This is a genomic window from Streptomyces dryopteridis, from assembly GCF_049606955.1.
In the GTDB taxonomy this organism is placed as follows: Bacteria; Actinomycetota; Actinomycetes; order Streptomycetales; family Streptomycetaceae; genus Streptomyces.
On sequence record NZ_CP187113.1, the window covers coordinates 4,881,815 to 4,938,955 of the forward strand.

Genomic DNA, 57,141 nt, shown 5'->3' on the forward strand with positions numbered 1-57,141 from the left:
GCACCCGCCGCACCTCCGTGAACACCGCCACCGGATCGGCCACGAACGGGATCGCCCCGTACGCCGAACACACCAGGTCGAAGGCGCCGTCCCGGAACGGCAGCGCCCCCGCGTCCGCCTCCACCAGCGCCGGCGGCGCCCCGTCCCCGTCCGACAGTCGCAGCGCGTGCTGCAACTGCCGGTGCGAGAGGTCCAGGGCCACCGCCCGGGCCCCGCGCGCGGCCAGCCAGCGCGAACACTGCGCGGCCCCCGCGCCGATCTCCAGCACGTCCTTGCCCGCGAGCCCCTCGACCGGCCCCAGCAGCCCCGCCGTCTCCTCGTCCAGGCCCTCCGGACCCCACACGAAGCGGTCGTCGCCCAGGAACGCCCCGTGATCGCTCTGGTACTCGTCGGCGTTGCGGTCCCACCAGCCGCGATTGGCCCGACTGCTCTCCGCGTCCGTGGCCTCACGGCGGGTGGCCTCGGCCTCCTCGTCCGAAGTGATCCCCGTCCCGTACGGTTCTTCGGAGGTTTCGCCCCCTTGGAACGCGGGGCCCGTGGTCGTATTCTTCGAGGTCATTCGAGGCCAATCGATCGGTCCGGACGCGCACGGACGAAGCCGGGACACCGGCGTCGCACGGGGTCCGGGGAGTGCGGCACGGAAGTGGTGCGAACACCCTTTTTCGGGTGCGCGGCCCACGAGTTGTGCCGGGAATGGGGCGATCCGCCCCGGGTGTGCGCCTTCGCGCATTGACCCTGCCCGGCCGCCCCCGTATGCTACAAGTTGCGTCGCGGGCCTGCGCTCCTCAGACCTAGCAGGCTGCGCTCGCATCTGTTGCAGTCCCCTCGGTTTTCGAGGCCCTGTCGTTCGTTTTCCGCCCCGCGGACCGGCGACCTTCAAGGGCCTCCTTGGCTGTCCGGCGTATCAGATGGCGATAAGGGCTCACGGCGTTGCAGTACCTACGACCTTCTGTCCGTAACCGGAGCCCTTTCCCACATGACGAGCAGCACCGAGACCACCGCCACCACTCCGCAGGTTGCGGTCAACGACATCGGTAACGAGGAAGCCTTCCTCGCCGCGATCGACGAGACGATCAAGTACTTCAACGACGGCGACATCGTCGACGGCGTCATCGTGAAGGTCGACCGGGACGAGGTCCTGCTCGACATCGGTTACAAGACCGAAGGCGTCATCCCGAGCCGCGAACTCTCGATCAAGCACGACGTCGACCCGAACGAGGTCGTCAAGGTCGGCGACGAGATCGAGGCCCTGGTTCTCCAGAAGGAGGACAAGGAAGGCCGCCTGATCCTCTCGAAGAAGCGCGCCCAGTACGAGCGCGCCTGGGGCACCATCGAGAAGATCAAGGAAGAAGACGGCATCGTCACCGGTACCGTCATCGAGGTCGTCAAGGGTGGTCTCATCCTCGACATCGGCCTCCGCGGCTTCCTCCCGGCCTCGCTGGTCGAGATGCGTCGCGTCCGCGACCTCCAGCCCTACGTGGGCAAGGAGCTCGAGGCGAAGATCATCGAGCTGGACAAGAACCGCAACAACGTGGTCCTGTCCCGCCGCGCCTGGCTCGAGCAGACCCAGTCCGAGGTCCGCCAGACCTTCCTCACCACCCTGCAGAAGGGCCAGGTCCGCTCCGGCGTCGTCTCCTCGATCGTCAACTTCGGTGCGTTCGTGGACCTGGGTGGCGTCGACGGCCTCGTGCACGTCTCGGAGCTGTCCTGGAAGCACATCGACCACCCGTCCGAGGTCGTCGAGGTCGGTCAGGAAGTCACCGTCGAGGTCCTCGACGTGGACATGGACCGCGAGCGCGTCTCCCTGTCGCTGAAGGCGACCCAGGAAGACCCGTGGCAGCAGTTCGCCCGCACCCACCAGATCGGCCAGGTCGTCCCCGGCAAGGTCACCAAGCTGGTTCCGTTCGGTGCGTTCGTCCGCGTCGACGAGGGCATCGAGGGTCTGGTCCACATCTCCGAGCTGGCCGAGCGCCACGTGGAGATCCCGGAGCAGGTCGTCCAGGTCAACGACGAGATCTTCGTCAAGGTCATCGACATCGACCTCGAGCGTCGCCGGATCTCGCTGTCCCTCAAGCAGGCCAACGAGTCCTTCGGTGCCGACCCGGCGTCGGTCGAGTTCGACCCGACCCTGTACGGCATGGCCGCGTCCTACGACGACCAGGGCAACTACATCTACCCCGAGGGCTTCGACCCCGAGACCAACGACTGGCTCGAGGGCTTCGAGAAGCAGCGCGAGGAGTGGGAGCGCCAGTACGCCGAGGCGCAGGTTCGCTTCGAGCAGCACCAGGCGCAGGTCATCAAGAGCCGCGAGGCCGACGCCGCCGCCGAGGCCGAGGGTGCGACCGCCCCGGCCGCGACCGGCAACGCCGGTTCGGGCAGCATCTCCGGTGGCTCGTACTCCTCGGAGTCGGACGACAACGCCGGCGCCCTGGCCTCCGACGAGGCCCTGGCCGCGCTCCGCGAGAAGCTGGCCGGCGGCCAGAGCTGATCACGGCGCGCACCGCGCGGTGACGCGCGGTCGTGACACCACGGGGAAGGCCCGTCCCCTTCGGGGGGCGGGCCTTCCCCGTGTTTTTCCGCCCACCGGGAATGGCAGGGCCCGCGACGATGTTGGTCACAACAGACAGCGGCCGGAGGAGTGGAGGAGTGGTGACGGTGGCTCGGGATCCCAAGACCCTGTACACGTGGGACGAGAAGGGCCTCGCGGTGGCCGACATGGCCCTGGCCCAGGAGTCCGCCGGACTGGTCATGCTCTACCACTTCGAGGGCTACATCGACGCCGGGGACACCGGCGAACAGATCGTCGAACGCATGCTGGACACCCTCCCGCACCAGGTCGTCGCCAGCTTCGACAGCGACCGCCTCGTCGACTACCGGGCCCGCCGCCCCCTGCTCACGTTCACCCGTGACCACTGGAGCGACTACGAGGAACCCCGCCTCGACGTCCGGATCGTCCAGGACACCACCGGCGCCCCCTTCCTCCTCCTGTCCGGACCCGAACCCGACACGGAATGGGAACTGTTCGCGCGCGCCGTCCGCCAGATCGTCGAACGCCTCCGGGTCCGCCTCGCCGTCAACTTCCACGGCATCCCCATGGGCGTCCCGCACACCCGGCCCGTCGGCATCACCCCGCACGGCAACCGCACCGACCTGATGCCCGGTCACACCAGCCCCTTCGAAGAGGCCCAGGTCCCCGGCAGCGCCGAATCCCTCGTCGAGTTCCGCCTCGCCCAGGCCGGACACGACGTCCTCGGCGTCGCCGCCCACGTCCCGCACTACGTGGCCCGCTCCCCCTACCCGGACGCCTCCCTCACCGCCCTGGAAGCGATCACCGCCGCCACCGGCCTGGTCCTCCCCGGAGTCGCCCACGCGCTGCGCACCGAGGCCCACCGCACCCAGACCGAGATCGACCGGCAGATCGGCGAAGGGGACGAGGAACTCGTCGCCCTCGTCCGAGGGCTGGAGCACCAGTACGACGCGGTCGCCGGCGCCGAGACCCGCGGCAACATGCTCGCCGAACCCGTCGAGATCCCCTCCGCCGACGAGATCGGCCGCGAATTCGAGAAGTTCCTCGCCGAACGCGAAGGCGAGGGCTGAGCCGACCGGGAGGCCCCGACCCCTGTGGGTCGGGGCAGGCCACCCCGTAGGCTGCGGACATGCTGAAAGTGGGCCTGACAGGCGGAATCGGAGCCGGCAAGAGCGAGGTGTCACGCCTCCTCGCCCAATACGGGGCGGTCGTCGTGGACGCCGACCGGATCGCGCGCGAAGTGGTCGAACCCGGCACCCCCGGGCTCGCCGCCGTCGTCGACGCCTTCGGCCCCGAGATCCTCACCCCCGACGGAACCCTCGACCGGCCCCGCCTCGGCTCCCTCGTCTTCGCCGACCCCGACCGGCTCGCCGTCCTCAACCGGATCGTGCACCCCCTGGTCGGGGCCCGCTCGGCGGAACTGGAAGCGGCCGCCGGACCCGAGGCCATCGTCGTCCACGACGTGCCGCTGCTCACCGAGAACGGCCTCGCCCCCCTCTACGACCTCGTCGTCGTGGTGGACGCCCGGCCCGAGACCCAACTGCACCGACTGACCAACCTGCGCGGCATGCCCGAGGACGAGGCCCGCAACCGGATGGCCGCCCAAGCCGACCGGGCCGACCGACTGGCCATCGCGACCCTCGTCGTCGACAACGACGGACCGCTGGCCGACCTCGCCCCCCAGGTCCGCAAGGTCTGGGAGGAACTCACCGCCCGCGCCGATGCCGGCGGGCATCCGTGAGGCGGGAGAAGGGAAGAAGACACACATGTCCGCAGCCACGCCGGCACCCGAGCCGGGCCCCGAGCAGCACGACCACCGGCCCACCGGCCCCGACCGCCCGCCGACCCCCGCCGACGCGGTGACCCACGTCATCGACTTCCGGGCCGCCGAACAGCTCCTCGACGGCCGGGACCCGCGCGGAGCCGTCAAACTCCTCGACTCCGTCATCGCCGCCCACCCCGAGAACACCGCGGCCCGTCTCCTGCGGGCCCGCGCCTTCTTCGCGGCCGCGCAACTGCGTCCCGCCGAGCTCGAATTCGAGCTGGTCCTGGAACGCGAACCCGACAACGCCTTCGCCCACTTCGCGCTGGCCCGCACCCACGAACGCGCCGGCCGCCCCGAACGGGCCCGACGACACTTCCGGTTGGCGGCCGCCCTCGACCCCCGCCCCGAGTACCTCAAGGCCGCGGGATTCGACGGAGCCTGAGCCCGTGAGTCGGCCCCGGGCCCCGTCATGTGATCACATGTCGGTATGACGAGGACTCTCTACCTGTTCTGTGCCGGCGCCCCACCCGTGTTCGACGTGGCCCACGTCGTCGAGCACGCCCAGGCCCGGGGCTGGGACGTCTGCCTCGGACTGACGCCCACGGCCGCCCACTGGGTGGCCGAAAGCCTGGGCGGCCTGGCCACCCTCACCGGCCACCCCGTGCGCAGCGCGTACAAGATGCCCGGCGACCCGGACCTGTGGCCGCCCGCCGACGCGATCCTGTTCGCGCCCGCCACGTTCAACTCCCTCAACGCGTGGGCCCTCGGCCTCACCGACCGTTTCGTCGTCGGCGTGGTCGCCGAGGCCCTCGGCAAGGGCACCCCCGTGGTCACCATGCCCTGCCTGAACGAGGGCCTGGCCGCCCACCCCCGCTTCGACCGCACCCTCGCGGTGCTCCGCGAGGCCGGCGTGCGCGTCCTGTACGGGGAGGGCGGGTTCACGCCCGGCCCCGTCGGACCGGACGCGCCCCCGCTGTTCCCGTGGCTCGCGGCCCTGGAGGAACTGGACCGGATCGGAGCCGAACCGGCCGCCTGACCCGCCGCTACTCGCCGGTGCTGCCGTCCAGGGCCTCCCGCAGCAGGTCCGCGTGCCCGTTGTGCCGCGCGTACTCCTCGATCATGTGGGCCAGGATCCAGCGCAACGAGTACTCCTCGCCCTCGTGGCTGCCGACGGCCGCGAGGTCGGGCGCGGCGGCCACGATCTCCCGGGAGCGGTCGCAGCACTCCCGCCAGTACGCGAACGCCTCCTCGGGATCGGCGTCGGCGACGTGGAACTCGGTCCACTCCCCGGACTCGTCCTGCGGGTAGCGGGCCTTGGTGCCGCGCGAGACGAAGGTCTCCTGGAACCATCCGCGCTCCACCTCGGCCAGGTGACGCACCAGGCCGAGCAGGGTGAGCCCGGAGGGGGCCACGGCGGGGGTGCGGAGCTGTTCGGGGGTGAGCCCCGAGCACTTCCAGGCCAGGGTGTCCCGCTGCCACTGGAGCATGCCGGTGAGGGTCTCGCGTTCGTCGCCGGTCAGGGGCGAAGGGGTCCTGGTCACGGTGGGGGTCACGGTGGTGTCTTCGGTCATGGGCTCATCCTGGGGCCCCGCCCCGGGGTGGCGCACCGGGTTTGCGAGGACCAGGGTCCGGGGGGTGGTAGGGCGGGACCTCGGGACCGGGCTGCCAATGCGGGCCCTGGCGCATCCGGTGCAGCACCAGGAGCAGGTCCAGCAGGCAGATCAGGGCCAGGACACCACCGGCGGCGGCCCAACCGGGCTCGCCGAGCAGGACGAAGGCGACGGTCCCCACCACCGCCCACAGCAGGCCCCACAGACTCAGTACGCGACGCAGCCGCAGGGGGCTGCGGGCCGTCGTCGGCTCGTCCCCGGAACGCACGGCCACTCACCGCCTTCCCGGTCCCGACCGGTGCCGTCCGGTCCCGTCCTCGCCCCCGCCGGTCGGCGTCTACCCGACGGGGGCGAGGTCACGCCGGACCCGGCGCGGCCCGTTCCGGCGTGGCTCGGTGCGGCTCGGCTCAGTGGAGCTTGTTCACGGCCGTGGTGGTGGTCTTCTTGAAGGCCGGTACGGGTGCGTCGGTCAGGTATCCCATCTGGCCCCAGGTGACCACCGTGACCGTGGTGCCGTCACGGCCGATCCCGAAGAGGTGCACGCCCGGCTCCGACTCCGGGATCGAGGTGTGGACCCCGTAGACGTGCGCGCCCTCCTCGACCTTCAGCGGGCCGTAGTCCTGCCAGGAGGCGGTGCCGCCGGGGGTGGTGCGGAGCCAGTCGGCGGCGCAGGCCGCGACCTTGGAGCGCAGCTTCGTGGCGAGCTGCTTGGCGGCGGCCTCGGAGCCGGTGCGCACGGAGACCTGCGTGGCGCCGGTGTCGTACTCGGTGCCGAACTGGCGGTGCCAGGTGCCGTTGGCGGGGATCACCCCGTCCAGGCAGAAGGGGGTGGTCTCCGGGGCGCCGGCGGTGACCTCGCCCGTGTACCAGGGGGAGGAGGGGTGCGGCGGCAGGTCTGTCCCGACGAGGAAGCCGGGGGCGGTGGGCGCGGCGCCGGCGGCGCCGGCGGTGCCGAGTCCCAGGGCGAGGGCGGCGGTGGCGGAGAGGAGGGCGGTCAGGCCCGCCGTGAAGCGCTTGGACATGTGGTGCATCCCCGTTCGGTGCGAATGGCGTCGTGGTGTGTGGACGGCCGGGTCCCGTCGTGCGTCGCCCTTCGGGTGACGGTGGGAGGCGCGGTCCGTGACTCGGGTGGGTGATCCGGGGGTCGATCCCTCGGGTCGTCCCGGGATCAGAGTGGCCGGCGACCGGGGCGTTCCACCAGGTTGTCACCCGGATCGGGGAAGCTGGAACGCTTTCACCCGGGTTGACCTGCGGGAACGGCGGGGGGTGGAACGGCGGGGTGGAACGGTCGACCCGGGGGAACGGGTGGGGCGAACAGGCGCGGTCCGCGGGTGCGGGCCGGAGGAGAGGCGGGGTGCGGTGAGGGACGAGGACGGATCGACGGCGGTCCGGTCGGAGGAGGCGCGACGGTTCGCGGCGTTGCTGCGGGGCGTGCGGGAACGGTCGGGGAAGAGCTACGGGACGCTGGCGCGGGCCCTGCACACGAGCACGTCCACGTTGAACCGGTACTGCCGGGGGGACGCGCTGCCGGCGGAGTTCGCGGTGGTGGACCGTTTCGCGCGGGCCTGTGGGGCGGACCGCTCGGAGGCCCTGGCCCTGCACCGGGCCTGGCTGCTGGCGGACGCCCGGCGCCGACACCTCCGGGAGACCCGGGGCCGCATCCCGCCGCCGGCCTCGGCCCAGGCCCAGGCCCCGGCCCCGGCCTCGGCCCAGGCCCCGGCCCCGGCCCCGATGCCGGCCGACGGCGGCGGAGCCGGGGCCGGCACGGCCCAGGATCCGGCGGCCGGGGTGGCCGGGGTGGCGCAGGATCCGGCGGCGGGGGCGGCCGGGGTGGCCGAGTCGCGACCGGCCACCGGGCTCTCCGTGCCGCCCCCAGAGGGGCCCCGCCCCACCGGGGATGTCCCCGGCTCGGGGTCCGTCTCCGGCTCGGGATCCGGGTCCGGGTTCGGCCCCGGCCCCGGCTCGGGGTTCGGCCCCGGCTCGGGATCTGGGCCCGGCTCCGGCTCCGGCTCCGGCTCCGGGTCCGGGTCGGTGTCCGGCTCCGGGTCCGGGTCGGTGTCCGGGTCCGGGTCCGGGTCGGGGTCCGGGTCGGTGTCCGGGTCGGGGTCCGGCTCGGGGTCCGGCTCGGGGTTCGGGTCTGGCCCGGGGGCCGGGTTCCGGGCCGGGGCCGGTTCGGGCGACGGGGCTGGGGCCGGGGGTGTTGGGGTGCCGGTGCCGGTGCCGGTGCCGGTGTCTGTGGCCTTGTCCGTGGTGGGTGGCGGCGGGGGGTTGTCGGTGGGGGGCCGGGTCGTGCTCGGGGACCGGCGGCGTCGGCGGCGGGCCGGGTGGACGGGGGCGGGGGTGGCCGCGCTGGTGGCCGCCGCGTTGGCGTGGACCCTGCCCGGGGACGCCGCTCCCCGGGGTCCGGTCGGGGCCCCGGCGGGCGGCGCGGGGACCGTTTCGGCGCGGCCCGGTGCCGGGCCGGGGCCGGGGCCCGCGCGTTCCTCGGCGCCGCCCACCGCCGGTGCGTCGGCCCGGGCCGTCGGGCCCGGTGTCTCGGGGACCCCGGCGTCCCCGGACGGGACGCCGGGGGCCTCGGCCGGACCCTCCGCGTCGGCCTCCGGCGCGGCGCCGACCCGATCCGGCGGGGCCGGTCCCGCCGCGCCGGGGCGTTCGTCGGGCGCCGGGGCGCCCCGGGTCGCGGTCCGGTCCCACGTGTGGTCCTTCGGCTGCGATCACACCTACCTGTCCCCGCTGCCGCCCACCCGGGTGCCCGGCCCGCCCTCGGCCGCCGACGCCCCGCAGTGGGCGGCGGCCCAACAGGCGGTGCACGGGGGCCGGCAGATCGTGGAGGTCGGGGTGCACGCCCCGGGGGACGAGGCGCTGGTGCTGCACGGGGTGGAGGTGCGGGTGGCGGGCCGCGAGGTGCCGCCGGCGTGGAACGCGTACCGGATGTCCGTGGGCTGCGGCGGGGTGCTGACCCCGGCGGTGCTCGGCGTCAACCTCGACGCCCCGCGTCCCCAGGCCCGGCCGGTCGCCGGCGGGGACGAGAACGGGGGCATTCCCGCGCCCCGGTTCCCGCTGCGGGTGGCGGCCGGGGACCCGGTGGTGCTGCGGTTCGAGGCCGAGGCCACGGGCTGTGACTGCGCCTGGTACCTGGAGCTGTCCTGGTCGGGTCCGGGGGGTTCGGGCACGGTCCGGGTGGACGACGGGGGCCGGCCGTTCCGGACGGTGGCCGTCGCGGGCCGGCCCGCGTGGGACTGGTCCGACGAGGGGCGGTGGGTGCGCCGGGCGGGGTGATCCGAGGCCCGGGGGACCCCGTCCGGCCCTGGTCGAAATCCACCGTTGTCGGTGTGCGTGCCTACACTCGCCGAACGGGTTCTGTCGGCTCTGACCAGGGCCGCGACGGTGTGCGACGGGAGAGGTGCGGGCGGTGAGCGCGAGGGTGACGGGATTGACGGAGGGCCTGCTGCGGCACGCCGTGCTGTTCCGGCCCGCCGGGGTGCCGAGGGCCGGGCGCTTTCTGTTCTGGAGCGAGTCGGGGGCCGCGCCGGCACCGCCCGGGCCGGCCGACGGGGCCGAGGCCGCGGATGGGGACGGGCCGCGGGTCGAGGAACTGTCCGTGGTCGTGCCGCACGGCGCGGGGGTGCGGACCCGGAGCGTGCCCGCGCTCAGCGTGTCCGTCGCCGACGCCCTGCCGCTGCTCGCGCGGGCTCCGTACCTCGCGGACGCGCATCCGACGGGCCGGTGCTGGGGCACCGCCGTGCGGCACGCCCTGCACCTGGTGGGGCGGGGCCGGCTGCTGCCGGGGCTCACCGGGGACGGGACGGCGGTGTGGCGGATCGGGCCGTGGGACGCGGAGGACACCGCGCACCTGCGGGCCGTGGCCGCCGCGATGCCCGTCGCCGGTCACGCCGAACCACTGCCCGGGCGGCGCCCGTTGACGCTGCCGAAACCGGAGGCGCTGCTGCGGGCCGCCGCGGACGCCGTGGCCGACACGCTGCCGCGCACCCCGGCCGCCGGTGCGGCCGCGGGGGCCGCGTACGGGGCGGTGGAGCCGACGCGGGCGCCGGAACTCGGGGTGTGGGCGCACCGGGTGGTCGCCGAGGGGGACAGCGGGGTCGTGGTCTCGCTGCGGCTGGACCTGTCGGCGTTCCGGCTCTTCGACGAGGACCCGGCCTCGGCCCCGGCCCCGGACGCGGACGCGGACACCGGCACGGACGCCGGTGCGGGCGGGACGGTGCGGCGGGCGGGGGCGCTCGTGACGTACGTGCGGCACCGGGCCGATCCGGCGCTGGTGGCCGACGCGGCGAGCCTGTGGGCCGGTACGGCCGACGCGGGGTTCGCGCCCCGGTCGCGCACCGACACCGTCGCGGCGCTGCGTCGGGCGGCGCGGTGCTGGCCGCCGCTGGCCCGGCTGGTGGACCGGCCGGTGCCCGACGTGCTCGCCCTGTCCGATGCCGAGCTGTGGGAGCTGCTGACGGCGGCCGCGCCCCGGCTCACGGCGGCGGGGGTGGAGGTGCTGTGGCCGAAGGACCTGGTGCGGGACCTGACGGCGGAGGCGGTGATCCGTCCGGTGGCGCCGGGTTCTGCGGTGGACGGCACCGCGTTCTTCGACGCGGAGCGGCTGTTCGCGTTCTCGTGGGAGTTGGCGCTGGGCGGGGACCGGTTGACGGCCGCCGAGATGGACGAGTTGGCGGCGGCGCGCCGGCCGGTGATCCGGCTGCGTGACCGGTGGGTGCCCGTCGACCCCGAACTCGTGCGCAAGGCCCGCAAGCGGCAGTTGGGTCTCCTCGATCCGATGGACGCCCTGGTGGCGGGGCTCACGGGCAGTGCGGAGGTGGACGGGGAGCGGGTGCCGGTGGTGCCGGTCGGCGTGCTGCGGGAGTTGCGCGACGGGCTGACCGCCGGGGCTGCGGCGCTGCCCGATCCGCCCGGGTTGGCGGTGACCCTGCGTGGCTACCAGCGGGTCGGGGTGGCGTGGCTGGACCGGATGACCTCGCTCGGGCTGGGCGGGTGCCTGGCCGACGACATGGGGTTGGGCAAGACCGTCACCCTGATCGCCCTGCACCTGCTGCGGGCCCGGGACCGGGCCGAGCCGACGCTGGTGGTGTGCCCGGCGTCGCTGCTGGGGAACTGGCAGCGGGAGATCGAGCGCTTCGCGCCCGGGGTGCCCGTGCGCCGGTTCCACGGGCCCGGCCGCACCCTGGACGGGGTGACGGGCGGTTTCGTGCTGACCACGTACGGGACGGCGCGGACGGCCGCGCCGCAGCTCGCCGAGCGGGCGTGGTCGCTGGTGGTCGCGGACGAGGCGCAGCACTTGAAGAACCCGCGTTCGGCGGTGGCGCGGGCCTTGCGGACGATTCCGGCGCCGGCCCGGGTGGCGTTGACGGGGACGCCCATCGAGAACAACCTGTCCGAGCTGTGGGCGCTGCTGGACTGGACCACGCCGGGGCTGTTGGGGCCGTTGACCTCGTTCCGGGCCCGGCACGCGCGGGCGGTGGAATCGCAGAACGAGGCGGACGGCGGCAACGAGGAGGCGGTGGCGCGGCTGGCGGCGCTGGTACGGCCGTTCCTGTTGCGTCGGCGCAAGTCCGATCCGGGGATCGCGCCGGAGCTGCCGGCGAAGACGGAGACGGACCATCCGGTGTCGTTGACCCGGGAGCAGGTGGCGCTGTACCGGGCGGCGGTGGACGAGACGATGGCGTTGATCGGGGAGAGCGAGGGCATGGCCCGGCGCGGTCTGATCATGAAGTTGTTGACCACGTTGAAGCAGATCTGCAACCACCCGGCGCAGTACCTGGGGGAGCAGGGGCCGGGCGGGGGGCCGGTGCGGCAGGCGGGCAGCCGGTCGGGGAAGTTGGCGTTGTTGGACGAGTTGTTGGACACGATCCTCGCGGAGGGCGAGTCGGTGCTCGTGTTCACGCAGTACGTGACGATGGCCCGGATCCTGCGCGCCCACCTGGCCTCGCGGGGAGTGGAGTGCCAACTGCTGGACGGGTCCACGCCGGTGGCGCGGCGGCAGGAGATGGTGGACCGCTTCCAGGAGGGGCGGGTGCCGGTGTTCCTGCTGTCGTTGCGGGCCGCGGGCACCGGCCTCAACCTGACCCGGGCCGGGCACGTCGTGCACTACGACCGGTGGTGGAACCCGGCGGTGGAGGACCAGGCCACCGACCGGGCGCACCGGATCGGGCAGACCCGCCCGGTGCAGGTGCACCGGCTGGTGACGGAGGGCACGGTCGAGGACCGGATCGCGGAGCTGATGGCGGGGAAGCGGGCGTTGGCCGAGTCGATCGTGGGCGCGGGTGCCGGTGGTCCGTGGGAGCCGACCGAGTTGTCGGACCGGCAGTTGGCCGATCTGGTGGCCCTGCGGAGGCCGGCGTGATCGGCGGCCGGGAGGGTTCGCGGCGCAGTCTGGCGGCGTTGCCGGCGGGGCGGGCCGAGAGCGGGTGCGGGCGGGCCTGGGCCCTGGCCCTGCCCGCGGACCCGGATCCGGGCGTCGATGGGGCCGCGGACCCGGCCGCGGGGGTGCGGATCGAGGCGGTGACGTTGACCCCGGGGCTGGTGATGGCCTCGGCGCGGGACGGGGAACGGCCCCGGCCGTACCGGACCGAGCTGCGGCTGCCGGTGCTGTCGCCGGAGCGGTGGCGGGAGCTGATCGCGGACCCGGTGTGGACGGCGGCGGCGGAGCCGGCCCTGGCCTCGGGGCTGGTGTCGGCGCAGACGGCGGGGCCGCTGTTGCCGGCTCCGGGCGAGGTGCTGGGCCGGTGCTCGTGCCCGGCCGGGCGGCATCCGGGCTGTCCGCACGCGGTGGCCCTGGGCCGGGGGGTCGGTCGGCTCCTGGACCGGGAGCCGGGGGTGTTGTGGCTGTTGCGCGGGCGGGACCCGGAGACGTTCGCGACGGAGGTGGCGCGGGCCCGGGCCCGCCGCGCGGTCGCGGCGGCGGACCCGGTCGCCGAAGCGGGGCCCGAGGCCGGGCGTGGTGTCGGCGGGTCGCGGGTCGCGGCGGTGGAGTTGCCGGGGGTGTCGGCGCGGGAGGCCGTGCACGGGGCCGGGCCCCTCGGGCCGCTGCCGGCGCCGCTCGGGCCGGCCGTGCCGGGCCCGCCGCCGGGGTTCCCGACGGAGCCGGGGGCGCCCGATCCGGCCGCCCTGGAACAGCTCGTGGCGGACGCGGTGGAACGGGCGCGGGCCCTGGCGGCGGGGGAGGGGGATCCGTTCGCGGGCCTGGACCGGTGGCAGGACGCGGTCCGGTTGGCCGCCCTGCACCCCACGGGCGGGCTGACGGGCGCGGGCCGGTCCCTGTACCGCAGGCTGGCCTCGGCGGAGGGCCGCTCGGTGGAGGACCTGGGGCGGGCGGCGGCGGCCTGGCGGCAGGGCGGTCCGGCGGCGCTGGCGGCGGCCGAGGAGGAGTGGGACCCGCCGGCCGGCCCCTTCGACCGGGCCCGTCCGGCGTTGTTGGCGGCCGGGCAGGGCGTGTTCCGGCCCGAACGCAACCGGCTGACCGCGCCCGCCGGGCACCGGCAGCTGCGGCTCGGCCGGGACGGGCTCTGGTACGCGTACCTGCGGGTGGACGCGAGCGGTGGCGCGAGCGGCTCCGGGGAGGTGTGGTGGCCGATCGGCCGGCCCGGCCCGGATCCGGTGGAGGTCGCGCGGGGGGACTGAGGAGGGGGTCGGTCGGTGGGGGCCGGTCAGTGGGGGTCGAGGGAGGCGTGCCACCGGGTCAGGGTGGTGAAGTCCCGCTCGCGCAGCCCGTTCCGGGGGCTGATCCGCAACAGCAGCGCGGGTCCCGGGTGGTGGGCGGCGACCCAGCTCGCGTCGTGCTCGGTGATCATGTCGTCGACCCAGGCGAAGGGCCGGCCGGCGGCCCAGGCCACGATCTCCCGGGTCTTCCAGTACAGACCGTCCGGATCCGGCCGGAACAGTTCGGCCCACCCGATCACGGGCAGGTCCCCGGGCAGTCCGACGCGGGGCGAGATCATCTCATTGGCCTGGTGCGTCCAGGTCGTCGCCCACACCGGGCGCAGCGGCAGGGCCGTGATCCGCGCCCCGTGGCCCGGGTGCAGCAGCACCCGCAGCCCGCGTCGCAGGGCCCGGGACCCCGGTTCCTGGCGCGCCGACCACACGGCGGGCGACATGCGGTGACTCCGGTAGCCGCGCAGCCGGGCGGTACGGGAGCGAAACGGGTTCAGCGGCCCGTCGACATCGAGCAACAACAGAGCGTCACCGGTCATGTTGTAGGGACTACCCAGTACACGATGGGGTGAAATGCCTAACGCCCCTATAACCCGAACGGGTTGGCGGCGTTGTCTCCGGTGCGGGTGGAGCGCCCGCGAACTCGTCCGGAAACACAGGGAGATCTCATGCGGCAGACTCGTCGCAATGGCCTGATCGCTGCGGTGGTCGTGGGAGGCGCGTTCTCGGTGGGGGCCGCCGGTCTGGCCCAGGCCGACTCGGGGGCGAGCGGCGGCGCCGCCCGTTCGCCGGGCCTGCTCTCGGGGAACCTCGTCCAACTGCCGGTCAACACCCCCGTGAACCTGTGCGGGAACACCGTCAGCGTCGTGGGCCTGCTCAATCCGGCCGCCGGCAACTCCTGCGCGAACAAGGGCGGCGGCGCGGCCGAGGCGGCCCCCGACGGCGGGCACTCCGGACCCGAGCGGGCGGGCGGCGGGACCCAGGCCGGTGGGCACGGCGGGCACGGGGGCAACGGCGGGGGAGCGTCGGCCCAGGGGAGCGGAAAGGATTCCGCAGGGGTGATCAGCGGCAACACGATCCAGCTCCCGATCTCCCTCCCCGTCAACGTGAGCGGCAACTCCGTCAACGTCGTCGGCATCGGCAACGGTTCCACCGGCAACGTCTCCGTCAACGAGCCCGGCGAGGTCATCCCGCCCCGCCCCGTGCCCCCCACCCCGGCCCCGCCGGCCCGGCCCACGCCCGGCAAGCCCGCGCAGCCCGTCGCGCCCAAGCCCCCCGCCAAGCCGGTCGGCCAGCCCAATCTGGAGACCCACGGCGGTCCGGCCCTCGCCGTGACCGGCGCCGAGGGCATCGGCTACCTCGCCCCGGCGGGCGGCGCCCTGCTGCTCGGCGGGGTCCTGCTGTACCGGCGGTTCCGCCCCACCTCCTGAACCCGGGCCGCACCCGACCCGGCTCCGCCCCGCCCCGGGGTGCCGGCCCCCCGAGCCGGCCGGCACCCCGGAGGCGGTCCACCGCCGGGCCCGCGCGCGGTCAGGCGACCTCCGCGACGGGACCCGGACCCGGATCCGGCGCGGCCCCCGCACCGGCCCCGGCCGTGTCCCGCGAGGTCGCCGGGGCGCGCCGCCAGGCCGCCAGGATCGCGTCGATGCGCGGCGCCAGCAGTGCCCGCGCCTCGAACCGGTTCACCCCCGCCGCCAGCCGGGCGTCGTAGTCCGTGTCCAGGTGCCGCACCGCCGCCCGCACCGCGAACGACACCGCCTGCTCGTCCAGGGCCCGACCCGCCCGAGTGCGCCCCACCCGGCCACTGCCGCGCTCCGCCGCGTGCGCCGCGATGGCCCGCGCACGCTCCGGCGGACACCCCGGGAACAGGCGCAGGATCTCCGCCGCGAACGCGGCCGTGAACCGCTGGTCCGCCAGCAGCCGGCGCGCCCGGTCCCGCTCCCGCCGCGCCGCCCGCGCCCCGGCGTCCGCCGCGCAGGCCGCGACCGCACCCGCCAGCGCCTCCGGTTCCACCATCAGGCCCTGCCGTTCCCACCGCCCGCGCCTGCGGTTGCGGCGTACGACGACCAGCCACACCGCGCTCCGCTCCCGGGCCCGACGGGTCAACGCGGCGTCGCCCCGGGGCAGCCACACCAGGCCCCCGAACCCGGCGCAGGGCAGACATCTCGGGGCCCCGCCGGCCGTGCGCGTCAGCCGTTCCAGCGGACCTCGGCGGCAACGGGCACAGTGCACCGGCCGCGTCACTTCGAACACCACCTCGTCCATGGTGTGGTGATACCGCCGCCGACGCGGCCTATCACCTTTCGGGGCGCGCGGAACCGGATTCCCGTCAGGTCTTCCTCAGTGGACTCACCTGGTTCTACCGTGAATTGACCGGTTCCGGTCCTGGTGGGAAGGGGAAGAGGGATGAGCGGAGGAAGAGGGATCAACGGACTCGGGTGGACCAGGGACGCACGCCGGGCGCGTGCGCGGGGCGCGCGGGGTGCGGGCGTCGAGACGCAGACCGTGGCCCGTGAGGTCGTCATCGAACCGGGAGCGAACACCGGCTGGCACTACCACCACGTGCCCATCGACGTGCGGGTCCGCGCCGGCACCCTCACCCGGATCCTGCACGACGGCGAACGCGTCGTGAGCGAGCCCGGCGAGACCTTCGTGGAACCGGCCGGCACCGACCGCGTGCACATCGGGCACAACTTCGGCACCACACCGGTGGTGTTGTGGATCGAGTACGTCCTGCCCCCGGGCAAGGTGTTCGCCGTCCCCGCCGCCCGCCCCTGCTGCTGAACCGATCCGCCCACCCCTGACCAGGGCGATCCGCGCGGGCGGAGGGACGGCTCCACCCGCGCGGCGCGGGACCACCGCCCCCGAGAGGATCCGGCGACGGCGCGCCGGCCACACCCCGGGACGCGCACCGCGAGCGCGCACGGGACCTGCCGGCGGGCGGGGGGACGGACCCGCCGAAAGGCACAACGCGCCGCCATTCGCGCGGAGTTCCCGAAAGCGCCGCGAACCCGGATCCCGGGCGAGTGGGCCGCGTCACCTCGCCGACCCGGCCGGGGACGCACAATGGGCGGGTGCGGATGGAACCGATCACCTGGGAACGGCTCGCGGAGGGCCTCGCCGACCGCGCGGAGACCGTCGACCCGCCCCCGGACACCGGTGACCGGCTGCGGATCGCCGTCGACGGGGCCCCCGCCGCCGACCCCGGCCGGCTCGCCGACCTGCTCGCCGAGGCCCTGCGGGTACGCGGCCGGCCCGCGTTCGTCGTGCCCGCGGGCGGGTTCCTGCGCCCCGCCTCCCTGCGGTTCGAACACGGGCGCCGGGACACCGAGGCGTACCTCGACGGCTGGTACGACACCACCGCCCTGTGGCGCGAGCTGTTCGCCCCCCTCGATCCCGGCGGCGACGGCCGGATCCTGCCCGACCTGTGGGACCCCGTCACGGACCGCGCCACCCGCAGCGCCTATCTGACGGTCCCCCCGCGCGGCGTGGTGATCCTGCACGGGCCCTTCCTGCTCGGCCACTGGTTCCCCTTCGACCTCAGCGTCCACGTGCGCCTCTCGCCGCCGGCCCTGGCCCGCCGGACCGGCCCCGAGGAGAGCTGGACCCTGCCGGCCTTCGCCGCGTACGCCGAGCGGGTCGACCCCGAGACGCACGCCGACGTGACCGTCCGGGCCGACGACCCGCGCCGCCCGGCCGTCCGCGTCCCCGAGGACTGACGACGCGCCCCGGGGCGCGCGGGCTCAGGGGCGCGCGGAACTCGGGGCCGCCGGACCCCGCACGCAGCCCGTGCGCCCCCGGCGGCGCGGGCCCGCCGGGTCCGGGACCGGCGGGCGACCGCCCACCACCGTCACCGCCGACGCCGCCGTCCCACACCCCGCCCCGGCCGCCGCCACCGGATCCGCCCCCGCCAACCGGGCCGCGAGGAACCCCCCGGTGAACGCGTCCCCGGCCCCCGTCGAGTCCACCAGCGCCCCCGCCGGCAACCGCGTCCCCGCCACCCGGGCCACCACCCGCCCCGCACGCGCCACCACGGCCCCCTCCGCCCCGCACGTCACCACGACCAGCGGCACCACCCGGCTCAACTCCGCCGCCGCCCGCGCCGGATCACGCACCGGCGCCCCACCCGGCGCGAGCGCCCCCGCCAAGAGCAGGGCCTCGTCCGCGTTGGGCAACAACACCGAACACCCCGCCACCGCCGCCAGGAACCGCTCCGCGCCCCACTCCCGCAGGAAACCCGCCGAGGCCGGATCCACGCTCACCGGGATCCCGCGCGCCACCGCCGCAGCCAAAGCGGCCCCCACCGCCCCCGCCCCCCGCTCGTCGAACCACAGGTACCCCGACAGGTGCAGGTGCCCGATCCCGTCCAACAGGCCGGGCGACCAGTCGGCCGCCGTCAGCCCCAGCGCCGCCCCGCTGTCCGTCAGGAAGGTCCGCTCCCCGTCCGGACCCACCAGCGCCACCACCGTGCCCGTCCGCTCCCCGGCCGCCACCACCAACCGGGCCCGCACCCCCGCCTCCCGTAGCGCCCGCGCGTGCCACCGGGCCGAATCCGCCCCCACCCGCGCCCACAACACCACCCGGGGCGCGCCCGCGTGCACCGCCCAGCACGCCGCGTTCGCGCCCGCGCCCCCCGGTAGCGTGCGGATCGCGGCGGACGTGTCGGTGGCCCGGGCCAAGGGCGCGGCGTGCCGGGCCACCACGTCCGTGATCACGTCCCCGATCACCAACAACCCGCCCGCCTCCGCCGCCCCGGGGCCCGCCTCCGAGGTCACCGCGAGCCCGCCCAGGCCCGCGCGATCCGCGCGCCCAGGCGCACGTTCCCGCGCACCGCCGCCAGGTTCGCCTCCAACGCCGCCCCGCCCGTCCCGCGCACCAGCCGGTCCAACAGGAACGGGGTCACGGCCTGCCCCGTCACCCCCCGAGCCCCCGCCTCCGTCAGGGCCTCGGCCAGCACCCGGTCGTGCAGCGCCGGATCCAACTGCTCCGACTCCGCCACCGGCCGCGCCACCACGATCGCCGACCCCGGCCCGCCCAGCGCGTCCTGCGCCGCCATCACCGCCGCCACCTCGGCCGGGGTCGAGACCGTCCAGTCCACCGGCTCCCCGGTCCGCGCCAGGTAGAAGCCCGGGAACCGGTCGGTGCCGAAGCCCAGCACGGTCACCCCCAGGGTCTCCAGGCGTTGCAGGGTCGCCGGCACGTCCAGGATCGACTTCACCCCCGCGCACACCACCGTCAACCCGGTCCGCGCCAGCTCCGCGAGGTCCGCCGACTCGTCCTGCGTCAGCGTCCAATCGCGGTGCACGCCGCCCAGACCGCCCGTGGCGAACACCCGCAGCCCGGCACGCGCCGCCAGGAACGCGGTCGCGGACACCGTCGTCGCGCCCGTCGCGCCGGTCGCGCACGCGGGCGCGAGATCACGACGCCCCAGCTTGCGCACCCCGTCCCCGCTCGCGATCCGCTCCACCTGGGCCTTGTCCAGGCCCACGTACGGCACCCCGTCGATCACCGCGATCGTCGCCGGCACCGCCCCCTCGGCCCGCACCGCCTCCTCCAGCTCCAGCCCGACCGCCAGATTGCGCGGCCGGGGCAGCCCGTGGGCGAGGATCGTCGACTCCAGGGCCACCACCGGCCCACCCCGCGCCAACGCGCCCCGCACCTCCTCCGAGAGCACGGCGACGGCGGGCGCGGGCGGAGCCCCGGGCGCGGGGGCGCGGGAGCCGGACGGGGGGTTCGCGGGGTGGGACGCGTCGGAGGACATGCCCCATCCCTGGCACGCCGACCCCACCCGCAAACGCGGGTTTCCGGCCTCCCGTGTCGCACGGGCCCCGTCCGTCCCGCTGGACACAGTGACGGGTCGGACCCGCCGATCCCGGACACCCTGGTCGGCGTGGGGGCCCCGGCCCGCCGGCTAGGGTGCGGCCATGGCAACCGACGCACCCCCCGAGCACCCCGCCCAGACCGACGCCCGGACCGAAGCCCGGACCGACGCCGTGACCGGCTCCTTCGCCGTGGCCGTCCCCGACCTCGCCGACTCCGACCTCGAACCCGAGGACCTCGACCCCGCGCAGATCCTCGCCGGCGACCCCGTCGTCACCGGCCGCGTCCTGTGGGAGTCCCCGGACGGCGGCCGGATCCGGGGCGTCTGGCAGATCACCCCGGGCGTGGTCACGGACACGGAGGCGGACGAACTGTTCGTCGTCGTCTCCGGTCGGGCCACCGTCGAGGTGGAGGGCGGCGGGACCCTGGAACTGGGGCCCGGCACCGCGTGCGTGCTCCGCGCCGGCGACCGCACCGTGTGGACCGTGCACGAGACCCTGCGGAAGGTCTACGAGATCACCCTCTGAGTCGGGGCCCGACCCACCGACCCGACCCACCGGCTCAGCCCACCGGTTCCGCCCCGGCGGCGGGCCGTCCGCGGGCCGTGAACAGGGCCAGGACCACCAGCGGCAGCACGAGCGCGGCCCCCGCCGCGTTCAGCCACCCGTACCCGGCCTGCGCCACGATCACCCCCGCGACCGCCCCGCCGACCCCCGCCGCCGCGTTGCTGCACAGGTCCGACAGGCCCTGCACCGCCGCGCGCGCCGACTGCGGGACCGAGTCCGTGAGCAGCGCCGATCCCGCCACCAGCCCGGCCGACCAGCCGAGCCCGAGCAGGAACAGCCCGGCGGCGTTCTGCCCGTGACTCGTCCCCGAGGTGCCGGCGAGCGCGGCGGCCACCGCCAGCAGCCCGGCCGACAGGCCGATCACCGTGAACCGCCCCACCCGGTCGGCCAGCCACCCCATCACCGGCGAGAAGGCGTACATGCCGGCGATGTGCCCGCTGATCACGAGCCCGATCAGGGTCAGGTCCGCGCCGTGGTGCGCGAGGTGCAGCGGGGTCATCACCATGATCGACACCATGGTGGTGTGCGCGACCGTCACCGTGACCAGCGCCAGCCGGGCCCTCGGCGAGGCCCACACCGCCGCCGAACCCGCCCGCAGCGAACCCCGCGCGGTCGGCCGCGGCAGCCCGTCCTCGCCGCTCAGCACCCGGGCGGTCAGCAGGGGGTCGGGCCGCAGCAGCAGCCAGATGAGCAGGGCCGTCAGCAGGAAGATCCCGGCGGCCCACAGGAAGGGCCCGGCGGCCGGCGGGATCGACCCGTCGGCGAAGGCCCGCCCGGCCGGGGCCGACAGGTTCGGGCCGATCACCGCGCCCAGGGTGGTCGCCCACACCACGATCGAGATGGCCCGCGCCCGGTGGTCGGGTTCGGCGAGGTCGGCGGCGGCGAACCGGGCCTGGAGATTGGCGGCGGAGGCGGCGCCGAAGGTCGCCATGCCGAGCAGCAGGAGCGGGAAACTGCCGATCACGGCGGCCAGCACCACGCCGCCCGCGCCGAGCGCCCCCACGAGGTAGGCCACGACCAGCCCGATCCGCCGGCCCCGCGTGGTCATCAGGGCGGCCAGCGGCAGGGAGAGCAGGGCGGTCCCGGCCACGGAGGCGGTGGAGGCCAGGCCCGCGAACGCCTCCGTGCCGCTCACCTCGGTGGCCAGCACGGGCGCCAGCGCGATGCTGATCGGCACCCCGAGCCCGCCGATCACCTGCCCGGCCACGAGCACCCACGTGGTGCGCCGGCGTATTCGGGCCAGTTCGTCCCCGGAGGGCACGGAACGGGCCGCCGCGCGCGGGTCCCGCGCGGAGACGCTCACGCGCCGACCACCGGACGGGGCGCGGGGGGCGCGGGGGAGGGCGGGGAGGGCGCGGTCGGGCAGCTCATCCCGGCAGTCTCCCACCGGCCCGCCCGAAGGGCACCCCCACCCCTGGGGCTCGAACGGGGGCCGTCAGAACAGGGGAGCCGGTAGCACGCCCTCCAGGGCCAGCAGGGTCCGTTTGGTCTCCACCCCGCCGCCGAAGCCGCCGATCCCGCCGTCGTTCTCCACCACCCGGTGGCAGGGCACGACGATCGGGAGCGGGTTCGAGGCCATCGCGACCCCGACCGCCTGGGCCGCGCCCGGTTGGCCGGCGTGGGCCGCCAGTTCGCCGTAGCCGACGACCCGGCCGTAGGGCACGGACGCGGCCAGCTCGCGCAGGACCACCCGGTTGAAGCCCGCGATCAGTCGCCAGTCCAGCGGCAGGTCGAAGGCGCGCGCCTCGCCCGCGAAGTAGGCCCGCAGCTGCCGCAGCGGCTCCGCCAGCAGTTCCTCGGCGCCCGGGGCGGGGCGGTGGGCCGGCAGGTTCAACCGGCCGGCCAGGGGCCCGATGCGGTCCGGGCCCGCGTGGAACTCCACCCGGACCAGTCCCACCCGGGTCGCGGCCAGGAACAGCGGGCCGATCGGGGCGTCCAGGACGGTCCACTCCAGGTGTCCCGGCGGTTCGGTGTGCGCGGTGCGCTCGGTGTGCGCGGTCTCTGCGGTCTCCACACGTTCACGGTACGGCGCGTCGGCCGCTCCGCCCGCCCCTTTGGCCACTTCGGTCACCTCGGTCACTTGGGTTCGGTGGTGAGGGCGTCCCGGACGGTGTCGGGGCGGTTGCTGATGATGCCGTCCACGCCCAGGTCGCGGACCCGGCGGGCCGCCGTCGCGTTGTCCACGGTCCACGCGTCCACCGCCATGCGGCGCCCGTGCGCGCCGGTCAGCTTGTGCACGGCCGTCATCCACTCCGCCGTGATCGACACGTGCGGCGGGTTGATGCGGTCGGCGAAGGCGGTGAACTCGGGCAGGTCCTCGACGGCCGGCATGCCGAGGAAGGCGGTGGCCACCTCCGGGCGCAGCGCGTGCACCGTGCGGACGCTGTCGGAGTCGAAGCTCTGGATCACCAGGCGGGTGCGCAGGCGGGAGCCGCCGAGCCAGCCGGCGTCGTCGAGTTCGCCGAGGATCTGCTCCTCGACGCCGGGGTACAGCCGGGGGTTCTTGATCTCCATCAGCAGCCCCAGCCGGTGCCGGTCCAGGCGGGCCAGGAACTCGCGGAGGGTGGGGACGCGGGCGCCCTTGAAGCGGGGGTGGTACCAGGAGCCGGCGTCGAGGAGGGCGATCTCCTCGGAGGTGAAGTCGGCGACCCGCCAGGGGGAGCGGTCGGGGAAGAGCTGCCGGACGTCGGTGGTGCGGGCGAGGGTCTCGTCGTGGATCACCACGAGCACGCCGTCCTTCGTGCGTTGCACGTCGTTCTCGATCCAGGTAGCGCCGCGCCGCGCGGCCTCGTCGATCGAGTCGACGGTGTTCTCGGGGGCGTACGCGGAGGCGCCCCGGTGGGCGTAGATCACCGGCAGGGCGGGTGCGGCGGCCCGGGTGGGCGCGGGCGGCGGGGCCGGGCTGTCGGCGCGGGCGAGGGCGGTGGGGCCGGTCAGGGCGAGGGCGAGGCCGAGGACGGCGCTGAGGGTCGCGGCGAGGGGGCGGGAGGACATGGGGTCTCCTCGGATCGGACGGGGCGTTCGCACCGTGCTCGGCGGGGCCCGGGGGCCCGGGTCGCGGTGCGGCTGCGTGCGTCGAGACGCGGACGGTTCCCCACCGGGCGACGGGCGACAGCGGGGTGACACGTGATCCGCTGACGGCTCGTCGATTCCAACGCGATCATGGACGCAGTGTGACGGGGGCGCCAGTGAAATACGACAAACGGTGCATGCGCGTCCGGCGTGTCGTCCTCGTGCCCCCCTCGCACCCCACCCGCCCCGGGGGCCCCGGCCCGACTCCCGAGGGCGAGCGCGGCCGACTGTCGGTGCGGGGTCGTACCGTGGACCCATGCGGCCCGTATCGAAGATCGAACGCACGGTGGCCCCCTTCCAGGTGGTCAGCCCGTACCAGCCCAGCGGCGACCAGCCCACGGCCATCGCCGACCTGGAGCGGCGCATCCGCGCCGGGGAGAAGGACGTCGTCCTGCTCGGCGCCACCGGCACCGGCAAGTCCGCCACCACCGCGTGGATGATCGAGCGGCTCCAGCGCCCCACCCTGGTCATGGCGCCGAACAAGACCCTGGCCGCCCAGCTCGCGAACGAGTTCCGCGAACTGCTGCCGAACAACGCGGTCGAGTACTTCGTCTCGTACTACGACTACTACCAGCCCGAGGCGTACGTCCCGCAGTCGGACACCTACATCGAGAAGGACTCCTCCATCAACGAGGAGGTCGAGCGGCTGCGGCACTCGGCGACGAACTCGCTGCTGACCCGCCGCGACGTGATCGTGGTCGCCTCCGTGTCCTGCATCTACGGCCTCGGCACCCCGCAGGAGTACGTGGACCGGATGGTGCCGCTGAAGGTCGGCGAGGAGATCGACCGGGACCAGCTGCTGCGCCGCTTCGTCGACATCCAGTACACCCGCAACGACCTGGCCTTCACCCGGGGCACCTTCCGCGTCCGCGGGGACACGGTGGAGATCTTCCCGGTCTACGAGGAACTGGCCGTGCGGATCGAGATGTTCGGCGACGAGATCGAGGCCCTCTCCACGCTGCACCCGCTGACCGGCGAGGTGATCAGCGAGGACGAGTCGCTGTACGTGTTCCCCGCCAGCCACTACATCGCCGGCCCCGAGCGCATGCACAACGCGGTGCGCGGCATCGAGATCGAGCTGGCCGAGCGCCTGGCCGAGCTGGAGAAGCAGGGCAAGCTGCTGGAGGCCCAGCGGCTGCGCATGCGCACCACCTACGACCTGGAGATGATGCAGCAGATCGGGTCCTGCTCCGGCATCGAGAACTACTCGCTGCACATGGACGGCCGCGAGCGGGGCTCCGCGCCGAACACCCTCATCGACTATTTCCCCGAGGACTTCCTCCTCGTCATCGACGAGTCCCACGTGACCGTCCCGCAGATCGGCGCGATGTACGAGGGCGACGCCTCCCGCAAGCGGACCCTGGTGGACCACGGGTTCCGGCTGCCGTCCGCCCTCGACAACCGCCCCCTGAAGTGGGAGGAGTTCCAGGAGCGGATCGGGCAGACCGTCTATCTGTCCGCGACCCCCGGGAACTACGAGCTGTCCCGGGGCGACGGCTTCGTGGAACAGATCATCCGCCCCACCGGCCTCGTCGACCCCGAGGTCGTGGTCAAGCCCACCGAGGGCCAGATCGACGACCTCGTGCACGAGATCCGGCTGCGGGTGGAGAAGGACGAGCGGGTCCTGGTCACCACCCTCACCAAGAAGATGGCCGAGGACCTCACCGACTACTTCCTGGAACTCGGCATCCAGGTCCGCTACCTGCACAGCGACGTGGACACCCTGCGCCGGATCGAGCTGCTGCGCGAGCTGCGCGCCGGCGAGTACGACGTGCTCGTCGGCATCAACCTGCTGCGCGAGGGCCTCGACCTGCCCGAGGTGTCCCTGGTGGCCATCCTCGACGCCGACAAGGAGGGCTTCCTGCGCTCCGGCACCTCCCTGATCCAGACCATCGGCCGCGCCGCCCGCAACGTCTCGGGCCAGGTCCACATGTACGCGGACCGGATCACGCCCGCGATGGAGAAGGCCATCGAGGAGACCAACCGGCGCCGCGAGAAGCAGGTCGCCTACAACACCGAGCACGGCATCGACCCGCAGCCCCTGCGCAAGAAGATCAACGACATCGTCGCGTCCATCGCCCGCGACGAGGTCGACACCGAGGAACTCCTCGGCAGTGGCTACCGGCAGTCGAAGGCCGGCAAGGCCCCCGTGCCCGCCCTCGCCGCCCACGGGCCGGCCGCCGCCGCCAAGGACGCGAAGGCCGGCAAGGGCGCCAAGGCGAAGAAGGGGGAGGCGGTGCCCACCGACCGCCCCGCCGAGGAACTCGCCGCGCTCATCGAGGAGATGACCGACCGGATGCGGGCCGCCGCCGCCGACCTCCGCTTCGAGGTCGCCGCCCGGATCCGTGACGAGGTCGGCGAGCTCAAGAAGGAGCTTCGACAGATGCGGGAAGCGGGCCTCGCCTGACCGGGGCGGCCATGACTAGGCTGGGAACACCGTGTCGGGCACGAGGTGTCCGACACAGGCAAAGGAGAGGGGACAGCACGTGACGGTCAATTTGGCCAAGGGTCAGGGCATCAGTCTGCAGAAGTCGGACGGGGGCACGCTGACCGCGGTCCGGATGGGCCTCGGCTGGCAGGCGGCGAAGCGCCGCGGCCTGTTCGGTTCCCGGACGCGGGAGATCGACCTCGACGCCTCGGCCGTGCTCTTCGCGGAGAAGCAGCCGGTGGACGTCGTGTTCTTCCGGCACCTGCAGAGCGACGACGGTTCGGTCCGCCACACCGGCGACAACCTCGTCGGCGGCGCCGGCCAGGGCGGGGACGACGAGTCCATCCTCGTGGACCTCCAGCGGGTGCCCGTGCACATCGACCAGATCGTCTTCACGGTGAACTCGTTCACCGGCCAGACCTTCCAGGAGGTGCAGAACGCGTTCTGCCGGATCGTCGACGAGACCAACGGGCAGGAACTCGCCCGCTACACCCTCGACGGCGGCGGCGCGTACACCGCGCAGATCATGGCCAAGGTCCACCGGGTGGGCTCGGGCTGGCAGATGACGGCCCTGGGCACCGCCGCCAACGGCCGCACCTTCCAGGACCTGCTCCCGTCCATCCTGCCGCACCTCTAGGCACCCGGCCCCGGGCACAGGCCGCCCGGGCGAGCAGCAGGACCCGCCGGACCCACGCGGCCGGCGGGCGCGCGACGCGGCGGGCCGCCCCGGCACGGGGGCGGTCCGCCGCGTCGCGCGCGACAGCACACCAGGCACGGCGCGCGAGCGACACGGACGGGGAGGGCTGCACGATGGCGGCCGAATTGGTGCGGGGACAGAACCACCCCGTGGCCCGACAACGGGTGGAGATCACGATCTCGGCGGGCAGCCCGGTGCACGCCGTCGCGGCCCTCGGCGACGAGGCGGGCCGCCCGGCCGACGCCGACGCCGTCGTGCACCCCGGACGCACCACCGGCCCCGGGATCACGATCCCCGCCGCGTGCGGCCCCCGACACCGCATCCCCGTGGACCTCGACGCCGTCACCCCCGCCGTGCACCGCATCTCCATCGCCCTGGTGCTGCCACCCGGCGGACCCGACCGGTTCGGGGCCGTGGCCGCGCCGCACGTGGCCGTCACGGACCCCGACGGCACCGAACTCGCCGGCTACACCATGACCGACCTCGGACCCGAGACCGCCGTCGTCGCCGTCGAGCTCTACCGCCGCCAGGGCGCCTGGAAGGTCCGCGCCGTCGGCCAGGGCTACGCCGACGGCATCGCCGGCCTGCTGCGCGACCAAGGGCTGCCCGAGAGCGAGATCCTCCCCCTCGCCGAGGCCCTGCGCCGCGCCGCGCCCGTGCCCGCCCCCGCGACCGGCTCCCCGACCGGCTCTCCGACCATCGGCTCCCCGACCATCGGCACCGCGCACCCCGGCCGGCGGACCACGACCGGGCCCGCCGCCGGGTCCCCCTACGGGCCCGGGACGGGACCCGCGCCCGTCCCCGGACCGGTGGCCGACACTCCCGTCCCCCCGCCCACCATCGACTACACCCACCGCGCCCGCGCCCCCCGGCCCGCGACCCCCGCGCCCCCGCCCGGCCCGCCCGCGGGACCGCCCCCCGCGACCGACCCCGCCGCCGGGCCGCCGCGACCGGTCGCCGGCGACGCCTCCGGCTGGACCATGGACGAGCGGCTCTACAACCAGGTCTGGGGGGTCTTCGAGGACCTGGCCCGGGCCGTCGCCGCCTACCGGGGCGCCGTGGACTTCGCCGACAACCGGCTGGAACGCGAACTGGACCAGGCCCTGTCCGACCCCGCCGCCCGGATGGGGGGCGCGGCGCACTCGGCCCGCGCGACCGCCGCCGCCCGCCGCGAGGAACTCGTCGGCCGGGCCCGCGAGGTCCTCGACCGGGACCTCGGACAGCTCGTCGCCGAACTCGCCGTCGTCGAACCCGCCCTGCCCGCCGCCTACGCCCGCTGGGACAGCGCCGTCTGGCAGGGCCACCGGATCCCCGAGGACCGGCCGATGGCGGTCCGCCTCGGGGACCTGCACCTGCCCGAGCGGCCGGGGCTGCGGGTCCCGATGCTGCTGCGGCTGCCCCTGGAACGCGGCCTGTGGATCGACAGCGGGCGCACCGGCTCGGAGGCGGCCATGGCCACCGACACCGACCGGCTGCGCCGGGCCGCCCTCGACCTGGCCGTCGCGCACGCCGTCCGGATGCTCGCCGTCCACCCGGCGGGCGGACTCTCGGTGCACGTGATCGACGCCGCCGGGGCCGGAGCCGGGGCGCTGGCCCCGCTCGCCGCGTCCGGGGCGCTGGCCGCGCCGCCCGCCGCCGGGGCCGCCGGGGTCTCGGCCACCCTGGACCTGCTGACCCGCCGGGTCGACCTGGTGCAGATGGCGCTGCGGGCCGGCGCCCCCGACGAACTGCCCGCCGACCTCGACCCCGCCGACCAGCTGTTGATCGTGCACGACTTCCCGCACGGTTTCGACGAACGGTCCGTGACCCGGCTGCGGTACCTGGCCGACGAGGGCCCGGCCGTCGGCGTGCACCTGCTGATGGTCGCCGACCGGGAGGACGCGGCCGGGTACGGGCCGCTGCTGGACCCGCTGTGGCGATCGCTGCTGCGGCTCTCGCCGGTTCCCGACGCCCACCTGGCCGATCCCTGGGTCGGACACGCCTGGACCTTCGAGGGGGCCCTGCCGCCCCGTGACGGGCGGCTCGTGGGCGAGGTGCTGGACCTGGCCGCCGAGGGCCGCAGACGCCGCCGTCGCGGGGCCTGAGGCCCGGGGCGCACGACCCCCGGGCGGACCGGGTCGCGGAACGGGCGGGCGGGGTCCGGGGCGGGCCCGGCCGACGGCCGCCGAGGAGTGTCGTACGAGGTCGGGCCGGGTCCGGGCGGGCCGGGCCGGGCTTCCCCCGGGTGGCCCCGTGGCACGGCGCGTGACCATTCGCTGACCGCTCTTTGGTGAACCCTTTACCTTTCGTGGGACCTTTGGGTACCCTGGGGCTCGCGGAGGGGAGTATTCCTGCTGTTCCCCGGCTACGGCGGCCCCGTCAATACGGACGCGCGACGCACCCGAGACCGGGTGCCGCGTCCCGGGGCGTCGGCCCGCGCGCCCGACCCGGGCGCTCGGGTGGAAGAGACCTCCGGCAGCGATGACGCTGACCCAGAGCCATAGCGATCTGCCGGAGGAATCGAACAGTGGACGTTTCCACGACCTTGTGGGTCCTGACCATCGTGGGCCTGTGTGTCCTGATCGGTGCGGACTTCCTGATCGGGCGCAAGCCCCATGACGTGTCGATCAAGGAGGCGGGCACCTGGACGATCGTCTGGATCGTGCTCGCCGCGCTCTTCGGACTCGGCCTGTGGTGGTTCGGCAACGGACAGGCATCGCAGGAGTTCTTCGCCGGGTACATCACCGAGAAGTCGCTGAGCGTCGACAACCTCTTCGTCTTCGTGCTGATCATGGGCAAGTTCGCCGTGCCCTCCCACCTGCAACAGCGGGTGCTGCTGATCGGCGTGCTGATCGCCCTGGTGCTGCGGGCGATCTTCATCGCCGCCGGCGCCGCGATCATCGCCAGTTTCTCCTGGGTGTTCTACATCTTCGGCGCGTTCCTGATCTACACCGCCTGGAAGCTGATCCAGGAGGCGCGGGCCGACGACGAGGACGAGGAGTTCGAGGAGAACCGCCTGCTGAAGTCGGTGGAGAAGAAGTTCGGCGTCGCGGACCAGTACCACGGCACCAAGCTCTTCATCCAGCGCAACGGCAAGCGCGTCCTGACCCCGCTGATGGTGGTCATGCTCGCCATCGGCACCACGGACATCCTGTTCGCCCTGGACTCCATCCCGGCCATCTTCGGCCTCACCCAGGACCCGTACATCGTCTTCACCGCCAACGCCTTCGCCCTGATGGGCCTGCGCCAGCTGTACTTCCTCATCGGCGGCCTGCTGAAGAAGCTGGTCCACCTCAGCTACGGCCTGTCGATCATCCTGGGCTTCATCGGCGTCAAGCTCGTGCTGCACGCCCTGCACGAGTCCGGGGTGCACGTCCCGCAGATCTCCATCCCGGTCTCCCTCGGCGTCATCTGCGGCGTCCTGGTGATCACCACGATCACCAGCCTGATGGCCTCGAAGAAGCAGGCCGAGAAGGAGGCCGCGGCCGCCGCCGAGGCCGAGCGCCCGGGCGTCGAGAGCCGCTGACGCCGGGGCCCGCTCCGCGCCGGCCCCGGAACCGGACCCCGGTGGGCGCGCGGAGCGGCGCCGCCCACCGGGTCTCCGAACCCCCACCGCGACGGGGGCGACCTCCTACGGGGTCGCCCCCGTCGTCGCGTCCTGCCGCTCCCGAGGCCCCGGCAGCGGGCCGGGGGTCGGGGTCCCGCCGCGCGGGTTGGTCTCCGGCAGCAGGGCGAAACAGCCCAGGCTGAGCAGGGCCACCCCGGCCAGGTAGCCGGCCACCGCCCACGGCGGCCCGTCCCCGTCCGCCAGGGCCGTGGCCACGATCGGGGTCAGGGCCCCGCCGGTCACCCCGCCCAGGTTGTAGCCGACGGCCGCGCCCGTGCACCGCACGCGCGGCTCGAAGAGCTCGGGCAGGTAGGCCCCGACCACTCCGAAGGTCAGCCCCATGCCCAGCAGGGCCACCGTGAGCCCCGCCGTCATCGCCACCGGGTCCCCGGTCCGCAACAGGGCCACCATCGGGAACATCCACAGGGCGGAGAAGGCGCAGCCGGCCAGGCACAGGGGTCTGCGGCCCCAGCGGTCGCCCAGCACCGCCGGGATCGGGGTGCACAGGCCCTGGATCGCGACGGCGGTCATCACGCAGGCCAGGATCGTGGAACGGGCCATCTCCAGGTGGTCGGTGGCGTAGGCCAGGGACCAGGTGGTCACCGCGTAGAACACGGCGTAGCCCGTGGCCATGGCGCCGCCCGTGAGCAGCACCCGACGCCAGTGGACGCGCAGCACCTCGGCGAAGGGGGCGCCGGACGGCCGCTCGGCGCTCTCGGCGGCCTCGGCGAGGGCGAGGAAGGCGGGGGTCTCGGAGACGCTGTGGCGCAGCCAGAGCCCGGCCAGGGCGAGTACCCCGGCGGCCCAGAAGGGCACCCGCCAGCCCCAGGAGGTGAAGGCCGCGTCGGACAGGCCGGTGGAGAGCCCCAGGGTGATGCCGTTGGCCAGGAGGAAGCCGACGGCGGGGCCGATCTGCGGGAAGCTCGACCACAGGCCGCGCCGGTGCGCCGGGGCGTGCTCGGCGGTCAGGAGCACCGCCCCGCCCCATTCGCCGCCCAGGCCCAGGCCCTGGAGGAAGCGGAGGGTCAGCAGCAGGATCGGGGCGCCGATCCCGAGGGTCGCGTACGAGGGGACGCAGCCGACGGCCACCGTGGCCAGGCCGGTCAGCAGCAGCGAGGCCAGCAGGACGGGGCGGCGGCCGTGCCGGTCGCCGAGGTGCCCGAAGAGGATCGAGCCCAGGGGGCGGGCGAGGAATCCGACGCCGAAGGTGCCGAACGCGGCGAGGGTGCCGGCGAGCGGGGAGAAGGTCGGGAAGAAGAGCGGGCCCAGGACCAGGGCGGCGGCGGTGCCGTAGGCGAAGAAGTCGTAGAACTCGATGGCGGTGCCGGCGAGCGCGGCCAGGGCGAGTCGGATCATCGGCACCGGCGCGGCGGCCGGGGCGGCGGCGGGCGGGGCGCTCGGATCGGGGGGACCGGGGCTGTGGGTGTCCCGGGGGGCCGGGAGGGGACGTGGGGCGTGATCTTCGGACATGCCGGGGGAACTACCCGGACCCCAAACCACGGAACGTTCGTTCGGGAGGGTTCAGGCGAACGGGCGAGGGCCCGGGGGGTGGGGTTGACGCCCCTCACCCTCCGGGCCCCCCGGGGACCGGCTACCAGCCGCGGGCGCGCCACTCGGCGAGGTGCGGACGCTCGGCGCCCAGCGTGGTGTCCTTGCCGTGGCCCGGGTAGACCCAGGTCTCGTCGGGCAGCGTGAAGACCTTGGACTCCACGTCGTCGAGGAGCCGGGTGAAGGCCGCCTTGTCGTCGTGCGTGTTGCCCACGCCCCCGGGGAACAGGCAGTCGCCCGTGAACACGTGCGGGTGGCCGTGCGGGTCGTCGTAGACGAGCACGATCGAGCCCGGGGTGTGTCCGACCACGTGCCGCGCGGTGAGGGTGACCCGGCCCACGGTGATCGTGTCGCCGTCCTCGACGAGCACGTCGGTGGGGACCGGGATGCCCTCGGCGTCGTGCGCGCCCGCCAGGGTGCGGGCGCCGGTGGCGGCGACCAGCGCCTCCAGGGCCTGCCAGTGGTCGCCGTGCCGGTGGGTGGTGACGATCTGCCCGATCCCGTCGTCGCCGATCAGGGAGAGGAGGACCGTCTCCTCGGCGGCCGCGTCGATCAGCAGCTGTTCGCCGGTGGCCCGGCAGCGCAGCAGGTACGCGTTGTTGTCCATGGGGCCGACCGCGACCTTGGAGATCATCAGATCGGCGAGTTCGTGAACATCGGCGGGGCCGCCGACCTTGACCGTTCCGCTGTACGTCATGTCCGCAATCCTAAGGCGACGGGGTGGGTGGGTCAGAGGGCGGGCAGGGCGGGGACCGGGCCGCCGTCGGCGGTGAGGTCCGCGCCCTTCGCGCCGCGCCCCGCGAGCCAGCCCAGCAGGGCCGGGGCGGCGCCGCGCACGGTGACGGCGGGTTCGCCGGCCGCGCCGGTGCGCAGCTCGCGGGCCTCGTGGACCTCGTCGGCCTCGATCACGAGCCGGGTCGCGGGCAGACCGGGGACGGCGCTCCAGCGGTCGGCCAGGAACGCGATCTCGGCGGCGACGAACGGGGCCGGCAGATCGGCCAGGGCGTATCCGAGGTCGAGGTCCACGTGGTGCAGCTCGATCTCGACCAGGCGCCGGAAGGGGAGCCGGGCGGCGGTGTCGCGGACTCCGTTGCGCAGCTCGACCTCGCGGGTCCAGTCCTGGTCGACGGCGGCCGCGGCGAGGAACGCGGCGTGCGTGGCGCGCAGGTCGGCGAGGTGGACCTCGACGGTGCGGTCGGCGTCGCGGGCGATGTCGGCTTCCCGGGTCTCGGCGCTCGCGTACATGGGGCGACCGGCCAGGACGTTGACGAGGGCGTCGGCGTTGCGGGCCAGGTGGGCCAGGACGTGACCGCGGGTCCAGTCCGGCAGGTGTGACTCCTCGGCGATCGACGCGTTGTCCAGTTTCCCGACGGCGTTCAGCAGCCGATCGGTGGCCTCGGACAGGGCATGCAGGTCGTGCACATGATCAGTCATGGGCAGGACCTTAGACCCTGGGAGGGGGTGGGCCACTCGTTCGGGTGAAGCCGTCGGCCGAGTGCCGTAAATCGAATGTGCGTGCTATACGCTCGAAGTCCAGTCTCCGTCCTCCGCGCCGGCGCCGCGAGGTGCCTACCCTGGAACGTCGGGGGCCCGATCCCCCGGCTCTCTCAAGAAAGGTGCGGACCGGAGTGACCGACCGTCTCCTCGTTCGTGGCGCTCGCGAGCACAATCTGAAGAACGTCTCGCTCGACCTGCCCCGCGACTCGCTCATCGTCTTCACCGGACTCTCGGGGTCGGGCAAGTCCTCCCTGGCCTTCGACACGATCTTCGCCGAGGGGCAGCGCCGCTACGTCGAGTCGCTCTCCTCCTACGCCCGGCAGTTCCTCGGCCAGATGGACAAGCCGGACGTGGACTTCATCGAGGGGCTCTCGCCGGCCGTCTCGATCGACCAGAAGTCCACCTCCCGCAACCCGCGCTCCACCGTCGGCACCATCACCGAGGTCTACGACTACCTGCGCCTGCTCTTCGCGCGGATCGGCAAGCCGCACTGCCCCGAGTGCGCCCGCCCGATCTCCCGGCAGTCCCCGCAGGCCATCGTCGACAAGGTGCTGGCCCTGCCCGAGGGCAGCCGCTTCCAGGTGCTGTCCCCGCTCGTGCGCGAGCGCAAGGGCGAGTTCGTCGACCTCTTCGCCGACCTGCAGACCAAGGGCTACAGCCGGGCCCGGGTGGACGGGGAGACCGTCCAGCTCACCGAGCCGCCGACCCTGAAGAAGCAGGAGAAGCACACCATCGAGGTGGTCGTGGACCGCCTCACCGTCAAGGCGGGCGCCAAGCGGCGGCTCACCGACTCGGTGGAGACCGCGCTCGGCCTCTCCGGCGGCATGGTCGTGCTCGACTTCGTCGACCTCCCGGCCGACGACCCCGAGCGCGAGCGGATGTACTCCGAGCACCTCTACTGCCCCTACGACGACCTGTCCTTCGAGGAGTTGGAGCCCCGCTCCTTCTCCTTCAACTCGCCCTTCGGCGCCTGCCCCGACTGCACCGGCATCGGCACCCGCATGGAGGTCGACCCCGAACTGATCGTGCCGGACGAGGACAAGAGCCTCGACGAGGGCGCGATCTCCCCCTGGTCGCTGGGCCACACCCGCGACTACTTCGACCGGCTCGTCACCGCCCTCGCCGGCGAACTCGGCTTCCGCACCGACATCCCCTTCGCGGGACTGCCCCAGCGCGCCCGCAAGGCCCTGCTGTACGGGCACAAGACGCAGATCCAGGTCCGCTACCGCAACCGGTACGGCCGCGAACGCGCCTACACCACCGCCTTCGAGGGGGCCGTCCCCTTCGTCAAGCGCCGCCACTCCGAGGCCGAGAGCGACACCAGTCGCGAACGCTTCGAGGGCTACATGCGCGAGGTGCCCTGCCCGACCTGCCAGGGCACCCGCCTCAAGCCGATCGTGCTCGCCGTGACGGTGATGGGGAAGTCCATCGCCGAGGTCTCCGCGCTCTCCATCAGCGAGTGCGCCGACTTCCTCGGCGAACTCCGCCTCGACGCCCGCGACAAGAAGATCGCCGAGCGGGTGCTCAAGGAGGTCAACGAGCGGCTCCGGTTCCTCGTGGACGTGGGCCTGGACTACCTGTCGCTGAACCGCGCCGCCGGCACCCTGTCCGGCGGCGAGGCCCAGCGGATCCGGCTCGCCACCCAGATCGGCTCCGGCCTGGTCGGCGTGCTCTACGTCCTGGACGAGCCCTCCATCGGCCTGCACCAGCGGGACAACCACCGGCTGATCGAGACCCTGGTCCGCCTGCGCGACATGGGCAACACCCTGATCGTCGTGGAGCACGACGAGGACACCATCAAGGTCGCCGACTGGGTCGTGGACATCGGCCCCGGCGCCGGCGAACACGGCGGCGAGGTCGTGCACAGCGGCTCGCTGGCCGAACTCCTCGCCAACGAGGAGTCGATCACCGGCCAGTACCTCTCCGGCCGCCGCTCCATCCCGCTGCCCGAGGGCCGCCGGGCCGTGGACCCCGACCGCGTGCTGACCGTGCGCGGCGCCCGCGAGAACAACCTGCAGGACATCGACGTGTCCTTCCCGCTGGGCGTGCTCACCGCCGTCACCGGGGTCTCCGGCTCCGGCAAGTCCACGCTCGTCAACGACATCCTCTACACCCACCTGGCCCGCGAGCTGAACGGGGCGCGCACGGTGCCCGGCCGGCACACCCGGGTCGAGGGCGACGACCTCGTCGACAAGGTCGTGCACGTGGACCAGTCGCCGATCGGCCGCACCCCCCGCTCCAACCCGGCCACCTACACGGGCGTCTTCGACAACGTCCGCAAGCTGTTCGCGGAGACGATGGAGGCGAAGGTGCGCGGCTACCTGCCGGGCCGCTTCTCCTTCAACGTCAAGGGCGGTCGCTGCGAGAACTGCGCCGGCGACGGCACCATCAAGATCGAGATGAACTTCCTGCCGGACGTCTACGTCCCGTGCGAGGTCTGCCACGGCGCCCGGTACAACCGGGAGACCCTGGAGGTCCACTACAAGGGCAAGTCCATCGCCGAGGTCCTCGACATGCCCATCGAGGAGGCCCTGGGCTTCTTCGAGGCCGTGCCCACCATCGCCCGACACCTGCGCACCCTCAACGAGGTCGGCCTCGGCTACGTGCGCCTGGGCCAGTCCGCGCCCACCCTCTCGGGCGGTGAGGCCCAGCGCGTGAAGCTGGCCTCCGAGCTCCAGAAGCGTTCCACCGGCCGGACCGTCTACGTGCTGGACGAGCCCACCACCGGCCTGCACTTCGAGGACATCAGCAAGCTGATCAAGGTCCTCTCGGGTCTGGTCGACAAGGGCAACTCGGTCATCGTCATCGAGCACAACCTCGACGTGATCAAGACGGCGGACTGGGTCGTCGACATGGGCCCCGAGGGCGGCAACGGCGGCGGCCTGGTCATCGCCGAGGGCACCCCCGAGCAGGTCGCCTCCGTGAACACCAGCCACACCGGCAAGTTCCTGCGCGACATCCTCGGCCCCGACCGGATCTCCGACGCCGGCCTCCCGGCCCGGCCGGCGACCCGGGGTGCGGCGCGCAAGACCGCCGCGAAGAAGGCGCCGGCGGCCAAGAAGGCCGCCCCGGCCAAGAAGACGGCCGCCGCCAAGACGGCCGCGACGAAGAAGACGGCCGCCAAGAAGACGACGGCGCGGAAGAAGACCGAGGGCTGAGCCTCCCCGGACGGGCGGACGGGCGGACGGGCGGACGGGCGGGCGGGACGGGTGGCCCGGGCAGGCATCCCGGGCCCCCGTCCCGTCCCGCCCCCGCCGGGCGGTCCCTCGTACGTCCGTGCCCTGGGCCCGGGGAGGGCCCGGCGCGGGCCGGCGGTAGGGTCGGGCACGGGCCGGGCGCACGCCTCCCGGGGCGTCCACCGGCCCCGCGCATCCCCCCGCCGTCGTTTGGAGAAGTCGATGTCCGCGTCCCAGCCCGCCGCCCGCCGCACCGTCCTCAAGGGGGCCGCCGCGCTCGCCGGGGCCGCCGGCGTCGGCGTGACGCTGACCGCCTGCAACCCGCAGACCAACAGCGGCGGCAACACCCCCGCCACCCCCACCGCCCCCGTGGACCTCGGCCCCGCCTCCGAGATCCCCGTCGGCGGCGCCAAGCTCTACCGCGAGGACAAGCTCGTGGTCACCCGCCCCGAAGAGGGCCGCTACCAGGCGTTCAGCGCCCAGTGCACCCACGCCGGCTGCGTCCTCGACAAGATCGTCGAGAAGCAGGGCAACTGCCCCTGCCACGGCAGCCGCTTCGACCTCGCCACCGGCAAGCCGGTCGCCGGCCCCGCCACCGACCCGCTGCCCGAGGTCCCCGTCAAGGTCCAGGGCGGCACCCTCATCGCCGGCTGAGCCCGTCGGCCCGCCCGCCCGTTCACTCCCACTCCCAGTCGATCCCCAGGATCCCGCGCCGCACGACCGGCTCCACCAGGTGCACGACCCGGTGCCCGCCCGTCGCCGTCAGCTCCGCGACCCCCGTGCGCGGGGCCTGGGGACCCCGGCGCCGAAACCGCCGGCACCGCACCGGCAGGGCCGCCGCGTCGAACCGCACCTGTAACACGTACTGCCCGCCCGGGAACCCGAACCCCCGCACGTACTCGTGCCCCGGCCCGCCCGTGCCGTCCTCGAACCCGTACCCGAACAGGTACGTGTCCCCGACCCGCAACCGGGTGTCGAAGAGCAGCTCGGCCACGACGATCCCGGTCTCCGCGTGCCGGCGCACCCGCCCCGCCCGACAGTTCTCGTACGCCCGCACCCGCACCCCGGCCGGATCGCAGCCCGGATCCCCGTGGTGGATCGCCAGGTACCGGTCCACGCCCTCCCGGTGCGCTCGCACCACCTGCTGAGAGTCCCGCCCCGCCAACTCCCGGCGCGGCCCCATCCGGACCCGCTCGTGGTGCCCCACCGTGTGCAAGCCGCCGTCCAGGGGCACCTCCAGCTCCGTCAGCAGCCGCTCCACCGCCGCCCCCACGCTCACCAGCTCCCGGTACGGGCGGGCCGCCGGCCGGACCGGTCCGCGGGGCGGCTCGGGCCCGTCCGGCTCCGGCCCGTCCGGGTCCAACAGCCGCGACAGCGCGCCCGAGGGCAGCTCCAACACCTCCTCCAGGGCCGCCACCGCCCGCAGCGACTCCGGCCGGCTCGGCCGCCGCGCCCCCTGCTGCCAGTAACTCAGGCTCGTCACCCCCACCCCGATCCCGCGCTCCGCCAAACGGTGCCGCACCCGGTGCAGCGGCAGCCCGCGCGCGGTGAGCGCGGCCCGCAGCGCGAGGTGGAAGGGACCGGTCCGCAACAGGTCCGGCAGGGCCTCGGGGCCCGGCGCCGGCGCCGCCTCGTCCGGGCCGAACCAACGCGCCGGACCGGCGGCGCCGGCGGCGGGGTCGGGGAGGTCGGGGGCCTCGTCGGACATGACGGCTCCAGGTGTGAACGTTCACGCGCGCGGGCGGGGCGGGCACGTGCGCGGCCGGGGCGGAGCAGGTGACGCGACGTTCACCGTTCACATCCCGATCCGCCCGTTCACACCGCGACGTCACCCCGCATTGAAGCGTGTTGACCTGATCGCGACAACACCCCGATGCTCCTTCCCACAGCGTCCGGACGCGCTCCTCCACCCCCCCGCCCCCACCCGGGAGGAACGCGATGCGCCCCCGTGCCCACACCACCCGTCCCCCCGCCCGGCCCTCCCCGGCCGGCGCCCTCCTCCTGCTCCTCGCCCTCCTCGCCGGCCTCTTCCTGACCGGTCCCGCCACGGCCGCGACCCCGCCCGTCGCCCCCGCGCCCACCGCCGCCCTCGCGAGCAAACGCCTGAACATCAACATGCAGGCCCAGCAGAAGACGAACTGGTGCTGGGCCGCCGCCGGCAACACCATCGCCGGCTGGTACGGCCGCTCCTACTCCCAGAACCAGTTCTGCAACGCCGCCTTCAACCGCCAACAGGGCTACGAGTGCCCCAACGACCAGGCCACCCTCGGCAACGTGCAGACCGGCCTGCGCTGGGCCGGCGTCAACCCCGGCAGCTACGTCACCGGTTGGCTGCGCTACTCCACCGTGCAGACCGAGATCGACGCGAACCGCCCCGTGGAGACCCGCATCCAGTGGTCCTCGGGCGGCGGCCACATGCACGTGCTCTACGGCTACGACACCGCGAACGACTGGGTGTACTGGGGCGACCCGTGGCCCTCCAGCACCCGCTACAACTGGGCGAGCCACGCCTGGTACGTCGACAACGACTCCTTCTCCTGGACCCACTCCCTCTACCGGATCGGGGCGTGAGCACCGTGCACCGACAGTCCCGCCCCGCCGCCCTCGGCGCGGCCCTCGCCGCCGCCGTCCTGCTCCCCGCGCTCGCCGCCGGGCAGGCCGCCGCCGCGCCCGTGCCGCAACCCCAGGAGATCACCGCCGACACCCGCGCCGAGGCCCACCGGGCCGCCACCACCCCCGACACCCTGGCCACCCTGGCCCGGTTCTTCGCCCGGGACGGGGCCCTCGCCCCGGCCGCCGCCAGGCCCCGGATCGACGCCGAGGTCCTGCCCGTGCGCCGCCTCGACCCCGCGTTCGTCGCCGGCCGCGCCGGGGCCCCCGTCTCCCGGGTCGAGTTCCTCGCCGCCCGCGCCGTCGCCGCCGACGGGCAACGCGCCGTGCTGTGGACCGCCCGCGTCGCCGACGGCACCCGTCGGGTCGTGAACATCGCCACCGGCGACGAGGAGTTCCGCTACGCCGCGCTCGGCGCGAGCCGCGCCCCCGGCGGCACCGTCTTCGCCGAACCCCAGATCGACGCCTGGTACGTCGTCACCGGCGACCGCGTGCTGCCCCTGGACGAGGACGCGACCAAGGCCGTCGGCGCCGCCGGCACCACCCTGGCCGGCTACCGCGCCCGCGTCGTGCGCGCCTACGGCGACAAACTGCCCGGCTCCGGCTACGCCGAGGCCGGCAGGGCCGGCGGCTACGGCCCGAACGCCGAACGCCCCGACCCCGGCCCCGCCCCCGTCGCGGCCGCCCCGGCCCCCGTCGCGGCCCCCGCACCCGCCGGGGACCACACGGCCCTCGGCCTCGGCGCGGGCCTGCTCGCCTTCGCCGCCGGCGCCCTCGCCCCGCTCCGCCGCACCCGCCGGGCCCGCACCCGCGCCTGACCCCGCCCGCCCCGCGTCCGCCCGGGCGCGCGCCCGCCCGTCGAGCGCGCGTCCGGGCCCCGCGCACGCCCGCCGAACCGGGGGAGAGTCGGGCCGGTTGTCGGTCGTCGCCAGTAGGGTGGAGTCATGGCCGACCCTTCCTCCTACCGACCCAGCCCGGGCCAGATCCCCGACTCCCCGGGGGTCTACAAGTTCCGCGACGAGCACCGCCGCGTGATCTACGTCGGGAAGGCCAAGAGCCTGCGCCAGCGGCTGGCCAACTACTTCCAGGACGTCGCCGGCCTGCACCCGCGCACCGCGACGATGGTCACCACCGCGGCCTCCGTGGAGTGGACCGTCGTCTCCACCGAGGTCGAGGCCCTCCAGCTGGAGTACTCCTGGATCAAGGAGTTCGACCCCCGGTTCAACGTCAAGTACCGGGACGACAAGAGCTACCCCTCGCTCGCCGTCACCCTGAACGAGGAGTACCCCCGGGTCCAGGTCATGCGCGGCCCCAAGCGCAAGGGGGTGCGCTACTTCGGCCCCTACGCCCACGCCTGGGCCATCCGCGAGACCGTCGACCTGATGCTGCGGGTCTTCCCCGTCCGCACCTGCTCCACCGGGGTGTTCAAGCGCTCGGCGCAGATCGGCCGACCCTGTCTGCTCGGCTACATCGGCAAGTGCGCCGCGCCCTGCGTGGAGCGGATCAGCGCCGAGGACCACCGGCGACTCGCCGAGGACTTCTGCGAGTTCATGGCCGGCCGGACCGGCTCCCACCTCTCCCGCCTGGAACGGGCCATGGGCGAGGCAGCCGAGGACATGGAGTACGAGAAGGCCGCCCGACTCCGCGACGACATCGGCGCCCTGCGCCGCGCCATGGAGAAGAACGCCGTCGTCCTCGCCGACGCCACCGACGCCGACCTGATCGCCGTGGCCGAGGACGAACTGGAGGCCGCGGTCCAGATCTTCCACGTGCGCGGCGGCCGGGTCCGCGGCCAACGCGGCTGGGTCACCGACCGCGTCGAGGCCGTCGACACCGCCGGCCTCGTCGAACACGCCCTCCAGCAGCTGTACGGCGAGGAGAGCGGCGAGGCCGTGCCCAAGGAGGTCCTCGTGCCGGCCCTGCCCGAGGACGCCGACGCGGTGGCCGCCTGGCTCGGCGAACGCCGGGGCTCGCAGGTCTCCCTGCGGATCCCCCGCCGGGGCGACAAGAAGGACCTCATGGAGACGGTCCACCGCAACGCCCAGCAGTCCCTCGCCCTGCACAAGACCAAACGCGCCGCCGACCTCACCACCCGCTCCCGCGCCCTGGAGGAGATCGCCGAGGCCCTCGACCTGGACAGCGCCCCGCTGCGCATCGAGTGCTTCGACATCTCCCACCTCCAGGGCGACGACGTGGTGGCCTCCATGGTGGTCTTCGAGGACGGGCTGGCCCGCAAGGCCGAATACCGGCGCTTCGAGATCAAGTCCTTCGCCGGCCAGGACGACGTGCGCGCCATGCACGAGGTGGTCTCCCGCCGCTTCCGCCGCTACCTGCGCGAGAGCGAGCGCACGGGGGAGTGGGCGGGCGGCGACGTGACGGACACGGGCCCCGAGGCCGACGCCGATCCGACGCGCACCGAGGACGGCCGCCCGCGCCGCTTCGCCTACCCCCCGCAGCTCGTGGTCGTGGACGGCGGCAAGCCGCAGGTGGCCGCCGCCCGCCGGGCCCTGACCGAGCTCGGCATCGACGACGTGGCCGTGTGCGGCCTGGCCAAGCGGCTGGAGGAGGTGTGGCTGCCCGACGAGGAGGACCCCGTGGTGCTGCCCCGCGCCGGCGAGGCCCTGTACCTGCTCCAGCGGGTGCGTGACGAAGCCCACCGCTTCGCGATCACCTACCAGCGCGCGAAGCGCGCCAAGCGCCTAGTCGCCGGGCCGTTGGACGCCGTGCCGGGCCTGGGAGAGGCCCGCAAGCAGGCGCTGATCAAGCACTTCGGTTCGGTGAAGCGGCTGCGACAGGCGACAATCGACCAGATCCGGGAGGTGCCCGGAATAGGGCGAAAGACGGCCGAGACGGTCGCCGCCGCCCTCGCCGGCGCCGTACCGGCCGGCCCCGCCGTGAACACCGCGACCGGGGAGATCATCGAGGACGAGGACCCCGCCGACACCGCCGACACGGGGCCGGGGTCCGAACGGGGGACCGCGACAGCATGACCGAGCACAACCGAGGAGAACAGGTGAGTACGGGCACGACAGTGGAGCCCGGAGAGGCCGCCGAGGCGGTCATCCCCGAGCTGGTGATCATCTCCGGCATGTCCGGGGCCGGCCGCAGCACCGCGGCCAAGTGCCTGGAGGACCTCGGCTGGTTCGTCGTCGACAACCTGCCGCCCGCGCTGATCTCCACCATGGTGGAGCTGGGCGCCCGGTCCCAGGGCAACGTGGCCCGGATCGCCGTCGTCGTCGACGTGCGCGGCCGGCAGTTCTTCGACGCGCTCCGCGAGGCGCTCGCCGACCTCGACTCGCGCGGGGTGACCCGCCGCACCGTCTTCCTGGAGTCCTCCGACGAGGCCCTGGTCCGACGCTTCGAGTCGGTCCGCCGCCCGCACCCGCTCCAGGGCGACGGCCGGATCGTGGACGGCATCGCCGCCGAACGCGACCTGCTGCGCGAACTGCGCGGGGACGCCGACCTGGTCATCGACACCTCCAGCCTCAACGTGCACGAACTGCGCGCCAAGATGGACGCCCGGTTCGCCGGGGACGAGGAGCCCGAGCTGCGGGCCACCGTCATGTCCTTCGGCTACAAGTACGGGCTGCCCGTCGACGCCGACCTCGTGGTCGACTGCCGGTTCATCCCCAACCCGCACTGGGTCCCCGAGCTGCGGCCCTTCACCGGCCTCAACGAGGAGGTCTCCGGCTACGTCTTCAACCAGCCCGGGGCCAAGGAGTTCCTGGACCGCTACTCCGAGCTGCTCCAGCTCATCGCCACCGGCTACCGGCGCGAGGGCAAGCGGTACGTGACCATCGCGGTCGGCTGCACCGGCGGCAAGCACCGTTCCGTGGCCATGTCCGAGAAGCTCGCCGCCCGACTCGCCTCCGAGGGTGTGGAGACCGTCGTCGTCCACCGGGACATGGGGCGCGAGTGACCGGACGCACGCCGCGGCCGAGCCGCCTGCGCCTACTGACCTCGGGTCGGGCCCAGGCGACCGGCCGCCCGGGCCGCCGCAAAGGCGCGGCGCCCAAGGTCGTGGCCCTGGGCGGGGGACGCGGGCTGTCCTCCTCCCTGGCCGCGCTGCGCCGGATCACCGGCGACCTGACCGCCGTGGTCACCGTCGCCGACGACGGCGGGTCCAGCGGCCGGCTGCGCGACGAGCTCGGCGTGCTGCCCCCCGGCGACCTGCGCAAGGCGCTGGCCGCCCTGTGCGGGGACGACGACTGGGGCCAGACCTGGGCCCGGGTCATCCAGCACCGCTTCCAGTCCGCCGGCGACCTGCACGAGCACGCCGTCGGCAACCTGCTGATCGTGGCCCTGTGGGAGCAGCTCGGCGACCACGTGCAGGCCCTGGACCTGGTCGGCCGGCTGCTCGGCGCCCAGGGCCGGGTGCTGCCCATGTCCGCCGTGCCGCTGGAGCTCCAGGCATGGATCAAGGGCCACGACCCGGCCCGGCCGACGGACGTGGACCTGGTCGCGGGGCAGGCCACGGTGGCCCTGACCCCCGGCGAGGTGCAGTCCGTGCACCTCGTGCCGCACGACCCGCCGGCCGTGCCCGAGGCGGTCGAGGCCGTCCTCGACGCGGACTGGGTGGTGCTCGGACCGGGCTCCTGGTTCTCCTCGGTGATCCCGCACCTGCTGGTGCCCGAACTGCTCACCGCGCTGGTCGAGACCAAGGCCCGTCGGGTGCTCTCGTTGAACCTCGCACCACAACGAGGTGAAACCGACGGCTTCTCTCCGCAGCGTCATTTGGAGGTTTTGGCCCGACACGCCCCTAAACTCGCGTTGGACGTGGTGCTGGCCGATCAGGCCGCCGTGCCCGACCGCGAGTCCCTGGCCGACGCCGCAAAACGGTTCGGTGCCGCGGTCGAGCTGGCGCCGGTCGCCGCTCCGGACGGCGCTCCCACGCACGACCGGGAGCTGCTGGCCGCCGCGTACGACCGTATTTTCCGGATGCATGGAAGGATCGGCCCATGGCGATGACGCCAGCGGTGAAGGATGAGATCTCCCGGCTTCCCGTCACCCGGACCTGCTGCCGGAAGGCGGAGGTCTCGGCGATCCTTCGGTTCGCGGGCGGGCTCCACCTGGTCAGCGGCCGGATCGTGATCGAGGCGGAACTCGACACCGGCGTCGCGGCCCGCCGTCTGCGCAAGGACATCCTGGAGATCTTCGGGCACGCCTCGGACCTCGTCGTGATGGCCCCCGGCGGGCTGCGGCGCGGCAGCCGGTACGTGGTGCGCGTGGTCGCCGGCGGTGACCAGCTCGCCCGTCAGACCGGACTCGTGGACGGCCGCGGCCGGCCCATCCGGGGCCTCCCGCCCCAGGTGGTCTCCGGGGCCACCTGCGACGCCGAGGCGGCCTGGCGCGGGGCCTTCCTCGCCCACGGCTCGCTGACCGAACCCGGCCGTTCCTCCTCCCTGGAGGTCACGTGTCCCGGGCCCGAGGCCGCCCTGGCCCTGGTCGGCGCGGCCCGCCGGCTGTCCATCGCGGCCAAGGCCCGCGAGGTGCGCGGCGTGGACCGGGTCGTGGTCCGCGACGGGGACGCGATCGGCGCCCTGCTCACCCGGCTCGGCGCCCACGACTCGGTGCTGGCCTGGGAGGAGCGCCGGATGCGGCGCGAGGTCCGCGCCACCGCCAACCGGCTCGCGAACTTCGACGACGCCAACCTGCGCCGGTCGGCCCGGGCCGCCGTGGCCGCCGGGGCCCGGGTGCAGCGGGCGCTGGAGATCCTCGGCGAGGAGGTGCCCGAGCACCTCGCCGCCGCCGGTCGACTGCGCATGGAGCACAAGCAGGCGTCGCTGGAGGAGCTCGGCGCCCTCGCCGACCCGCCGCTGACCAAGGACGCCGTCGCCGGTCGGATCCGACGCCTGCTGGCCATGGCCGACAAGCGGGCCCAGGACCTCGGCCTGCCCGGCACCGAGTCCAACCTCAGCGAGGAGCTGGCCGCGGGCTGAGCCCGCCCCGCCCGCCGTACGCCGGCCCGTCCCGCCCCCACCGGGGGAGCGGCGGGCCGGCGGCGCGTGTCCGTCCGAGCGGGGCCGGCCGACGAGGCCCCATTGACAGGTACACGCAGTATCACCAGCCTGGCGTCCGACCGCTTTCGTGGCAGACGACGCCCAGGGGGGCCCATGAGGCACCGCGCGAGAACCATCCTCGCCGCCGGCACCTTGCTCATCTCCACCGCCACCGCCGCTCCGACGGCCCTCGCCACGCCCGGGCCGCCCGCCCCGGCCCCCGGGGCCGCCCCGATCGCCGAGGACGCCATCCGGGTCTGGACGGCCGAGGTCACCGCCGACCGGATACCCGAGGTCCTGGCCGCCGGGACCGACGCCCACGAACTCACCGAACGCCCCCGGGGCGACGCCCCCGCCCGGATCGAGCTGCACCTGAGCACCGCCCAGGCCCGCGAGCTCTCCGCGAAGGGCGTCAAGCTCGTCGAACGGACCCCGCCCGCCGGGGCCGCCGCCCGCGCCAAGGCCGCCGGCGACGGGGTCTTCCGGCCCTACGCCGGCAAGGGCGGCCTCAAGGAGGAGGTCCTCGCCACCGCCGCCGCCCACCCGGACCTGGCCAAGGCCGTCTCGATCGGGAAGACCGTCAAGGGCCAGGACATCCTCGCCCTCAAGGTCGGCAAGGACGCCCGCCGCACCACCGACGGCGCCCGCCCCTCCGTGCTGTACGTCTCCAACCAGCACGCCCGCGAGTGGATCACCCCGGAGATGACCCGCCGGCTGATGCACACCTACCTCGACGGGTACGGCAAGGACCGCCGGATCACCGACCTCGTGAACGGCACCGACCTGTGGTTCGTGCTCTCCGCCAACCCCGACGGCTACGACTTCACCCACGCCGACCCCGCGAACCGCCAGTGGCGCAAGAACCTGCGCGACAACGACGGCGACGGCCGCGTGACCGCCGCCGACGGCGTGGACCTCAACCGCAACTTCCCCTACAAGTGGGGCTACGACAACGAGGGTTCCTCCCCCGACCCCACCGACGAGACCTACCGCGGACCGAAGGCCGGCTCCGAGCCCGAGACCCTCGCCCTCGACCGCTTCGAGCGCCGGATCGGCTTCGAGTACGGGATCAACTACCACTCCGCCGCCCAACTCCTGCTGTACGGGGTCGGCTGGCAGGTGGCCACCCCCAGCCCCGACGACGTGCTCTACCGGGCGCTGGCCGGCACCCCCGAGAACTCCGCGATCCCCGGCTACCGGCCCCAGCTCTCCTCCGAGCTCTACGCCACCAACGGCGAGGCCGACGGACACGCCGCGAACGTCAACGGGATGATGATGTTCACCCCCGAGATGAGCACCTGCGGCACCGCCTCCGCGAGCGACCCGAACGACGCCTGGCGCCCCGAGGACTGCGCCTCCGTGTTCACCTTCCCCGACGACGAGAAGCTCATCGCGGCCGAGTTCGCCAAGAACGTGCCCTTCGCGCTCGCCGTCGCCGAGACCGCGGCCCACCCCGACCGGCCCGTCTCCGTCACCGGACTGACCGCCCCCGACCTCACCGCCGACCCCTTCACCACCTCCTACGCGGCGGCCGGCCAGGACCAGCCGATCGCCGTCACCGCCCGCAAGGCCCTGCGCGACAAGGAACTGCGCTGGCGGATCAACGGGGGCCGGGAGAAGAGCGCCGACCTGCGGCCCTGGCGCGGCGGCGAACGCTACGGCGGCGGGGACAACCTGCGTTTCGAGCAGTACCGGGCGGCCGTCACCGGCGCCCGCCCCGGGGACCGCGTCGAGGTCCGGGCCGTGGGCCGCGACCGGGCCGGCAAGCTCGTCAGCGGCGCCGCGTTCACCTACACCGTCGCCGCCCGGCCCCGCGCCGAGACCCTCGTGGTGATCGAGGACGCCGGACCCGGCGCCCCCGCCGCGACCCGCGCGTACACCGAGGCCCTGCGCGACAACGGCCGTTCCGTCGCCGTCTGGGACGTGGCCCGCCAAGGCGTGCCGCACCCGCTCGGGGTGCTCGCCCACTTCCCCGTGATCGTCCACCACAGCGGGCCCGGCGGGGCCGCCGCGCCCACCCAGCTCGCCCTGCGCGACCGGCTCAACGAGGGCGGCCGGCTGATCGAGGCCGGTGACCGCGCGGGCGCCCCGGTGGACCTCGGCGGGGGCAACGACAGCGACGACTTCGCCCAGTACTGGCTCGGCGCGTACAGCCGCACCACGGTCGCCGGGGCCGACGGGTTCACCGGCGCGGGCCGGCTCGCCAAGGCCGGCGGCCCCCTCACCCCCTCGGCCGGCTCCGGGGTCTTCACCGTCACCTCCGACACCCTGCCGCCGAAGACCTTCCCGGACTTCGCCTCGGCGGCCGCCGGCGGCTACGCGGGCGCGGTCAACCCCTTCGGCCCCTACGCGGGCACGAAGATGGCCTTCGCCTCGCACGCCGACGACGAGTGGAAGCGGCTGACCCGCACCGTGGACCTCACCGGGGTCACCGCCGCCGACAAACCCACGCTCAAGATGGCCCTGAGCTGGGACGTGGAGCCCGACTACGACTTCGGGCTGCTGGAGGCCCACACGGTCGGCGCCGAGGACTGGACCACCCTGCCCGAGGCCGGCGGCGGCACCACGGCCGGACTGCCCGCCGACTGCGTCGAGGGCGGCTTCCTCGACACCCACCCGTTCCTGCGCCACTACCTCGGCGAGGCCGACGGGGCCTGCGTCCCGCGCGGCTCCACGGGCACCTGGAACCGCTTCAACGGCTCCTCCGACGGCTGGCGCGAGGTCTCCTTCGACCTGAGCGCGTACGCCGGCCGGACGGTCGAGCTGGCCCTGTCCTACGTCACCGACGGCGGCGCGGGCCGCTTCGGCCTCCTCGCCGACCAGGCGCGGATCTCGATCGGCGGTGTCGCGGGCCCGGTGGAGGGCTTCGAGAACGGCCTGGGGACCTGGGCCGCCCGGGGCGCACCTGCCGGAAGTCCCGAGATCCCGGGCGACTGGTCCCCGTCGGGCGAGCTCTTCCGTACGCACGGGGCCGTCACGGCGCGTGACAGCGTGCTGCTCGGCTTCGGCCTAGACCGGCTCGGCGCCCGGAAGGACCGGGCCCTACTGATCGGTAAGGCGCTGAAAACCCTGAACCGCTGATCCCCGGCTCACTCCGTGTGACCGGGGCCAAGGTCCCCGGCGGGCCGCCCCACGACCCTGTGGAGCGGCCCACCGGGGCGGTTTCCACCCCGTCCGGCCGGTGTCCGGGGTCCTTCGATGTCACCCGGAGGCTCACGGAGAGGTAGGGTCGTAAGCGGTCGGGGACATCCCATACAGCTCGCCGGCGGACAGGCCGGCGCACCAACGAGGAGATCGGTTCGTGACGATCCGCGTAGGCATCAACGGTTTTGGCCGAATTGGCCGCAACTACTTCCGGGCGCTCCTGGAGCAGGGAGCGGACATCGAGATCGTCGGTGTCAACGACCTGACTGACAACGCCACCCTGGTGCACCTGCTGAAGTACGACAGCGTGCTGGGTCGCCTCAAGGCCGAGGTCTCGCACACCGACGACACCATCACGGTGAACGGCAACACCTTCAAGACCTTCGCCGAGCGCGACCCCGCGAACCTCCCCTGGGGCGAGCTGGGCGCCGACATCGTCATCGAGTCGACCGGCATCTTCACCAAGAAGGCCGACGCCGCCAAGCACATCGCGGCCGGCGCGAAGAAGGTCCTCATCTCGGCTCCGGCCAAGGACGAGGACATCACGATCGTGATGGGCGTCAACCAGGACAAGTACGACGCGGCCAACCACCACGTCATCTCGAACGCCTCCTGCACCACCAACTGCGTGGCGCCGATGGCCAAGGTTCTCCTGGAGAACTTCGGCATCGTCAAGGGCATGATGACCACGGTCCACGCGTACACGAACGACCAGCGGATCCTGGACTTCCCGCACTCGGACCTGCGCCGCGCCCGCGCCGCCGCCGTCAACATCATCCCGACCACCACCGGTGCCGCCAAGGCCACCGCGCTGGTGATCCCGGAGCTCGCGGGCAAGCTGGACGGCATCGCCATGCGCGTCCCGGTCCCCACCGGCTCCGTCACCGACCTGGTCATCGAGCTGGAGCGCGAGGTGACCAAGGACGAGGTCAACGCCGCGTTCCAGAAGGCCGCCGAGGGTCAGCTGAAGGGTGTCCTGGAGTACACCGAGGACGCGATCGTCTCCTCCGACATCGTGAACTGGCCGGCCTCCTGCACCTTCGACGCCTCCCTGACCATGGTCCAGGGCAAGAGCGTCAAGGTCGTCGGCTGGTACGACAACGAGTGGGGCTACTCCAACCGCCTCGTCGACCTGACCACGTTCGTCGGCGCGCAGCTCTGATCTGAGCTTTTCGATCTGAGCTGTTCGCAGTCAGGCAGCACCAGGATGTGAGGCAACAGGGCTCGGGTGACGCGAAGAAGCGTCGCCTCGGGCCCTGTTGTCTGCTCACCACGGCTTCAAGGAGTCAGAAACAGCATGAAGACGATCGACGAACTGATCGCCGAAGGCGTCGCCGGCAAGCGGGTCTTCGTCCGTGCGGACCTCAACGTGCCCCTCGCCAACGGGGAGATCACCGACGACGGTCGCATCCGCGCCGTGCAGCCGACCATCGCGAAGCTCGCCGAGTCCGGCGCCCGCGTGATCGTCGCCTCGCACCTCGGCCGCCCCAAGGGCGCCCCGGACCCGGCCTTCTCCCTCGCCCCGGCCGCCAAGCGCCTCGGTGAACTCCTCGGCACCGACGTGGCGTTCGCGACCGACACGGTCGGCGAGTCCGCCAAGGCCGTCGTCGGGGCCCTCGCCGACGGCCAGGTGGCCGTCATCGAGAACCTGCGCTTCAACGCCGGCGAGACCGCGAAGGACGACGCCGAGCGCGGCGCCTTCGCCGACGAACTCGCCGGCCTGGCCGACCTGTACGTGGGCGACGGCTTCGGCGCCGTGCACCGCAAGCACGCCTCGGTCTTCGACCTGCCGGCGCGCCTGCCCCACGCGGCCGGCTACCTCATCGCCACCGAGATCGGCGTCCTGAGGAAGCTCACCGAGGACGTCAAGCGCCCCTACACCGTCATCCTCGGCGGCGCCAAGGTCTCCGACAAGCTCGCCGTCATCGACGAGCTGCTCGGCAAGGCCGACCGCCTGCTGATCGGCGGCGGCATGGCCTACACCTTCCTCAAGGCCCAGGGCCACGAGGTCGGCATCTCCCTCCTCCAGGAGGACCAGATCCCGACCGTCCTGGAGTACCTGGCCCGCGCGGAGAAGAACGGCGTCGAGCTCGTCCTCCCCGTCGACGTCCTCGTCTCCACGGACTTCCCGGACCTCAAGACCAAGGCCCCGGCCGAGTTCGAGACCGTCGACGCGGACAAGATCCCCGCCGACAAGGAGGGTCTGGACATCGGTCCCAAGACCCGCGAGCTCTTCGCCTCCAAGATCGTCGACGCCGAGACCGTGTTCTGGAACGGCCCGGTCGGCGTCGCGGAGCACCCCGACTACGCCGGCGGCACCGCCGCCGTGGCGCAGGCCCTGCTCGACGGCAAGGGCTTCACCGTGGTCGGCGGCGGCGACTCCGCCGCGGCCGTCCGCAACCTGGGCTTCGACGAGACGAAGTTCGGCCACATCTCGACCGGTGGCGGCGCCAGCCTCGAATACCTCGAGGGCAAGACGCTCCCCGGCATCGCCGCTCTGGAGGTTTGAGCACTCGTGACCGCGCGCATCCCGCTGATGGCGGGCAACTGGAAGATGAACCTCAACCACCTCGAGGCCATCAACCACGTGCAGAAGATCGCCTTCTCCCTGGAGGAGAAGGACTACGACGGCGTCGAGGTCGCGGTGCTCCCGCCCTTCGTCGACCTGCGCGGCGTCCAGACCCTGGTCGACGCGGACAAGCTGAAGATCAAGTACGGCGCGCAGGACATCTCGCGCCACGAGTCCGGTGCCTACACCGGCGAGATCTCCGGCTCCATGCTCGCCAAGCTCCGCTGCTCCTACGTGGCCGTCGGCCACAGCGAGCGCCGCGAGTACCACGGTGAGTCCGACGAGCTCTGCAACGCCAAGGTGAAGGCCGCCTTCGCCCACGGGATCACCCCGATCCTGTGCGTCGGCGAGGGCCTGGACATCCGCGAGGCGGGCAACCAGGTCGCGTACACCCTGGCGCAGCTCGACGGCGGCCTGAAGGACGTCCCGGCCGAGCAGGCCGAGACGATCGTCATCGCCTACGAGCCCGTCTGGGCCATCGGCACCGGCAAGGTCGCCACCCCGGACGACGCCCAGGAGGTCTGCGGGGCGATCCGCGGCCGGCTGGCCGAGCTGTACTCCCAGGAGCTGGCCGACAAGGTCCGCATCCAGTACGGCGGCTCCGTGAAGTCCGGCAACATCGCCGCGATCATGGCCCAGCCCGACGTGGACGGCGCGCTCATCGGCGGCGCGGCGCTCGACGCCGAGGAGTTCAGCAAGATCGTGCGCTTCCGCGACCAGTGAGTATGCGCTAGCGCGGATTCGTCGTAACCTTGCGGGGGCCGGGACGGGTGTGACCACCCACCCCCGGCCCCCGCAGCCCGTGGGGCACGCACACGGGACACCGGGCAGTCCGGGAAACGGGTAGTCCAGAACACCGAAAGTAGGAGAATCAGCCATGACCATGGGGTTCTCGATCGCCCTGCTCGTCTTCAGCGCACTGATGATGCTCCTCGTGCTCATGCACAAGGGCAAGGGCGGCGGCCTCTCCGACATGTTCGGAGGCGGCATGCAGTCCTCGGTCGGCGGCTCCTCGGTCGCCGAGCGCAACCTGGACCGCATCACCGTGGTGGTCGGCCTGCTGTGGTTCGCCTGCATCGTGGCCCTCGGGCTGCTGATGAAGTCGAACGGGAGCTGAACCACTTCTCCCTCGGATCCCGACCCGTCCGGCACGGAGGGGAACCACCCGGCGATCCGCGGCCTATCATGTGGGTCCGGCGTCCCCGTTCTCGGACGGGGACGTCCTCGGCGGACATCCGCGCCCGCGTCGCGGGTGACCTACGCAGGGAGTTGTGACCGTGGGCAGTGGCAACGCGATCCGTGGCAGTCGGGTCGGGGCGGGGCCGATGGGCGAGGCCGAACGCGGCGAGTCCGCCCCCCGGCTGCGCATCTCCTTCTGGTGCTCCAACGGGCACGAGACCCAGCCCAGTTTCGCCAGCGACGCGCAGGTCCCGGACACCTGGGACTGCCCCCGCTGCGGCTTCCCCGCCGGCCAGGACCGGGACAACCCCCCGGCCCCGCCGCGCACCGAGCCGTACAAGACGCACCTGGCGTACGTGCGCGAACGCCGCACCGACGCCGACGGCGAGGCCATCCTCGCGGAGGCACTCGCCAAACTTCGCGGCGAGATCTGAGCGAAAGCCCCCAAGGGCCCGGTCACCGAGGACGCAGAGTCCCGGCAACCGGGCCTTTTTCGGCCTTTTCTGGCGTCCGGTCCGTTTTCGATCCCTTAGGTTGGGATACGGCGGGGCTCACCTCAGGACAGGAGACTGCGAACCCATGGACCGGACGCACGCAGGCGCGCGCACCAGGCTCGACCGCACCCCCCAGTGGGCGGCCCTCGGCAAACACCGCGAGGAGTTCGGCGACACCCACCTGCGGGAACTCTTCGAGGCCGACCCCGAGCGCGTGGCGACCCTCACGCACACCGTCGGCGATCTGCGCGTCGACCTCTCGAAGAACCTCGTCACCGGACGCACCCTCGAACTGCTCCGCGAACTCGCCGACGCGACCGGCGTCGCCGAGCTGCGCGACGCCATGTTCCGCGGCGAACGCATCAACACCACCGAGGACCGGGCGGTCCTGCACACCGCCCTGCGGGCCCCGGCCGACGCCGTGGTCGAGGTGGACGGCGAGAACGTCGTCCCCGGCGTGCACGCCGTCCTCGACAAGATGTCGGCCTTCGCCGACCAGGTCCGCTCCGGCGCCTGGACCGGGCACACCGGCGCCCGCATCCGCACCGTCGTCAACATCGGCATCGGCGGTTCCGACCTCGGTCCGGCGATGGCCTACGACGCCCTGCGCGCCTTCACCGCCCGCGACATCGGCGTCCGCTTCGTCTCCAACGTGGACGGCGCGGACCTGCACGAGGCGGTCCGCGACCTCGACCCGGCCGAGACCCTCTTCATCGTCGCCTCCAAGACCTTCACCACCATCGAGACCATCACCAACGCCACCAGCGCGCGCGAATGGCTCCTCGACGGACTCGGCGGCGACCGGGCGGCCGTGGCCAAGCACTTCGTGGCCCTGTCCACCAACGCCGAGAAGGTCGTGGACTTCGGCATCGACCCGGACAACATGTTCGAGTTCTGGGACTGGGTCGGCGGCCGGTACTCCTTCGACTCCGCCATCGGCCTCTCGCTGATGATCGCGATCGGCCCGGCCGGCTTCCGCGAGCTCCTCGCCGGCTTCCACGTCGTCGACGAGCACTTCCGCACCGCCCCCGCCGAGTCCAACGTGCCGCTGCTGCTCGGTCTGTTGGGGATCTGGTACGGCAACTTCCACGACGCCCAGTCGCACGCCGTGCTGCCCTACAGCCACTACCTGTCCCGGTTCACCGCCTACCTCCAGCAGCTCGACATGGAGTCCAACGGCAAGTCCGTGGACCGCGCGGGCGAGCCGGTGGACTGGCAGACCGGACCGGTGGTCTGGGGCACGCCCGGCACCAACGGCCAGCACGCCTACTACCAGTTGATCCACCAGGGCACCAAGGTGATCCCGGCCGACTTCATCGGCTTCGCCCGCCCGGTCGCCGAACTCTCGCCGACCACCGCCGCCCAGCACGACCTGCTGATGGCCAACTTCTTCGCCCAGACCCAGGCCCTGGCCTTCGGCAAGACCCCCGACGAGGTCCGCGCCGAGGGTGTGCCCGCCGACCTGGTCCCGCACAAGACCTTCCGCGGCAACCACCCCACCACCACGATCCTGGCGACCGAACTGACCCCCTCGGTCCTCGGCCAGCTCATCGCCCTCTACGAGCACAAGGTGTTCGTGCAGGGCGCGGTGTGGAACATCGACTCCTTCGACCAGTGGGGCGTCGAACTCGGCAAGGTGCTCGCCAAGAAGGTGGAGCCGGCCCTCACCGAGGGCTCCGACGTGCCCGGCCTGGACGCGTCCACCAAGGCCCTCGTCGCGGCCTACCGGGAGCTGCGCGGCCGTTCCTGACCCGCTGCCCACGCACCGGGGCCCCGGCCGCCGCACCCCACGAGGGGCGGGCGACCGGGGCCCCGGCGCGTCGAGGCGGCGCCGGCCCTCAGACGAAGGTCGGCGGGTACAGGGCCGGCGGCAGCTTCGCGGCGGCCGACCGGTCCAGCAGCCACAGGGTCCGGGCCCGGCCGCGCACGGCGGCGGCCGGCACCTGGGTGCCGCCGCCCCCGCCGAGGGCCAGGGCGACCGCGCCGGCCTTGTCCTCGCCCGCCGCGAGCAGCCACACCTCGCGCGCGGAGTTGATCGCGGGCAGGGTGAGCGAGATCCGGGTGGGCGGCGGCTTGGGGGCCCCGTGCACGCCCACCACCGTGCGCTCGGTCTCCCGGGTCGCGGGGTGCTCGGGGAACAGCGAGGCCACGTGCGTGTCGGGGCCGACGCCGAGCATCAGCACGTCGAACGCGGGCACCCCGCCCCGGTCCTCGGGGGCGGCGGCGCGGGCCAGTTCGGCCGCGTAGGCGGCGGCGCCCGCGTCCGCGTCATCGCCCTGGGGGCCGTCCGAGGCGGGCATCACGTGCACCCGGGCCGGGTCCAGCGGGACGGCGTCCAGCAGGGCCTCGCGGGCCTGGGTGTGGTTGCGCTCGGGGTCCGCGGCGGGCACGAAGCGCTCGTCGCCCCACCACAGGTCCAGCCGGGTCCAGTCGACGGCGTCGCGGGCCGGGGCGGTGCCCAGGGCCTTCAGCAGCGCGTTGCCGTTGCGGCCGCCGGTGAGGACGACGCTCGCGGAGCCGCGCGCGGCCTGCGCGTCCACGATCTTGGTGATCAGGCGCGCGGCCGTGGCCTGGGCCATGAGGTCGGTGTCGCGGTGGACGACGACCTGGGGAGTCGACATGTCCATGGGTGGTGCCGCCTTCGGTGTCGGAACGGAAAGAACAACGGGGGAGTGGCGGGGCCGGACAACCGGGCGCCCCCGGACCGGACGGTTCGGTCCGGTCCGGGGGCGCCCCGTGCTCGCGCGTCGCCGTCAGGCGCCGGTGGTCCGGCGCTTGGCGCCCTTGCGGGTGCGGGAGGCGTTCGCGGTGCCCGTGCTCGCGGCCTTGGCCTCGGCCGTGTCGTGCGCGACCTCGCCCTCGACCTCGGCGACGGCCTCGGGGCCCGCGTCCTCGGCCTCTGACTCGGCCTCGGCCTCTGACTCGGGGGCCGGCTCCGCGGTCCCGGTGACGGTCGGCTTCGCCTGTGTGCCGGCCGGTACCGAGTCGTGGAGGCGGGAGACCCCGAAGCGCAGGGCCGCCTCGTAGGTGTTGTCCGGGTCCAGCCGGCGCAGCTCCTCGGCGAGCAGCTCCGCCGGGTCACGGCGCTTGAGGGCCACCGCGCGGTCCGGCTGACCGGGCATGCACAGGGTGGCCAGGGCGCCGTCGGCCCGGTCCAGGACGATCTCGCCGTGCTCGGTGCTCAGGCGCACGGCCGTCAGCCCCGGCCCCGCGGACAGGGTCCGCACCACCGGCACGTGCAGCCGGTCCGCCAGCCACATGGCCAGCAGCTCGCAGCTCGGGTTGTCGTCCTCGCCCTCGACCACGGCCGAGGTCACCGCGAAGCTCTGCTGGTCCAGGGCGGCGGCAAGCATCGAGCGCCACGGGGTGATCCGGGTCCAGGACAGGTCCGTGTCCCCGGGCGCGTAGGCCGCGGCCCGGTCGCCGAGGGCCGGGATCGGGTCCTCGTACGCGTAGGTGTCCGTGATCCGGCGCTGCCCCAGCGCGCCCAGCGGGTCGCCCGCCAGGTCCGAGGGGGCGTCCTCCGGCCACCAGACCACCACGGGGGCGTCGGGCAGCAGGAGGGGGAGGACCACCGACTGGGCGTGGTTGACCAGCTCACCGTGCAGGCGCAGGACGACCGTCTCGCCGCTGCCGGCGTCCGCCCCGACACGGATCTCCGCGTCGAGACGGGCGTCGCGGCGCGAACGCGGCGAGCGGCTGACCCGCTTGATGACGACGACGATCCGCGAGGGGTGTTCGTGGGCCGCGTCGTTCGCCGACTTGAGCGCGTCGTACGCGTTCTCCTCGTCGGTGACGATCACCAGCGTGAGCACCATGCCGATCGCCGGGGTACCGATGTCCCGGCGGGCCTGCACGAGCGCGCTGTTGATCTTGCTGCTGGTGGTCTCCGTGAGGTCGATCTTCATGGCCGGCGCCAGCTCCGTCCGTCTCGTGCGAGCATCTCGTCCGCCTCGACCGGTCCCCAGGTGCCCGCCGGGTACTGCGCGGGGGTGCCGTGCGTGTCCCAGTACTCCTCGATCGGGTCGAGGATGTTCCAGGACAGCTCCACCTCCTGGTGGCGCGGGAAGAGGTTCGCGTCACCGAGGAGCACGTCGAGGATCAGTCGCTCGTACGCCTCGGGGCTGGACTCGGTGAAGGACTCGCCGTACGCGAAGTCCATCGTCACGTCGCGGACCTCCATGGAGGTGCCGGGCACCTTGGAGCCGAAGCGCACGGTGACGCCCTCGTCCGGCTGCACCCGGATGACCAGGGCGTTCTGCCCCAGCTCCTCGGTGGCACCCGATTCGAACGGCAGATAGGGGGCCCGCTTGAAGACCACCGCGATCTCCGTCACCCGACGCCCCAGCCGCTTGCCGGTGCGCAGGTAGAAGGGGACGCCCGCCCAGCGGCGGTTGTTGATCTCCAGGCGGATGGCCGCGTAGGTGTCCGTCTTGGAGTTCGGGTCGATCCCGTCCTCCTCCAGGTACCCCGGGACCTTCTCGCCGCCCTGCCAGGCCGCCGAGTACTGGCCGCGCACGGTGTGCTTGCCCAGGTCCTCGGGGAGCTCCACGGCGGTGAGCACCTTCAGCTTCTCGGCCACGAGCGCCTTGGGGTGGAAGGAGCCGGGCTCCTCCATCGCGGTCAGCGCGAGCAGCTGGAGCAGGTGGTTCTGGATCACGTCGCGGGCGGCGCCGATGCCGTCGTAGTAGCCGGCGCGGCCCCCGATGCCGATGTCCTCGGCCATGGTGATCTGCACGTGGTCCACGTACGACCGGTTCCAGATCGGCTCGAACATGGTGTTCGCGAAGCGGAGCGCCAGGATGTTCTGGACGGTCTCCTTGCCGAGGTAGTGGTCGATCCGGAAGACCTCGTCCCGAGGAAAGACCTCGTGGACGATCTGGTTCAGCTCCTGGGCGCTGGTCAGGTCGTGACCGAAGGGCTTCTCGATGACGGCGCGCCGCCAGGAGCCCTCCTTCTCCGCCAGGCCGTGGTCCTTGAGCTGCTGGACCACCTTGGGGAAGAACTTCGGCGGGACGGACAGGTAGAAGGCGAAGTTGCCGCCCGTGCCCTGCGCCTTGTCCAGCTCCTCGATGGTGGCCTTGAGGGTCTCGAAGGCCGCGTCGTCGTCGAAGTCGCCCTGCACGAACCGGCAGCCCTGCACGAGCTGCTGCCAGACCTCCTCCCGGAACGGGGTCCGGGAG

49 protein-coding genes (2 of these 49 only partly in view) are annotated in these 57,141 nt (G+C 73.8%); 31 read left to right on the top strand and 18 right to left on the bottom strand.

The window, feature by feature from the left end:
* A protein-coding gene (locus tag ACN20G_RS20860; protein ID WP_424214320.1) for a class I SAM-dependent methyltransferase crosses the window boundary here: on the bottom strand, positions 1-559 show its 5' portion. It extends 332 nt beyond the left edge of the window; 559 of the gene's 891 nt are visible here — the first part of the coding sequence; it begins with the start codon at positions 557-559; the stop codon falls past the left edge of the window.
* A 417-nt stretch (positions 560-976) separates the two neighbouring features.
* Between ACN20G_RS20860 and rpsA the strand changes: the two genes are divergently transcribed.
* The 5 genes from rpsA to ACN20G_RS20885 all read left to right on the top strand — a co-directional run bounded on the left by rpsA (position 977) and on the right by ACN20G_RS20885 (position 5,328).
* Complete coding sequence (rpsA, locus tag ACN20G_RS20865; protein ID WP_424214321.1) at positions 977-2,488, top strand: 30S ribosomal protein S1; 1,512 nt, start codon at positions 977-979, stop codon at positions 2,486-2,488.
* A 227-nt stretch (positions 2,489-2,715) separates the two neighbouring features.
* Entirely contained in the window at positions 2,716-3,597 is an 882-nt protein-coding gene (locus ACN20G_RS20870; protein WP_424215613.1) for a PAC2 family protein, read from the top strand.
* Positions 3,598-3,656: 59 nt separating this feature from the next.
* Positions 3,657-4,268 carry a dephospho-CoA kinase gene (coaE, locus tag ACN20G_RS20875; RefSeq protein WP_424214322.1) on the top strand — a complete coding sequence of 204 codons (612 nt, stop codon included), beginning with the start codon at positions 3,657-3,659 and terminating at the stop codon, positions 4,266-4,268.
* A 25-nt stretch (positions 4,269-4,293) separates the two neighbouring features.
* A complete protein-coding gene (locus tag ACN20G_RS20880; RefSeq protein WP_424214323.1) occupies positions 4,294-4,734 on the top strand; it encodes a tetratricopeptide repeat protein in 441 nt (146 codons plus the stop codon).
* A gap of 45 nt (positions 4,735-4,779) precedes the next feature.
* A complete protein-coding gene (locus tag ACN20G_RS20885) occupies positions 4,780-5,328 on the top strand; it encodes a flavoprotein (RefSeq protein ID WP_424214324.1) in 549 nt (182 codons plus the stop codon).
* 7 nt (positions 5,329-5,335) lie between these two features.
* Here ACN20G_RS20885 and ACN20G_RS20890 read toward each other — a convergent pair whose 3' ends face one another.
* The 3 genes from ACN20G_RS20890 to ACN20G_RS20900 all read right to left on the bottom strand — a co-directional run bounded on the left by ACN20G_RS20890 (position 5,336) and on the right by ACN20G_RS20900 (position 6,924).
* Entirely contained in the window at positions 5,336-5,863 is a 528-nt protein-coding gene (locus ACN20G_RS20890) for a DinB family protein (RefSeq protein WP_424214325.1), read from the bottom strand.
* 4 nt (positions 5,864-5,867) lie between these two features.
* Positions 5,868-6,176, bottom strand: a complete 309-nt coding sequence (locus tag ACN20G_RS20895; protein ID WP_424214326.1) for a DUF6343 family protein — start codon at positions 6,174-6,176, stop codon at positions 5,868-5,870.
* Between the two features lie 133 nt (positions 6,177-6,309).
* On the bottom strand, positions 6,310-6,924 hold the full coding sequence (locus ACN20G_RS20900) for a hypothetical protein (protein WP_424214327.1): 615 nt from the start codon (positions 6,922-6,924) through the stop codon (positions 6,310-6,312).
* A gap of 337 nt (positions 6,925-7,261) precedes the next feature.
* On the opposite strand from ACN20G_RS20900, the gene ACN20G_RS20905 reads away from it, so the two are divergent.
* The 3 genes from ACN20G_RS20905 to ACN20G_RS20915 all read left to right on the top strand — a co-directional run bounded on the left by ACN20G_RS20905 (position 7,262) and on the right by ACN20G_RS20915 (position 13,543).
* The gene (locus ACN20G_RS20905; protein WP_424214328.1) at positions 7,262-9,181 is read left to right on the top strand and encodes a helix-turn-helix domain-containing protein; all 1,920 of its coding nucleotides are present in this window, start codon (positions 7,262-7,264) and stop codon (positions 9,179-9,181) included.
* A gap of 133 nt (positions 9,182-9,314) precedes the next feature.
* On the top strand, positions 9,315-12,266 hold the full coding sequence (locus ACN20G_RS20910) for a DEAD/DEAH box helicase (RefSeq protein WP_424214329.1): 2,952 nt from the start codon (positions 9,315-9,317) through the stop codon (positions 12,264-12,266).
* Positions 12,263-13,543 carry a hypothetical protein gene (locus ACN20G_RS20915; protein WP_424214330.1) on the top strand — a complete coding sequence of 427 codons (1,281 nt, stop codon included), beginning with the start codon at positions 12,263-12,265 and terminating at the stop codon, positions 13,541-13,543. The genes ACN20G_RS20910 and ACN20G_RS20915 overlap by 4 nt, the downstream gene beginning before the upstream one ends.
* Positions 13,544-13,569: 26 nt before the next feature.
* Here the strand turns inward: ACN20G_RS20915 and ACN20G_RS20920 are convergent, their stop codons facing one another.
* Positions 13,570-14,112 carry an HAD domain-containing protein gene (locus ACN20G_RS20920; protein ID WP_424214331.1) on the bottom strand — a complete coding sequence of 181 codons (543 nt, stop codon included), beginning with the start codon at positions 14,110-14,112 and terminating at the stop codon, positions 13,570-13,572.
* Between the two features lie 129 nt (positions 14,113-14,241).
* On the opposite strand from ACN20G_RS20920, the gene ACN20G_RS20925 reads away from it, so the two are divergent.
* The gene (locus ACN20G_RS20925) at positions 14,242-15,003 is read left to right on the top strand and encodes a chaplin (protein ID WP_424214332.1); all 762 of its coding nucleotides are present in this window, start codon (positions 14,242-14,244) and stop codon (positions 15,001-15,003) included.
* Positions 15,004-15,103: 100 nt separating this feature from the next.
* On the opposite strand, the gene ACN20G_RS20930 is transcribed toward ACN20G_RS20925, so the two are convergent.
* A complete protein-coding gene (locus ACN20G_RS20930) occupies positions 15,104-15,838 on the bottom strand; it encodes a DUF2293 domain-containing protein (protein ID WP_424214333.1) in 735 nt (244 codons plus the stop codon).
* A 141-nt stretch (positions 15,839-15,979) separates the two neighbouring features.
* On the opposite strand from ACN20G_RS20930, the gene ACN20G_RS20935 reads away from it, so the two are divergent.
* Together ACN20G_RS20935 and ACN20G_RS20940 are read left to right on the top strand one after the other, a co-directional pair.
* The gene (locus ACN20G_RS20935) at positions 15,980-16,357 is read left to right on the top strand and encodes a cupin domain-containing protein (RefSeq protein ID WP_424214334.1); all 378 of its coding nucleotides are present in this window, start codon (positions 15,980-15,982) and stop codon (positions 16,355-16,357) included.
* Positions 16,358-16,647: 290 nt separating this feature from the next.
* A complete protein-coding gene (locus ACN20G_RS20940; protein WP_424214335.1) occupies positions 16,648-17,292 on the top strand; it encodes a uridine kinase in 645 nt (214 codons plus the stop codon).
* A 24-nt stretch (positions 17,293-17,316) separates the two neighbouring features.
* Here the strand turns inward: ACN20G_RS20940 and ACN20G_RS20945 are convergent, their stop codons facing one another.
* A complete protein-coding gene (locus tag ACN20G_RS20945) occupies positions 17,317-18,348 on the bottom strand; it encodes a carbohydrate kinase family protein (protein ID WP_424214336.1) in 1,032 nt (343 codons plus the stop codon).
* Positions 18,345-19,334, bottom strand: coding sequence for a pseudouridine-5'-phosphate glycosidase (locus ACN20G_RS20950; RefSeq protein WP_424214337.1), 990 nt, complete (start codon positions 19,332-19,334; stop codon positions 18,345-18,347). The genes ACN20G_RS20945 and ACN20G_RS20950 overlap by 4 nt, the downstream gene beginning before the upstream one ends.
* Positions 19,335-19,497: 163 nt before the next feature.
* Between ACN20G_RS20950 and ACN20G_RS20955 the strand changes: the two genes are divergently transcribed.
* A complete protein-coding gene (locus ACN20G_RS20955) occupies positions 19,498-19,920 on the top strand; it encodes a cupin domain-containing protein (RefSeq protein WP_424214338.1) in 423 nt (140 codons plus the stop codon).
* Positions 19,921-19,954: 34 nt separating this feature from the next.
* On the opposite strand, the gene ACN20G_RS20960 is transcribed toward ACN20G_RS20955, so the two are convergent.
* The 3 genes from ACN20G_RS20960 to ACN20G_RS20970 all read right to left on the bottom strand — a co-directional run bounded on the left by ACN20G_RS20960 (position 19,955) and on the right by ACN20G_RS20970 (position 22,953).
* A complete protein-coding gene (locus ACN20G_RS20960) occupies positions 19,955-21,262 on the bottom strand; it encodes an MFS transporter (RefSeq protein WP_424214339.1) in 1,308 nt (435 codons plus the stop codon).
* 132 nt (positions 21,263-21,394) lie between these two features.
* Positions 21,395-21,973, bottom strand: a complete 579-nt coding sequence (locus ACN20G_RS20965) for a methylated-DNA--[protein]-cysteine S-methyltransferase (protein ID WP_424214340.1) — start codon at positions 21,971-21,973, stop codon at positions 21,395-21,397.
* Between the two features lie 62 nt (positions 21,974-22,035).
* Positions 22,036-22,953, bottom strand: coding sequence for a glycerophosphodiester phosphodiesterase (locus ACN20G_RS20970; protein ID WP_424214341.1), 918 nt, complete (start codon positions 22,951-22,953; stop codon positions 22,036-22,038).
* A gap of 334 nt (positions 22,954-23,287) precedes the next feature.
* On the opposite strand from ACN20G_RS20970, the gene uvrB reads away from it, so the two are divergent.
* The 4 genes from uvrB to ACN20G_RS20990 all read left to right on the top strand — a co-directional run bounded on the left by uvrB (position 23,288) and on the right by ACN20G_RS20990 (position 29,661).
* On the top strand, positions 23,288-25,438 hold the full coding sequence (gene uvrB, locus ACN20G_RS20975) for an excinuclease ABC subunit UvrB (protein ID WP_424214342.1): 2,151 nt from the start codon (positions 23,288-23,290) through the stop codon (positions 25,436-25,438).
* A gap of 79 nt (positions 25,439-25,517) precedes the next feature.
* On the top strand, positions 25,518-26,096 hold the full coding sequence (locus tag ACN20G_RS20980) for a TerD family protein (RefSeq protein ID WP_424214343.1): 579 nt from the start codon (positions 25,518-25,520) through the stop codon (positions 26,094-26,096).
* A gap of 173 nt (positions 26,097-26,269) precedes the next feature.
* Complete coding sequence (locus ACN20G_RS20985) at positions 26,270-28,240, top strand: TerD family protein (RefSeq protein ID WP_424214344.1); 1,971 nt, start codon at positions 26,270-26,272, stop codon at positions 28,238-28,240.
* 422 nt (positions 28,241-28,662) lie between these two features.
* Positions 28,663-29,661: a TerC family protein gene (locus ACN20G_RS20990; protein WP_424214345.1), complete on the top strand. Its 999-nt coding sequence runs from the start codon at positions 28,663-28,665 to the stop codon at positions 29,659-29,661.
* A 105-nt stretch (positions 29,662-29,766) separates the two neighbouring features.
* Here ACN20G_RS20990 and ACN20G_RS20995 read toward each other — a convergent pair whose 3' ends face one another.
* The 3 genes from ACN20G_RS20995 to ACN20G_RS21005 form a co-directional block, all read right to left on the bottom strand.
* On the bottom strand, positions 29,767-31,098 hold the full coding sequence (locus ACN20G_RS20995; RefSeq protein WP_424215614.1) for an MFS transporter: 1,332 nt from the start codon (positions 31,096-31,098) through the stop codon (positions 29,767-29,769).
* 235 nt (positions 31,099-31,333) lie between these two features.
* A complete protein-coding gene (locus ACN20G_RS21000) occupies positions 31,334-31,987 on the bottom strand; it encodes an MBL fold metallo-hydrolase (RefSeq protein WP_424214346.1) in 654 nt (217 codons plus the stop codon).
* A gap of 32 nt (positions 31,988-32,019) precedes the next feature.
* Entirely contained in the window at positions 32,020-32,724 is a 705-nt protein-coding gene (locus ACN20G_RS21005) for a maleylpyruvate isomerase family mycothiol-dependent enzyme (RefSeq protein ID WP_424214347.1), read from the bottom strand.
* 194 nt (positions 32,725-32,918) lie between these two features.
* On the opposite strand from ACN20G_RS21005, the gene uvrA reads away from it, so the two are divergent.
* Complete coding sequence (uvrA, locus tag ACN20G_RS21010; protein ID WP_424214348.1) at positions 32,919-35,945, top strand: excinuclease ABC subunit UvrA; 3,027 nt, start codon at positions 32,919-32,921, stop codon at positions 35,943-35,945.
* A gap of 240 nt (positions 35,946-36,185) precedes the next feature.
* Positions 36,186-36,617: a Rieske (2Fe-2S) protein gene (locus ACN20G_RS21015; protein WP_424214349.1), complete on the top strand. Its 432-nt coding sequence runs from the start codon at positions 36,186-36,188 to the stop codon at positions 36,615-36,617.
* Between the two features lie 22 nt (positions 36,618-36,639).
* Here the strand turns inward: ACN20G_RS21015 and ACN20G_RS21020 are convergent, their stop codons facing one another.
* Complete coding sequence (locus ACN20G_RS21020) at positions 36,640-37,671, bottom strand: hypothetical protein (RefSeq protein WP_424214350.1); 1,032 nt, start codon at positions 37,669-37,671, stop codon at positions 36,640-36,642.
* 230 nt (positions 37,672-37,901) lie between these two features.
* Here ACN20G_RS21020 and ACN20G_RS21025 point away from each other — a divergent pair, with 230 nt between their 5' ends.
* The 13 genes from ACN20G_RS21025 (at position 37,902) to pgi (ending at position 53,708) form a co-directional block, all read left to right on the top strand.
* Entirely contained in the window at positions 37,902-38,534 is a 633-nt protein-coding gene (locus ACN20G_RS21025; RefSeq protein WP_424214351.1) for a papain-like cysteine protease family protein, read from the top strand.
* Positions 38,535-38,539: 5 nt separating this feature from the next.
* The gene (locus ACN20G_RS21030) at positions 38,540-39,391 is read left to right on the top strand and encodes a hypothetical protein (RefSeq protein ID WP_424215615.1); all 852 of its coding nucleotides are present in this window, start codon (positions 38,540-38,542) and stop codon (positions 39,389-39,391) included.
* 126 nt (positions 39,392-39,517) lie between these two features.
* Complete coding sequence (gene uvrC, locus ACN20G_RS21035; RefSeq protein WP_424214352.1) at positions 39,518-41,563, top strand: excinuclease ABC subunit UvrC; 2,046 nt, start codon at positions 39,518-39,520, stop codon at positions 41,561-41,563.
* Positions 41,560-42,492 (top strand): RNase adapter RapZ, encoded by a 933-nt coding sequence (gene rapZ, locus ACN20G_RS21040; protein WP_424214353.1) that lies wholly within the window; start codon positions 41,560-41,562, stop codon positions 42,490-42,492. The genes uvrC and rapZ overlap by 4 nt, the downstream gene beginning before the upstream one ends.
* Positions 42,489-43,541 carry a gluconeogenesis factor YvcK family protein gene (locus tag ACN20G_RS21045; RefSeq protein WP_424214354.1) on the top strand — a complete coding sequence of 351 codons (1,053 nt, stop codon included), beginning with the start codon at positions 42,489-42,491 and terminating at the stop codon, positions 43,539-43,541. Before rapZ ends, ACN20G_RS21045 begins: the two co-directional genes overlap by 4 nt.
* Positions 43,532-44,512 carry a DNA-binding protein WhiA gene (whiA, locus tag ACN20G_RS21050; RefSeq protein WP_424214355.1) on the top strand — a complete coding sequence of 327 codons (981 nt, stop codon included), beginning with the start codon at positions 43,532-43,534 and terminating at the stop codon, positions 44,510-44,512. Before ACN20G_RS21045 ends, whiA begins: the two co-directional genes overlap by 10 nt.
* 174 nt (positions 44,513-44,686) lie before the next feature.
* The gene (locus tag ACN20G_RS21055; RefSeq protein WP_424214356.1) at positions 44,687-47,653 is read left to right on the top strand and encodes a M14 family zinc carboxypeptidase; all 2,967 of its coding nucleotides are present in this window, start codon (positions 44,687-44,689) and stop codon (positions 47,651-47,653) included.
* A 220-nt stretch (positions 47,654-47,873) separates the two neighbouring features.
* Positions 47,874-48,878 carry a type I glyceraldehyde-3-phosphate dehydrogenase gene (gene gap, locus ACN20G_RS21060; protein WP_424214357.1) on the top strand — a complete coding sequence of 335 codons (1,005 nt, stop codon included), beginning with the start codon at positions 47,874-47,876 and terminating at the stop codon, positions 48,876-48,878.
* A gap of 135 nt (positions 48,879-49,013) precedes the next feature.
* On the top strand, positions 49,014-50,225 hold the full coding sequence (locus ACN20G_RS21065) for a phosphoglycerate kinase (RefSeq protein ID WP_424214358.1): 1,212 nt from the start codon (positions 49,014-49,016) through the stop codon (positions 50,223-50,225).
* Between the two features lie 6 nt (positions 50,226-50,231).
* On the top strand, positions 50,232-51,008 hold the full coding sequence (gene tpiA, locus ACN20G_RS21070; protein ID WP_424214359.1) for a triose-phosphate isomerase: 777 nt from the start codon (positions 50,232-50,234) through the stop codon (positions 51,006-51,008).
* A gap of 160 nt (positions 51,009-51,168) precedes the next feature.
* A complete protein-coding gene (gene secG, locus ACN20G_RS21075; protein WP_424215616.1) occupies positions 51,169-51,402 on the top strand; it encodes a preprotein translocase subunit SecG in 234 nt (77 codons plus the stop codon).
* A gap of 160 nt (positions 51,403-51,562) precedes the next feature.
* The gene (locus tag ACN20G_RS21080) at positions 51,563-51,898 is read left to right on the top strand and encodes an RNA polymerase-binding protein RbpA (RefSeq protein ID WP_424214360.1); all 336 of its coding nucleotides are present in this window, start codon (positions 51,563-51,565) and stop codon (positions 51,896-51,898) included.
* Between the two features lie 145 nt (positions 51,899-52,043).
* Positions 52,044-53,708 carry a glucose-6-phosphate isomerase gene (pgi, locus tag ACN20G_RS21085; RefSeq protein ID WP_424214361.1) on the top strand — a complete coding sequence of 555 codons (1,665 nt, stop codon included), beginning with the start codon at positions 52,044-52,046 and terminating at the stop codon, positions 53,706-53,708.
* A gap of 88 nt (positions 53,709-53,796) precedes the next feature.
* Here the strand turns inward: pgi and pgl are convergent, their stop codons facing one another.
* From pgl to zwf, 3 genes are all read right to left on the bottom strand, one after another.
* Positions 53,797-54,579, bottom strand: a complete 783-nt coding sequence (pgl, locus tag ACN20G_RS21090) for a 6-phosphogluconolactonase (protein WP_424214362.1) — start codon at positions 54,577-54,579, stop codon at positions 53,797-53,799.
* A 132-nt stretch (positions 54,580-54,711) separates the two neighbouring features.
* Positions 54,712-55,866, bottom strand: a complete 1,155-nt coding sequence (gene opcA, locus ACN20G_RS21095) for a glucose-6-phosphate dehydrogenase assembly protein OpcA (protein ID WP_424214363.1) — start codon at positions 55,864-55,866, stop codon at positions 54,712-54,714.
* On the bottom strand, positions 55,863-57,141 hold the 3' portion of the coding sequence (gene zwf / locus ACN20G_RS21100) for a glucose-6-phosphate dehydrogenase (RefSeq protein ID WP_424215617.1). The gene runs 260 nt beyond the window's last position; 1,279 of the gene's 1,539 nt are visible here — the last part of the coding sequence; its start codon lies off the right edge, out of view — the gene reads right to left on this strand; the stop codon is at positions 55,863-55,865. Before zwf ends, opcA begins: the two co-directional genes overlap by 4 nt.

What these genes read in the sequence shown, in the direction of transcription:
- rpsA (WP_424214321.1), top strand. Translation starts at nt 977, where the DNA reads ATGACGAGCAGCACCGAGACCACCGCCACCACTCCGCAGGTTGCGGTC.
- ACN20G_RS20870 (WP_424215613.1), top strand. Translation starts at nt 2,716, where the DNA reads ATGGCCCTGGCCCAGGAGTCCGCCGGACTGGTCATGCTCTACCACTTC.
- coaE (WP_424214322.1), top strand. Translation starts at nt 3,657, where the DNA reads ATGCTGAAAGTGGGCCTGACAGGCGGAATCGGAGCCGGCAAGAGCGAG.
- ACN20G_RS20880 (WP_424214323.1), top strand. Translation starts at nt 4,294, where the DNA reads ATGTCCGCAGCCACGCCGGCACCCGAGCCGGGCCCCGAGCAGCACGAC.
- ACN20G_RS20885 (WP_424214324.1), top strand. Translation starts at nt 4,780, where the DNA reads ATGACGAGGACTCTCTACCTGTTCTGTGCCGGCGCCCCACCCGTGTTC.
- ACN20G_RS20890 (WP_424214325.1), bottom strand. Translation starts at nt 5,863, where the DNA reads ATGACCGAAGACACCACCGTGACCCCCACCGTGACCAGGACCCCTTCG.
- ACN20G_RS20900 (WP_424214327.1), bottom strand. Translation starts at nt 6,924, where the DNA reads ATGTCCAAGCGCTTCACGGCGGGCCTGACCGCCCTCCTCTCCGCCACC.
- ACN20G_RS20920 (WP_424214331.1), bottom strand. Translation starts at nt 14,112, where the DNA reads ATGACCGGTGACGCTCTGTTGTTGCTCGATGTCGACGGGCCGCTGAAC.
- ACN20G_RS20925 (WP_424214332.1), top strand. Translation starts at nt 14,242, where the DNA reads ATGCGGCAGACTCGTCGCAATGGCCTGATCGCTGCGGTGGTCGTGGGA.
- ACN20G_RS20930 (WP_424214333.1), bottom strand. Translation starts at nt 15,838, where the DNA reads ATGGACGAGGTGGTGTTCGAAGTGACGCGGCCGGTGCACTGTGCCCGT.
- ACN20G_RS20935 (WP_424214334.1), top strand. Translation starts at nt 15,980, where the DNA reads ATGAGCGGAGGAAGAGGGATCAACGGACTCGGGTGGACCAGGGACGCA.
- ACN20G_RS20950 (WP_424214337.1), bottom strand. Translation starts at nt 19,334, where the DNA reads ATGTCCTCCGACGCGTCCCACCCCGCGAACCCCCCGTCCGGCTCCCGC.
- ACN20G_RS20955 (WP_424214338.1), top strand. Translation starts at nt 19,498, where the DNA reads ATGGCAACCGACGCACCCCCCGAGCACCCCGCCCAGACCGACGCCCGG.
- ACN20G_RS20970 (WP_424214341.1), bottom strand. Translation starts at nt 22,953, where the DNA reads ATGTCCTCCCGCCCCCTCGCCGCGACCCTCAGCGCCGTCCTCGGCCTC.
- uvrB (WP_424214342.1), top strand. Translation starts at nt 23,288, where the DNA reads ATGCGGCCCGTATCGAAGATCGAACGCACGGTGGCCCCCTTCCAGGTG.
- ACN20G_RS20985 (WP_424214344.1), top strand. Translation starts at nt 26,270, where the DNA reads ATGGCGGCCGAATTGGTGCGGGGACAGAACCACCCCGTGGCCCGACAA.
- ACN20G_RS20995 (WP_424215614.1), bottom strand. Translation starts at nt 31,098, where the DNA reads ATGATCCGACTCGCCCTGGCCGCGCTCGCCGGCACCGCCATCGAGTTC.
- ACN20G_RS21000 (WP_424214346.1), bottom strand. Translation starts at nt 31,987, where the DNA reads ATGACGTACAGCGGAACGGTCAAGGTCGGCGGCCCCGCCGATGTTCAC.
- ACN20G_RS21005 (WP_424214347.1), bottom strand. Translation starts at nt 32,724, where the DNA reads ATGACTGATCATGTGCACGACCTGCATGCCCTGTCCGAGGCCACCGAT.
- ACN20G_RS21015 (WP_424214349.1), top strand. Translation starts at nt 36,186, where the DNA reads ATGTCCGCGTCCCAGCCCGCCGCCCGCCGCACCGTCCTCAAGGGGGCC.
- ACN20G_RS21020 (WP_424214350.1), bottom strand. Translation starts at nt 37,671, where the DNA reads ATGTCCGACGAGGCCCCCGACCTCCCCGACCCCGCCGCCGGCGCCGCC.
- ACN20G_RS21025 (WP_424214351.1), top strand. Translation starts at nt 37,902, where the DNA reads ATGCGCCCCCGTGCCCACACCACCCGTCCCCCCGCCCGGCCCTCCCCG.
- uvrC (WP_424214352.1), top strand. Translation starts at nt 39,518, where the DNA reads ATGGCCGACCCTTCCTCCTACCGACCCAGCCCGGGCCAGATCCCCGAC.
- rapZ (WP_424214353.1), top strand. Translation starts at nt 41,560, where the DNA reads ATGACCGAGCACAACCGAGGAGAACAGGTGAGTACGGGCACGACAGTG.
- whiA (WP_424214355.1), top strand. Translation starts at nt 43,532, where the DNA reads ATGGCGATGACGCCAGCGGTGAAGGATGAGATCTCCCGGCTTCCCGTC.
- ACN20G_RS21055 (WP_424214356.1), top strand. Translation starts at nt 44,687, where the DNA reads ATGAGGCACCGCGCGAGAACCATCCTCGCCGCCGGCACCTTGCTCATC.
- ACN20G_RS21065 (WP_424214358.1), top strand. Translation starts at nt 49,014, where the DNA reads ATGAAGACGATCGACGAACTGATCGCCGAAGGCGTCGCCGGCAAGCGG.
- secG (WP_424215616.1), top strand. Translation starts at nt 51,169, where the DNA reads ATGGGGTTCTCGATCGCCCTGCTCGTCTTCAGCGCACTGATGATGCTC.
- pgi (WP_424214361.1), top strand. Translation starts at nt 52,044, where the DNA reads ATGGACCGGACGCACGCAGGCGCGCGCACCAGGCTCGACCGCACCCCC.
- pgl (WP_424214362.1), bottom strand. Translation starts at nt 54,579, where the DNA reads ATGTCGACTCCCCAGGTCGTCGTCCACCGCGACACCGACCTCATGGCC.
- opcA (WP_424214363.1), bottom strand. Translation starts at nt 55,866, where the DNA reads ATGAAGATCGACCTCACGGAGACCACCAGCAGCAAGATCAACAGCGCG.